The 54186-nt window shown below is 57.1% G+C and carries 60 protein-coding genes, 1 tRNA gene and 1 pseudogene (2 of these 62 only partly in view); 34 read left to right on the top strand and 28 right to left on the bottom strand.

Going from position 1 to position 54186, the window contains the following annotated elements; all coding sequences use genetic code 11:
• The 3 genes from EQV90_RS11355 to EQV90_RS11365 form a co-directional block, all read left to right on the top strand.
• Positions 1-326, top strand: the 3' portion of a protein-coding gene (locus tag EQV90_RS11355) for a hypothetical protein (protein WP_003442037.1). It extends 205 nt beyond the left edge of the window; 326 of the gene's 531 nt are visible here — the last part of the coding sequence; the start codon falls outside the window, past its left edge; its stop codon occupies positions 324-326.
• A gap of 85 nt (positions 327-411) precedes the next feature.
• Positions 412-603 carry a PLD nuclease N-terminal domain-containing protein gene (locus EQV90_RS11360; RefSeq protein WP_003442042.1) on the top strand — a complete coding sequence of 64 codons (192 nt, stop codon included), beginning with the start codon at positions 412-414 and terminating at the stop codon, positions 601-603.
• Positions 604-1168: 565 nt separating this feature from the next.
• Positions 1169-3247: an LTA synthase family protein gene (locus tag EQV90_RS11365; RefSeq protein ID WP_003442044.1), complete on the top strand. Its 2079-nt coding sequence runs from the start codon at positions 1169-1171 to the stop codon at positions 3245-3247.
• 71 nt (positions 3248-3318) lie between these two features.
• On the opposite strand, the gene EQV90_RS11370 is transcribed toward EQV90_RS11365, so the two are convergent.
• Positions 3319-3477, bottom strand: a complete 159-nt coding sequence (locus tag EQV90_RS11370) for a DUF3309 family protein (protein WP_177412975.1) — start codon at positions 3475-3477, stop codon at positions 3319-3321.
• Between the two features lie 201 nt (positions 3478-3678).
• On the opposite strand from EQV90_RS11370, the gene EQV90_RS11375 reads away from it, so the two are divergent.
• The gene (locus EQV90_RS11375; protein ID WP_003442048.1) at positions 3679-4011 is read left to right on the top strand and encodes a YnfA family protein; all 333 of its coding nucleotides are present in this window, start codon (positions 3679-3681) and stop codon (positions 4009-4011) included.
• Between the two features lie 18 nt (positions 4012-4029).
• On the opposite strand, the gene EQV90_RS11380 is transcribed toward EQV90_RS11375, so the two are convergent.
• The 8 genes from EQV90_RS11380 to EQV90_RS11415 all read right to left on the bottom strand — a co-directional run bounded on the left by EQV90_RS11380 (position 4030) and on the right by EQV90_RS11415 (position 8562).
• A complete protein-coding gene (locus EQV90_RS11380; RefSeq protein WP_003442050.1) occupies positions 4030-4257 on the bottom strand; it encodes a YheU family protein in 228 nt (75 codons plus the stop codon).
• 71 nt (positions 4258-4328) lie between these two features.
• Positions 4329-5327, bottom strand: coding sequence for a glutathione S-transferase family protein (locus EQV90_RS11385; RefSeq protein WP_127196249.1), 999 nt, complete (start codon positions 5325-5327; stop codon positions 4329-4331).
• Positions 5328-5415: 88 nt separating this feature from the next.
• Positions 5416-6417, bottom strand: a complete 1002-nt coding sequence (locus tag EQV90_RS11390) for a glycosyl transferase family protein (protein ID WP_003442054.1) — start codon at positions 6415-6417, stop codon at positions 5416-5418.
• The gene (locus EQV90_RS11395) at positions 6414-6749 is read right to left on the bottom strand and encodes a TusE/DsrC/DsvC family sulfur relay protein (protein WP_003442057.1); all 336 of its coding nucleotides are present in this window, start codon (positions 6747-6749) and stop codon (positions 6414-6416) included. Before EQV90_RS11395 ends, EQV90_RS11390 begins: the two co-directional genes overlap by 4 nt.
• Positions 6746-7024 (bottom strand): sulfurtransferase complex subunit TusB, encoded by a 279-nt coding sequence (tusB, locus tag EQV90_RS11400; RefSeq protein WP_003442058.1) that lies wholly within the window; start codon positions 7022-7024, stop codon positions 6746-6748. Before tusB ends, EQV90_RS11395 begins: the two co-directional genes overlap by 4 nt.
• Positions 7024-7386, bottom strand: a complete 363-nt coding sequence (gene tusC, locus EQV90_RS11405; RefSeq protein WP_010656406.1) for a sulfurtransferase complex subunit TusC — start codon at positions 7384-7386, stop codon at positions 7024-7026. The genes tusB and tusC overlap by 1 nt, the downstream gene beginning before the upstream one ends.
• A gap of 1 nt (position 7387) precedes the next feature.
• A complete protein-coding gene (gene tusD / locus EQV90_RS11410; RefSeq protein ID WP_003442060.1) occupies positions 7388-7780 on the bottom strand; it encodes a sulfurtransferase complex subunit TusD in 393 nt (130 codons plus the stop codon).
• Between the two features lie 110 nt (positions 7781-7890).
• Positions 7891-8562: a Bax inhibitor-1/YccA family protein gene (locus tag EQV90_RS11415; protein WP_003442061.1), complete on the bottom strand. Its 672-nt coding sequence runs from the start codon at positions 8560-8562 to the stop codon at positions 7891-7893.
• Positions 8563-8685: 123 nt separating this feature from the next.
• Between EQV90_RS11415 and EQV90_RS11420 the strand changes: the two genes are divergently transcribed.
• A tRNA-Ser gene (locus EQV90_RS11420) sits at positions 8686-8773 on the top strand.
• 393 nt (positions 8774-9166) lie between these two features.
• Here EQV90_RS11420 and EQV90_RS11425 read toward each other — a convergent pair.
• Both EQV90_RS11425 and EQV90_RS11430 read right to left on the bottom strand, forming a co-directional pair.
• Positions 9167-10312 (bottom strand): EstA family serine hydrolase, encoded by a 1146-nt coding sequence (locus tag EQV90_RS11425; protein WP_003442062.1) that lies wholly within the window; start codon positions 10310-10312, stop codon positions 9167-9169.
• Between the two features lie 79 nt (positions 10313-10391).
• Entirely contained in the window at positions 10392-11447 is a 1056-nt protein-coding gene (locus EQV90_RS11430) for a fatty acid desaturase (RefSeq protein ID WP_003442063.1), read from the bottom strand.
• 482 nt (positions 11448-11929) lie between these two features.
• On the opposite strand from EQV90_RS11430, the gene EQV90_RS11435 reads away from it, so the two are divergent.
• The 6 genes from EQV90_RS11435 to EQV90_RS11460 all read left to right on the top strand — a co-directional run bounded on the left by EQV90_RS11435 (position 11930) and on the right by EQV90_RS11460 (position 17877).
• Positions 11930-12841, top strand: coding sequence for a TauD/TfdA family dioxygenase (locus EQV90_RS11435; RefSeq protein WP_003442065.1), 912 nt, complete (start codon positions 11930-11932; stop codon positions 12839-12841).
• Between the two features lie 36 nt (positions 12842-12877).
• Positions 12878-13981 carry an ABC transporter substrate-binding protein gene (locus EQV90_RS11440; RefSeq protein WP_003442067.1) on the top strand — a complete coding sequence of 368 codons (1104 nt, stop codon included), beginning with the start codon at positions 12878-12880 and terminating at the stop codon, positions 13979-13981.
• Positions 13982-13984: 3 nt separating this feature from the next.
• Positions 13985-14890 (top strand): ABC transporter permease, encoded by a 906-nt coding sequence (locus tag EQV90_RS11445; protein ID WP_003442069.1) that lies wholly within the window; start codon positions 13985-13987, stop codon positions 14888-14890.
• Positions 14887-15672 carry an ABC transporter permease gene (locus tag EQV90_RS11450; RefSeq protein WP_003442072.1) on the top strand — a complete coding sequence of 262 codons (786 nt, stop codon included), beginning with the start codon at positions 14887-14889 and terminating at the stop codon, positions 15670-15672. Before EQV90_RS11445 ends, EQV90_RS11450 begins: the two co-directional genes overlap by 4 nt.
• A gap of 25 nt (positions 15673-15697) precedes the next feature.
• Positions 15698-16462, top strand: coding sequence for an ABC transporter ATP-binding protein (locus tag EQV90_RS11455; RefSeq protein WP_003442075.1), 765 nt, complete (start codon positions 15698-15700; stop codon positions 16460-16462).
• A gap of 83 nt (positions 16463-16545) precedes the next feature.
• On the top strand, positions 16546-17877 hold the full coding sequence (locus EQV90_RS11460) for an LLM class flavin-dependent oxidoreductase (RefSeq protein WP_003442076.1): 1332 nt from the start codon (positions 16546-16548) through the stop codon (positions 17875-17877).
• 11 nt (positions 17878-17888) lie between these two features.
• Here EQV90_RS11460 and EQV90_RS11465 read toward each other — a convergent pair whose 3' ends face one another.
• Positions 17889-18785, bottom strand: a complete 897-nt coding sequence (locus EQV90_RS11465) for a DMT family transporter (RefSeq protein ID WP_240878113.1) — start codon at positions 18783-18785, stop codon at positions 17889-17891.
• 98 nt (positions 18786-18883) lie between these two features.
• Here EQV90_RS11465 and EQV90_RS11470 point away from each other — a divergent pair, with 98 nt between their 5' ends.
• From EQV90_RS11470 to EQV90_RS11480, 3 genes are all read left to right on the top strand, one after another.
• Positions 18884-20215 carry a PLP-dependent aminotransferase family protein gene (locus tag EQV90_RS11470; protein ID WP_240878114.1) on the top strand — a complete coding sequence of 444 codons (1332 nt, stop codon included), beginning with the start codon at positions 18884-18886 and terminating at the stop codon, positions 20213-20215.
• A 173-nt stretch (positions 20216-20388) separates the two neighbouring features.
• Entirely contained in the window at positions 20389-21012 is a 624-nt protein-coding gene (locus tag EQV90_RS11475; RefSeq protein WP_240878115.1) for a hypothetical protein, read from the top strand.
• Positions 20928-21173 carry an HNH endonuclease signature motif containing protein gene (locus EQV90_RS11480; protein WP_240878117.1) on the top strand — a complete coding sequence of 82 codons (246 nt, stop codon included), beginning with the start codon at positions 20928-20930 and terminating at the stop codon, positions 21171-21173. The genes EQV90_RS11475 and EQV90_RS11480 overlap by 85 nt, the downstream gene beginning before the upstream one ends.
• On the opposite strand, the gene EQV90_RS11485 is transcribed toward EQV90_RS11480, so the two are convergent.
• Complete coding sequence (locus EQV90_RS11485; protein WP_003442082.1) at positions 21145-21636, bottom strand: hypothetical protein; 492 nt, start codon at positions 21634-21636, stop codon at positions 21145-21147. The two genes, EQV90_RS11480 and EQV90_RS11485, sit on opposite strands and share 29 nt — an antisense overlap.
• 285 nt (positions 21637-21921) lie before the next feature.
• On the opposite strand from EQV90_RS11485, the gene EQV90_RS11490 reads away from it, so the two are divergent.
• From EQV90_RS11490 to EQV90_RS11510, 5 genes are read left to right on the top strand one after another with little or no spacing between them, the layout of a single operon-like run.
• Positions 21922-23502 carry an ABC transporter substrate-binding protein gene (locus EQV90_RS11490; RefSeq protein ID WP_240878118.1) on the top strand — a complete coding sequence of 527 codons (1581 nt, stop codon included), beginning with the start codon at positions 21922-21924 and terminating at the stop codon, positions 23500-23502.
• Positions 23487-24470: an ABC transporter permease gene (locus EQV90_RS11495; RefSeq protein ID WP_003442086.1), complete on the top strand. Its 984-nt coding sequence runs from the start codon at positions 23487-23489 to the stop codon at positions 24468-24470. Before EQV90_RS11490 ends, EQV90_RS11495 begins: the two co-directional genes overlap by 16 nt.
• Entirely contained in the window at positions 24467-25273 is an 807-nt protein-coding gene (locus EQV90_RS11500; protein WP_003442088.1) for an ABC transporter permease, read from the top strand. The genes EQV90_RS11495 and EQV90_RS11500 overlap by 4 nt, the downstream gene beginning before the upstream one ends.
• Complete coding sequence (locus EQV90_RS11505) at positions 25273-26079, top strand: ATP-binding cassette domain-containing protein (protein WP_003442091.1); 807 nt, start codon at positions 25273-25275, stop codon at positions 26077-26079. The genes EQV90_RS11500 and EQV90_RS11505 overlap by 1 nt, the downstream gene beginning before the upstream one ends.
• Positions 26072-26671, top strand: coding sequence for an ATP-binding cassette domain-containing protein (locus EQV90_RS11510; RefSeq protein ID WP_003442093.1), 600 nt, complete (start codon positions 26072-26074; stop codon positions 26669-26671). Before EQV90_RS11505 ends, EQV90_RS11510 begins: the two co-directional genes overlap by 8 nt.
• Before the next feature lie 42 nt (positions 26672-26713).
• On the opposite strand, the gene EQV90_RS11515 is transcribed toward EQV90_RS11510, so the two are convergent.
• Together EQV90_RS11515 and EQV90_RS11520 are read right to left on the bottom strand one after the other, a co-directional pair.
• Positions 26714-27037: a DUF6388 family protein gene (locus EQV90_RS11515; protein ID WP_160628056.1), complete on the bottom strand. Its 324-nt coding sequence runs from the start codon at positions 27035-27037 to the stop codon at positions 26714-26716.
• Between the two features lie 106 nt (positions 27038-27143).
• On the bottom strand, positions 27144-28520 hold the full coding sequence (locus EQV90_RS11520; RefSeq protein WP_160628054.1) for a uracil-xanthine permease family protein: 1377 nt from the start codon (positions 28518-28520) through the stop codon (positions 27144-27146).
• 173 nt (positions 28521-28693) lie between these two features.
• Between EQV90_RS11520 and EQV90_RS11525 the strand changes: the two genes are divergently transcribed.
• On the top strand, positions 28694-30334 hold the full coding sequence (locus EQV90_RS11525) for an AarF/UbiB family protein (protein ID WP_240878120.1): 1641 nt from the start codon (positions 28694-28696) through the stop codon (positions 30332-30334).
• A 248-nt stretch (positions 30335-30582) separates the two neighbouring features.
• On the opposite strand, the gene lpdA is transcribed toward EQV90_RS11525, so the two are convergent.
• The 4 genes from lpdA to EQV90_RS11545 are packed head-to-tail and all read right to left on the bottom strand — an operon-like array spanning position 30583 to position 35547.
• Entirely contained in the window at positions 30583-31971 is a 1389-nt protein-coding gene (gene lpdA, locus EQV90_RS11530) for a dihydrolipoyl dehydrogenase (protein WP_240878121.1), read from the bottom strand.
• Between the two features lie 2 nt (positions 31972-31973).
• Positions 31974-33254 (bottom strand): dihydrolipoamide acetyltransferase family protein, encoded by a 1281-nt coding sequence (locus EQV90_RS11535; protein ID WP_202210877.1) that lies wholly within the window; start codon positions 33252-33254, stop codon positions 31974-31976.
• Positions 33255-34310: an alpha-ketoacid dehydrogenase subunit beta gene (locus EQV90_RS11540; protein WP_240878122.1), complete on the bottom strand. Its 1056-nt coding sequence runs from the start codon at positions 34308-34310 to the stop codon at positions 33255-33257.
• Positions 34311-34314: 4 nt separating this feature from the next.
• On the bottom strand, positions 34315-35547 hold the full coding sequence (locus EQV90_RS11545; protein WP_003442106.1) for a 3-methyl-2-oxobutanoate dehydrogenase (2-methylpropanoyl-transferring) subunit alpha: 1233 nt from the start codon (positions 35545-35547) through the stop codon (positions 34315-34317).
• 206 nt (positions 35548-35753) lie between these two features.
• Between EQV90_RS11545 and bkdR the strand changes: the two genes are divergently transcribed.
• Positions 35754-36242: a Bkd operon transcriptional regulator BkdR gene (gene bkdR / locus EQV90_RS11550; protein WP_003442107.1), complete on the top strand. Its 489-nt coding sequence runs from the start codon at positions 35754-35756 to the stop codon at positions 36240-36242.
• Between the two features lies 1 nt (position 36243).
• On the opposite strand, the gene EQV90_RS11555 is transcribed toward bkdR, so the two are convergent.
• The gene (locus EQV90_RS11555; protein WP_003442110.1) at positions 36244-36789 is read right to left on the bottom strand and encodes a histidine phosphatase family protein; all 546 of its coding nucleotides are present in this window, start codon (positions 36787-36789) and stop codon (positions 36244-36246) included.
• A gap of 135 nt (positions 36790-36924) precedes the next feature.
• On the opposite strand from EQV90_RS11555, the gene copC reads away from it, so the two are divergent.
• A complete protein-coding gene (copC, locus tag EQV90_RS11560) occupies positions 36925-37299 on the top strand; it encodes a copper homeostasis periplasmic binding protein CopC (RefSeq protein ID WP_003442112.1) in 375 nt (124 codons plus the stop codon).
• Positions 37300-37303: 4 nt separating this feature from the next.
• The gene (copD, locus tag EQV90_RS11565) at positions 37304-38155 is read left to right on the top strand and encodes a copper homeostasis membrane protein CopD (protein WP_203009131.1); all 852 of its coding nucleotides are present in this window, start codon (positions 37304-37306) and stop codon (positions 38153-38155) included.
• Between the two features lie 115 nt (positions 38156-38270).
• Here the strand turns inward: copD and lpxO are convergent, their stop codons facing one another.
• The 5 genes from lpxO to EQV90_RS11590 all read right to left on the bottom strand — a co-directional run bounded on the left by lpxO (position 38271) and on the right by EQV90_RS11590 (position 42481).
• On the bottom strand, positions 38271-39170 hold the full coding sequence (gene lpxO, locus EQV90_RS11570) for a lipid A hydroxylase LpxO (RefSeq protein WP_003442116.1): 900 nt from the start codon (positions 39168-39170) through the stop codon (positions 38271-38273).
• Positions 39171-39398: 228 nt separating this feature from the next.
• On the bottom strand, positions 39399-40124 hold the full coding sequence (locus EQV90_RS11575) for a GntR family transcriptional regulator (RefSeq protein ID WP_240878123.1): 726 nt from the start codon (positions 40122-40124) through the stop codon (positions 39399-39401).
• Positions 40125-40254: 130 nt separating this feature from the next.
• The gene (locus tag EQV90_RS11580) at positions 40255-40944 is read right to left on the bottom strand and encodes an endonuclease I family protein (RefSeq protein ID WP_003442120.1); all 690 of its coding nucleotides are present in this window, start codon (positions 40942-40944) and stop codon (positions 40255-40257) included.
• Between the two features lie 4 nt (positions 40945-40948).
• The gene (locus EQV90_RS11585) at positions 40949-41200 is read right to left on the bottom strand and encodes a DUF1654 domain-containing protein (protein WP_003442121.1); all 252 of its coding nucleotides are present in this window, start codon (positions 41198-41200) and stop codon (positions 40949-40951) included.
• Positions 41201-41404: 204 nt separating this feature from the next.
• Complete coding sequence (locus EQV90_RS11590) at positions 41405-42481, bottom strand: asparaginase (protein WP_003442123.1); 1077 nt, start codon at positions 42479-42481, stop codon at positions 41405-41407.
• 416 nt (positions 42482-42897) lie between these two features.
• On the opposite strand from EQV90_RS11590, the gene EQV90_RS11595 reads away from it, so the two are divergent.
• From EQV90_RS11595 to EQV90_RS11625, 7 genes and pseudogenes are all read left to right on the top strand, one after another.
• Positions 42898-43851, top strand: coding sequence for a sugar ABC transporter substrate-binding protein (locus EQV90_RS11595; protein ID WP_003442126.1), 954 nt, complete (start codon positions 42898-42900; stop codon positions 43849-43851).
• Between the two features lie 55 nt (positions 43852-43906).
• Positions 43907-45460 carry a sugar ABC transporter ATP-binding protein gene (locus EQV90_RS11600; protein ID WP_003442127.1) on the top strand — a complete coding sequence of 518 codons (1554 nt, stop codon included), beginning with the start codon at positions 43907-43909 and terminating at the stop codon, positions 45458-45460.
• Positions 45457-46434 carry an ABC transporter permease gene (locus EQV90_RS11605; protein ID WP_003442129.1) on the top strand — a complete coding sequence of 326 codons (978 nt, stop codon included), beginning with the start codon at positions 45457-45459 and terminating at the stop codon, positions 46432-46434. The genes EQV90_RS11600 and EQV90_RS11605 overlap by 4 nt, the downstream gene beginning before the upstream one ends.
• Before the next feature lie 3 nt (positions 46435-46437).
• Complete coding sequence (locus EQV90_RS11610) at positions 46438-47481, top strand: LacI family DNA-binding transcriptional regulator (RefSeq protein WP_240878124.1); 1044 nt, start codon at positions 46438-46440, stop codon at positions 47479-47481.
• Between the two features lie 10 nt (positions 47482-47491).
• Positions 47492-48412: a ribokinase gene (gene rbsK / locus EQV90_RS11615; RefSeq protein WP_240878125.1), complete on the top strand. Its 921-nt coding sequence runs from the start codon at positions 47492-47494 to the stop codon at positions 48410-48412.
• Positions 48409-48813, top strand: coding sequence for a D-ribose pyranase (gene rbsD, locus EQV90_RS11620; protein WP_010656384.1), 405 nt, complete (start codon positions 48409-48411; stop codon positions 48811-48813). Before rbsK ends, rbsD begins: the two co-directional genes overlap by 4 nt.
• A gap of 22 nt (positions 48814-48835) precedes the next feature.
• Positions 48836-49863, top strand: a pseudogene (locus tag EQV90_RS11625) (nucleoside hydrolase).
• Between the two features lie 17 nt (positions 49864-49880).
• Here EQV90_RS11625 and EQV90_RS11630 read toward each other — a convergent pair.
• Positions 49881-50081, bottom strand: coding sequence for a hypothetical protein (locus EQV90_RS11630; protein ID WP_003442163.1), 201 nt, complete (start codon positions 50079-50081; stop codon positions 49881-49883).
• Between the two features lie 162 nt (positions 50082-50243).
• Here EQV90_RS11630 and EQV90_RS11635 point away from each other — a divergent pair, with 162 nt between their 5' ends.
• Both EQV90_RS11635 and EQV90_RS11640 read left to right on the top strand, forming a co-directional pair.
• Entirely contained in the window at positions 50244-50549 is a 306-nt protein-coding gene (locus EQV90_RS11635; RefSeq protein ID WP_003442167.1) for a hypothetical protein, read from the top strand.
• Between the two features lie 160 nt (positions 50550-50709).
• A complete protein-coding gene (locus EQV90_RS11640; RefSeq protein WP_003442169.1) occupies positions 50710-51018 on the top strand; it encodes an I78 family peptidase inhibitor in 309 nt (102 codons plus the stop codon).
• 70 nt (positions 51019-51088) lie between these two features.
• Here the strand turns inward: EQV90_RS11640 and EQV90_RS11645 are convergent, their stop codons facing one another.
• The gene (locus EQV90_RS11645; RefSeq protein ID WP_003179963.1) at positions 51089-51301 is read right to left on the bottom strand and encodes a cold-shock protein; all 213 of its coding nucleotides are present in this window, start codon (positions 51299-51301) and stop codon (positions 51089-51091) included.
• A gap of 292 nt (positions 51302-51593) precedes the next feature.
• Positions 51594-51896: a hypothetical protein gene (locus EQV90_RS11650; protein WP_003442172.1), complete on the bottom strand. Its 303-nt coding sequence runs from the start codon at positions 51894-51896 to the stop codon at positions 51594-51596.
• Positions 51897-52259: 363 nt separating this feature from the next.
• On the opposite strand from EQV90_RS11650, the gene thrS reads away from it, so the two are divergent.
• Both thrS and infC read left to right on the top strand, forming a co-directional pair.
• Positions 52260-54182 carry a threonine--tRNA ligase gene (thrS, locus tag EQV90_RS11655; RefSeq protein ID WP_240878126.1) on the top strand — a complete coding sequence of 641 codons (1923 nt, stop codon included), beginning with the start codon at positions 52260-52262 and terminating at the stop codon, positions 54180-54182.
• Positions 54182-54186, top strand: partial view of a translation initiation factor IF-3 gene (gene infC / locus EQV90_RS11660; RefSeq protein ID WP_171970586.1) — the start only. Its footprint extends 547 nt past the window's final position; 5 of the gene's 552 nt are visible here — the first part of the coding sequence; it begins with the start codon at positions 54182-54184; the stop codon falls past the right edge of the window. Before thrS ends, infC begins: the two co-directional genes overlap by 1 nt.

Below are 54186 nucleotides of genomic sequence, written 5' to 3' on the forward strand. Positions count from 1 at the left end.
TCCTGTTTCAGGCCGATACCTATATGGAGCTGTTTGCACAGATCGTGGCGTCGTTTGGTCCGGGTGTCGCATTCAACATCAAACCCAAGCAACTGGCTAAAACAGAGGCGCTGACGGCCCTCAACCGCATTCAGATCCAGATGGGGAGCATGAATCCGGATAAGGGCGGATACGTGCTGATGAACCTGAGCCAGCCGATGGATGACGAGATTCAGGTGGTGCTGGTTTTCGGCAATGACGTGCCTCGCGTTCTGGAGCTGTGCGCCGAAGCCGGGATTAGTGCTGCACCTTCGCTGGAAGCCTTGAAAGTAGCGGTTCACGTCTGACAGGCCCGGTCCATGCAATAAAAACCGGAACCCTGGCCACAGCTGACTATCCTATGTGAACAGTTACTCACTCAGGAGCGTCATCATGGGGTCCACGTTCAACGGTCTGATTGGCCTGATTATTCTGGCTCTGGATATTTGGGCCATCATCAATGTGATCAAAAGCGGTGCAGGAACCGGGGCGAAAATCATCTGGGTATTGCTGATTATCTTCCTGCCGGTGCTGGGTCTGATCATTTGGGCCATCGCCGGGCCACGGGGCAATGTCCGAGTTTGAGCCATGATCAGCGGGCTGCGACGGGTTTGTCGTGGCGGTCCGCTGAGTTTGTCTGCGTCAGGGTTCGACCTGACACCCTCCCCGAAGTAGAATGCGCGTCTTTGTTGGGCAGTTGAACGGGTGTGCAGCAATAGCGCCGCCGGGTTTGTCTGTCGATCATGGGCGGGTGACCGTCTGTTGCCCAAAACCAAAGAAAAATCCGATGCGATCATTCCGGGCTTCACCGATCTTCTCGGTCCGGGTGACCTGATGTTCTGCGAAAACTTCTTTCAGGCATGCCTGAAGTCCATGTATGAGCTTTCGTTTTGCCGCCTATGTTTTACAGGCAGTGAACATGCCGGGTAATGATCGGGTATCTTCCGGGATCTGTTGATGTTTGGTTGTGGGCTGCATCGCTAGCACACTGCAATGCCAGCAGAACCTTGAGCGAGAGGGGCCGAAAGGCCCTTTCTTATGTTTCAAAATGTGCTCTACACGGAATTTTCACGATCTATTCAAGACAATCCGCCAGCAAAATTTCGGCTTGACTACTTTTTCAACTTGAACAAATGGGTTCTTAAACGACATGGCAAACCCGGACGCCCCAAAACAACAGCACGCTGCTACGCGTGTGTTGCAACCGACGGTCAAATCGCATCTGGCGTTTACGCTGCTGTGTGCCTTGATCATGATGCTGATGTTCACCCTGCTACGGGTTGCTCTGCTGGTTTATAACCGGGAAATGATCCTCGATACCCCGGCTTCGACCTTCCTCGAAGCATTCGCCAACGGTCTGCGATTTGACCTGCGAATTGTGGTGTATCTCAGCATTCCTCTACTGTTGGCGATTCTCAGTGTCAAAGCCATGACCATGCGCGCAGTGATGCGCTTGTGGCTGACAGCTGCTTGCAGCCTGGCGCTGTTTTTGGGCCTGATGGAGATGGACTTCTACCGCGAGTTCCACCAGCGCCTTAACGGTCTGGTTTTCCAGTACGTCAAGGAAGACCCTAAAACCGTCATGAGCATGCTCTGGTACGGTTTCCCGGTGGTGCGCTACTTGTTGGCCTGGGCCGTTGGTACGCTGATTCTGTACTTCGCATTTCGTGGCGCCGATCGCCTGACCCGTTCGCGGACCACCGCAGCCGTTGCCGGCACCGCCCGCGCCGTGGCGCCGTGGTATGGCCGTGTCGCGGTGTTTGTGGTGGTACTGCTGGTGTGTGTGGTTGCTGCTCGCGGCACCTTGCGCCAGGGTCCTCCTCTACGTTGGGGCGATGCCTACACAACAGACTCCAACTTCGCTAACCAGCTGGGTCTTAACGGCTCCCTGTCGCTGATTGCCGCTGCCAAAAGCCGCTTTTCCGACGAGCGCAGCAATATCTGGAAGGCCACCCTGGAAGATCCGGTAGCCCAACAGACAGTGCGCGATATGCTGCTGACCGAGAACGACAAGCTGGTCGATCCGGACACTGCGCCTGTACGCCGCGATACCACGCCACCTGCGGAAAAAACCCTGCCGATCAAGAACGTTGTCGTGATCCTGATGGAAAGCTTCGCCGGTCACTCGGTGGGTGCGCTGGGTCGTCCGGGCAATGTCACGCCGTATTTTGACAACCTGTCGAAAGAAGGCCTGTTGTTTGAGCGCTTCTTCTCCAACGGTACCCATACCCACCAGGGTATGTTCGCAACCATGGCCTGTTTCCCGAACCTGCCGGGTTTTGAATACCTGATGCAAACCCCGGAAGGCAGCCACAAGCTGTCCGGTCTGCCGGAACTGCTCAGTGCACGCAAGTTTGACGACGTCTATGTCTACAACGGTGATTTTGCCTGGGACAACCAGTCGGGTTTCTTCAGCAATCAGGGGATGACCACTTTCGTTGGTCGTAACGATTACGTTGATCCGGTGTTCTCCGATCCTACGTGGGGCGTGTCCGATCAGGACATGTTCAACCGTGGTCTGGAAGAGCTGAAGAAGCGCGAAGGCAAAGAACCGTTCTATGCCTTGCTGCAGACCCTGTCCAACCACACGCCGTATGCACTGCCGACCCCGTTGCCGGTTGAACCGGTCACTGACCGTGGATCGCTCAATGAGCATTTGACGGCCATGCGTTACTCGGACTGGGCATTGGGTCAGTTCTTCGAAAAAGCGCGTAAAGAACCGTATTTCAAGGAAACCCTGTTTGTGGTGGTGGGTGACCACGGCTTCGGTAACGAGCAGCAAATTTCCGAGATGGACCTGGGACGCTTTAACGTTCCATTGCTGTTGATCGGGCCTGGTATCCAGGAAAAATTTGGCGCGCGCAATGACACCGTGGGGACACAGGTTGATATCGTGCCGACCATCATGGGGCGTCTGGGTGGCGAGTTCCGTCAGCAATGCTGGGGCCGTGACCTGCTCACCCTGCCTGAAGGCGACAAGGGTACAGGCGTGATCAAGCCGTCCGGTAGTGACCAGACAGTGGCAGTCATCAGCGGCGACCACTTGCTGGTTCAGCCCAAGGATATGCCGGCCAAGGTTTGGCAGTACAAGCTGGGCGCCAATCCTGAAGCCAAGGTGGTTACCGATTCGCCGGATGAGGCCGAGCTTAAAAAGAAACTCGAATCCTTCCTGCAAACAGCCACCAAAAGCTTGATGGATAACACTGCGGGTGTAGAAGATCCGAAGTAAGTAATCGCGCAATAAAAAAGAGGCCTCAGGGCCTCTTTTTTATTGCGCGCGGGTTGTGCTCAGGGTGTGTTCTAGATCTTGCCGAGTAACAGCAAAATCAACAGTACAACCAGAACCACGCCGATGATGCCTGACGGCCCGTAGCCCCAGCTTTTCGAGTGCGGGAATACAGGCAATCCGCCTACTAACAGCAGAATCAGGATGATGAGTAGAATTGTGGTCATGATCATTTCCTTATTGATGTTTTCTGCCAATTTGCAGGTTCTTCAGGGCACTGTTTGACGAACGAGGATAGGCAGTGCTTATAAAGTCCGACTGGTGATGCCGGCGGAAAATTCAACTTTTATTAATCCCCACCCAAACCCCCCCAGCCTTGATCGGCCACGGGCTGACGCGTAGGGTTGCGCGCTGCGCATTTGGAGAGTTCTCGCATGCTTAACTACGTTTGGTTTTTTTTCGCGGCCTTGTTTGAGATTGCTGGCTGCTATGGGTTCTGGATGTGGTTGCGCCAGGGCAAGAGTGCCTGGTGGGTGGTGCCGGCAGTTCTGAGCCTGGTGGTGTTTGCCCTGCTCTTGACCAAGGTCGAGGCGGTCTATGCCGGGCGGGCCTATGCGGCCTATGGCGGGATATACATCGTGACGTCCATTGCCTGGCTGGCAGTGGTGGAGCGCATTCGGCCGCTGGGTTCAGACTGGCTGGGGCTAGGGCTGTGTGTAATAGGCGCGACCATTATTTTGTTGGGGCCGCGCTTCTCCAGTCCTTGATCAGGGGGGCAGTTGTGCTTAATCAAAGAACTCTTTTGGCACGGCATGCTTGGGCATCAGCTGACACTGCTGGCTCTCAAGGTCAAAGAAGATAACGGCCTGGCCTTTGCTCAGGGCATGGCGGACTCGCAGCACACGTGTTTCCTGCGGCGTGTCATCACCGTTGTCGGTGCCTTCACGGCTGACGAAGTCTTCAATCAGGCGGGTGAGGGTGTCAGGTTCAAGCTGGTCGTATGGAATAAGCATGGGGCAGTCTCGTAAACAGTGCGCGCGATGCTACTGGCCGCAAGCCTGTGCGGCCAGCACATTTGCAGGTATTAGCGTTGCTGGATGCCCTTGCCTGTAAGGCGGTTGCGGTCATGGGAGCGGGTGAAGTCCAGCGCCGGGCCTTTCGGGATAATACCTGTGGGATTGATTGTGCGGTGACTGGCGTAATAGTGTCCCTTGATGTGGGTGAAATCCACGGTTTGCGCAATGCCAGGCCACTGGTATAGCTCACGCAGCCAGTTGGACAAATTCGGATAATCGGCAATACGTCGTTCATTGCACTTGAAGTGGCTGTAATACACCGCATCAAATCGAATCAGTGAGGTAAACAGGCGTACGTCTGCCTCAGTTAAATACTCACCGGCCAGATAGCGATGGTCTGTCAGATGGGTTTCCAGGTGTTCGAGCTCGCGGAAAATCTCATCGAATGCCTGTTCGTAAGCCGATTGGGAAGTGGCGAATCCGGCCCGGTATACGCCGTTGTTTATGGCCGGGTAAATCCTTTCATTCCAGTTATCGACCTGGGTGGCCAGCGACGGCGGATATAAGTCCAGAGGGTTGCCCGTCAGGTCGTCAAATGCAGTGTTAAACATGCGAATGATGTCGGCCGATTCGTTGCTGACGATACATTGTTGCTGTTTGTCCCAGAGCAAGGGGACGGTGACGCGGCCGGTGTAATCGGGTGTGTCCAGAATGTAGCGCTGATACAAAAAATCCAGGTGGTCGAGAGCGTCACCACTGGAGCCAAATGCCTTGTCAAAGGTCCAGCCGTTTTCCAGCATCAACCAGCTGACCACTGACACGTCTATCAGCGACTCCAGGCCTTTGAGTTGGCGGGTGATCAGGGTGCGGTGGGCCCAAGGGCAGGCCAGAGAGACGTACAGGTGGTAGCGGCCCGCCTGGGCCGCAAAGCCACCGTTGCCCGTCGGGCCAGGCGAGCCGTCCCGGGTCACCCAATTGCGGCGCTGGGCCTGCTCGCGCTGAAAAGCCCCGTCCTTGCTGCTTTCGTACCACTGGTCATGCCAGTGCCCTTCGATCAACAGGCCCATGTGAGGCTCCTTGGCTATTTTGCATTGGAGTTCAGTCTAAAGGGCTGAGTTCGAACAAAAAGCGCAAAACATGGGCGCCAAGTATCGATTAAATCGATTTGTTGCGGTTGTCCCAGTAGCGCTGAGCCAGTTCGAAGGCTTGCTCGCGGGGCGTACCCAGCCCGCGCAAGGCCAGGGCCATGGTCGATAGCAACGCCAGCTGCGGATAGCTGTCCTCGACCTCTCCACGCCATAACGCCTTAAGGTGTTGTGGCTCCAGGGTTGCCGGTTTGACGTGGCGCTGCGCAGACAACGCCGGCCATTCTTCGTCCCAGCTCACACCTTGGGTGGTGCCGTACAGATGGCTCAGGCTGTCAGGGTTGACTTCGATTTCGCCGCCATCGCCCTTGACCACGATGCTGGTGTCACCCAGCAAGCCGCTGGCGTCGCGATGCACGCTTTGATAGCCCGGATGGAAAATGCTCTGCAGGCCGCAACGTGCACCCAGGGGGTTGAGAATGCGTGCCAGCGAGTGAATTGGCGAGCGCAAGCCCAGGGTATTGCGCAGATCGATCATGCGTTGCAACTGTGGCGCCCAGTCCTGCAGCGGCATAAATGCCAGATTGCCCTGGTCCAGGGCGACTTCAACGCTTTGCCAGTTGCGACACAGTGGTATGGCCAGTTCATCCAGCAGCTGTTCGCTGTATAGACGGCCTGCCGTATGGGCGCCGCCGCCATGCATAAAGATGCGTATGCCGTTTTGCGACAGGCATTTGGCTGCCAGCAAATACCAGGGTAAATGGCGTTTCTTGCCCGCATACGTTGGCCAGTCAAGATCGACGTGGATCCCGGGGGCTGTCAGGCGCTCGCGCACCGCTTCGGTGAAACCGGCCAGTTCTTCAGGGCTTTCTTCCTTGTGCCGCAGCAACATCAGGAAGGCGCCCAGTTGCGTGTCCTCGGCCTTCTCATCCAGCAGCATGCCCATCGCTTCGCGGGCTTCTTCGCGGGTCAGGTTGCGGGCGCCGCGCTTGCCTTTACCCAGAATCCGGACAAATTGTGCAAAAGGGTGCTCGGCGGGTGTTTCCAGGGTCAGCGGTGCAGGGATGTTCATAGACAATTGGTCGGCTTTGGCAGGCCCGCCAGCTTGGCGGCGAGTTTGGCGGGAGTGCCATTGAACAGGCGATTGAGATGCAGGCTGTTGCCTTTCTCTGTCCCCAGCTTGAGTGCGGTGTATTTGATCAGCGGCCGGGTAGCGGGAGACAGCTGGAACTCCTGATAAAAGTCGCGCAGCAGTTGAAGAATTTCCCAGTGCTCGGGGCTGAGCTCAATACCCGCCTGTGCGGCCAGTGCCTGAGCGACGTCTGCCGACCAATCGTTGAGGTCGAGCAGATAACCGTCTTTATCCAGCGGGATGTTTTTACCATCGAGGGTGAGCACATTCATAGCCAGCTGTTGACCTTGTCATACTGAATAGACAGATCGACGAAGGCCGGGTAGTCAATCGCTACCGCCCACTGCGGGCACTCGATATTGCGTGCCTGCAGATCTTCTTCGAGGGCAAAGACAGTCTTGTCTTCAAGTGTGCTGCTCTGCTGCTGCAGGGCATAGACCGCATCGCCACAGAGTAGCAAGGCATCACCGCGCCCCAGAATGCGTAAGCAGCTATCCAGGCGCGTGTCTGAAAAGGGCGAGTGACTCAGAACGTGTAAGGTCGACATCAGAGAGTTATCACTTGGTCATAACGGTCAATAAGTGTGCGTATGTCTTCTGCCGACAGCGGCTCGACGTCATCGACTGCAAGTCCGGCAGGCGAGATGCCGCGTACGGACAAACTGTGGCCGCAAGCGAACAGGTCCTCAACGCCGAACAGGGACAAAGCTTGCAGATTGGCCGTCAGGTTTTTTTGCTGGACGGCGGCGGCTTTCTGCTCGGGTACAAGCTGAAATACACCGTCATCCATAAACAGCAGACCGATCGGCAAATCGAACGCACCGCCTGCCAGCACGATATCCAGCGCTTCTTTCGCGTTGATGCCGGACCAGGGAGACTGACGGCTAATAATCAAAAGCGACTTAGGCATCTCAAGGCCCTCCGAAGCAGATCAGTCGATCGGCCGATTGAATTGCATCATGCAACTGTCCCAGACCAGACAATTCCCACGGCGCTTGCAAATTGACCGCCGGGCGTTGATATCGCGCAGCTTCGTCGTTATTCAGCACACCGCGGCGCAAGGCTGCTGCAATACACACCACGCCATCGAGTTGATTGTTGCTGACGAAGGTTGACCATTGCTGTGCGAGGTCTTGTTCATCTTGAGGTGTCACGATATTGCTCGAAGCGCTGTGGACGCCGTCCTGATAGAAAAACAACCGGACAATCTCGTGGCCGCCCGCCAATGCCGCCTCGGCAAAGCGCAGGGCTCGGCGAGAGGAGGGCGCATGGGCTGCTGAATAAAGGGCAATGGCAAATTTCATGGTGGGCTCTGTCGGCAAATCTGACGCAATGATAAAGCCAGACGCCTAAAGATGCTTGCTACAGGCAATAAAAAGCCCGCCGAAGCGGGCTTTTGTACAGCGGTCGTCAATCAGTCGTCGCGGCTCATGATGCCGAAGATTTGCAGCAGGCTGATGAACAGGTTGTAGATCGATACATACAGGCTAATGGTCGCCATGATGTAGTTACGCTCGCCGCCCTGAATGATGGCGCTGGTCTGGAACAGAATGCAGACCGAAGAAAACAGCACGAAACCGGCGCTGATAGCCAGTTGCAGGCCGCTGATCTGGAAGAAGAAGCTCGCCAGCGTTGCGCCCAGCAGAACAAAAAAGCCTGCAGTGATGAAACCACCCAGGAAGCTCATGTCCTTGCGAGTAATCAGCACATAGGCCGACAGACCGCCGAAAACCAGAGCTGTCATGGCGAATGCGGAGCTAACGACCTCAGCGCCGCCCTGCATGCCCAGGTAGCGGTTGAGAATCGGGCCCAGCAGGAAGCCCATAAAGCCGGTCAGGGCAAAAGCAGACACTAGGCCCCATGCCGAGTCACGCAGCTTGTTGGTCAAGAAAAACAGGCCGTAAAAGCCGATCAGGACCACGAAAATGTTTGGGTAACCGACACGCATCTGCTGAGATACGTAGGCCATTACACCGCTGAAAGCCAGTGTCAGGGCCAGTAAACCGTAAGTGTTGCGCAGGACACGGCTAACCTCTAGCTGTTCGGCCTGCACGTTGCTATTAACTGGGTAATCCTGTTCGCGCATGGCGATACTCCTGTGTCCGGAAATGTTAAGTTGCAAAGATCATAGCAGAGGCTCTGAAACAAGGGATCAAGAGAGTTTGACAACGTGTTTCATTCAGGTATTATGGCGCCCGCAACAACGTTAGGAGGTGTGGCCGAGTGGTTTAAGGCAACGGTCTTGAAAACCGTCGACTGTAACAGGTCCATGAGTTCGAATCCCATCGCCTCCGCCATATTGCTACACCGCAGAGCCCGCCATTGGCGGGCTTTGTCGTTTCTGGGGTTTGGGAAAACCTCTGCGCAGACTCTCTTCTTTGCCGCATTTTCTTGCTGCCTGGAAGGACCTTTCCTTTTTATGTGCTGTAAGCAACCGAGCAGGGCGTTGATGGCCATAAAGGCTTTACTTTGGCCAGTGGCTTCGGCGAGGTGGGTGAGGGCGTGAATCATTTGGCCATGCATGCGCGCAGACATAGTAGGCATGGGGTCCCGGTGTAGTGATGTGTAATACAACACACTACACCGGGTGCCGCGGGGTGACTTGCTATCGAGTCGGCTTCGCTTGTCGCGGTTTTGTGCAGTTGCCTGCGGGGCTGGCCTCTCTGTGTACCAGGTTGATCCTCGGGTGTTTAGATTGCCGCGTAGGCAAGGGCTGCAAGGTTCTGTGCGCGTGGATCAATCATCATGTGCCCACCTGAAGTCGTTGTCACAAAGCTGAAACTGATCTCGCGATCAGCATCTGCGAAGGCAATTGGACCGCCAAGCCCTATATGGCCAAAGGTGTTGGGCCCCATGCAGTGTGATGCATCCGGATCGGCCGTTTGTTCCATCATGCAACCCAGGCCATAGCGCATTGGCCGCTTCCAGATGCGATCCATGCCGTTGCTTTGCTCTTTGGTGAATTCGTTCAGCATGTCTGTGCCGATGAATTGCCCGGCCAGTAATGCGCTGTAAAAACCGGCCAAACCAGCTGCCGTACTATGTGAGCACGCACCGGGCTGCTTGAAGGCCCACCATTTTGGATCAGATGAACGCTTGGGAGATATTCCCGGATTGGTAAAGGCAAGGGTCGAAATGTCTTCCGAATGAGTGGTAACTACTGTTCGCAAGTTCTTCGAGTAAGGGTCACCTATGCGTCCCTTGGCCGCGTCATAATGGCCAATGCGGTAATAATCTTGTTGCTCCACGCCCAGATGAACCTCCAGGCCATGGGGCTGTGTGATTTCTTCATGGATAAAGGTGCAGGGGTTGCGGCCGTCAGTTCGCCGGATCAGCTCGCCGATGATCCAGCCATAGGTTGTGGTTCCATATCCCAGCTCGGTACCTGGTTGCCACCATATAGGCTCGGCAGCCAGAACATTCACCATATGCTCCCAGTCATACATCGTCGGGTTGCGGTTGGGGAGCCTTAACGCTGGAATCCCGGAGGTATGACTCATCACATGGCGCAAGGTGATTTTATCTTTACCGCCCTGGGCAAATTCAGGCCAGTAATGAGCCACCGGGATATCTAATTCCAGTTTACCTTTTTCGACCAGCATCAATGCCGCCACTGCAGCGAATGGTTTGACCGTGCAAAATGTATTTATCAACGTATCTTTAAGCCAAGGTTTATTACCTTCACGATCTGATGAACCTGCCCATAAATCCACGACCGTTTCATTGCCAATTTTTACGCAGAGTCCTCCCCCTCGTTCCTGCGGATCATTAAAGATATTTTCAAAAGCATGCTTGACGCTTTCAAATTGATTCGCACATATCCCTTCAGCTTCCATGCTTAACACTCCATTTGTTTAAAGTTGTGCCATCGTTTAAATCGTAAATACCCTTGTTCTTAAAGGGCCGTGCACGGGTTCAAGCGTCCGGTTGAGTCAGGTTGTAACGGTTTGAGCGTTTGTAAGTGCCGAAGTCATTGAAGCGAACACCGGCTTGCGCTAATACCTTGTGGGCGAAGGGTGCTGTCATTTGACGGATATAGAAGGGGTCTTTAACCACGAAGTGATGAATGCAGTGAGTGCTGCCGAAGTTGAAGCAGAACAACTGGAATGGCCATAGCCACCAATGATTCATGACTTGAGTTTGCTGCAAGGGATTGCGCGGCATCACATCGCCGTAATAATGGATATTTGAACTGACAAAGAATAGACAGAACTGACGTATTATATTTGGCGCGACGATGATAACCACGGCGCTGTTGATCACGCTCATCAGTATCGATGTGGTGGGTGATGGCTGATAGGCAAAACCCATTAATGAGCTTGTCCATGTATAGAAGTGATACCCCAGGAACACATACCAGCAGCCCCAGTACAACAGTCCCATGGGGGCATTCAAGCGCAGCACCTTGACGGTCAATCTGACCTTCTCCCGCCAGGTCGGCGCAAACAGGGCATTTACAATGCCAAAGACAAATCCATCGATGAGTTTCAGGAGCCGCTTGGCGCCCCACTTGCTGCCGCTGGTGGTAATCCATGCTTCAACATCGGTGTCTGTGCCCGACTCTTTATGGTGGTGAAAGTGCAGCTCTCGCCTTAACCAGGGGCTCGGCATTCCCGGGCGGGTTATCCAGCACAGCAACATCATCAAGTTGTGCGCAATGGGCTGCTTTCTGAAATACAAGCGATGAATCAAGTCGTGTTCAAGTTCATGTATGAAGGAGGTTAATAAAGCATTGATCACAATACACAGCCATGCGGGTATTATGCCTTTGATGTACAGCGTGCCAGAGAGGATCATGCCAGCGATAGACAGTGTCATCACGCTAGCGCCTATAACATTTTGATACCCGAGCAGGGGGTATTTTTTACGCAGCTCGTTACTGTGTTGGGTGATTTTCTGAGTGACCTCATTGATTGAATCTTGCTCTGTTTTTGATAACGGACTGGTCGAGGTTTTATATAAGGCATTCATCACTTCATCCTTTGAAGACGATGGGTCGGGTTAGCGTCTCTAGAGAAGCACATATATTTTACAGAGCAAAGTTTTCGGTTTTTTTGAGTGTCTAATCTGACGAGTGGATATATAGAATGTTGTATTGTCCGACAATCAACTTGTCTCTGTGGCTTGGTGAACGATGTGGGTCAAAGCTGGCACTCGTTATTTCCCTGTGGCCGTCTCCTGTTTCGTTAAAAATCGGCGGTATTCAGGTAAATCCGGGGGCCGCTGTGGTGGCGACGGTGAATTTTCCAGCCCCCGGCTCCACCTGTTTATCCAGGGTCCAGTGAAAAAGTTATGAGCTTACAACCAGACTTATATAACGATTTATCAAGCTTTATAGCGTCCTGGTTCTAGCGGATGATTCGCATATCTTTATATTAAATTGTGATTAGTCAGTGCTGCTTTTATGCCTTTATGATCTGGCCAACAACGGTTCATAAGGCAGGAGTGGTTTGATGACTATTCAAATAAAACCCGTCGCAGGTCGAATTGGTGCACAACTGGACGGCATAAAACTGGGCGGTGATATCAGTGAACAAGCGTTCGAGTTTATTAATGAAGCACTGTTGAAATACAAAGTGTTGTTCTTTCGCGATCAGCATCTCGATGATGCCGGGCACGAAGCATTTTCCCGACGTTTTGGTAATCAAGTACCGCACCCGACCGTGCGTTCGGCCGAGCAAAGCACTGCCATCCTGCACCTGGATGCCAAGGAAACCCGGGCCAACTCCTGGCACACCGATGTGACGTTCGTGGCCAATTACCCGAAGATTTCCATCCTGCGCGGTGTGGTCATCCCGCCTTATGGCGGCGACACCGTATGGGCCAATACGGCAACGGCCTATGCCGATCTGCCGGAACCTTTAAAACTGCTGGCCGATGGTTTGCGCGCCTTGCACACCAATCTTTATGACTACGCCGCACCGCGTAATACCGATGAGTCAGGGCTCAAGCGTTATCGCGAACAGTTCACCGCCGAAGTTTACGAGACTGAACATCCTCTGGTTCGCGTACACCCGGAGTCGGGCGAGAGAAGTTTGTTGTTGGGGCACTTCGTCAAGCAGATTCAAGGGGTCAGCAGCAATGATTCAAAACAGCTGATCCGTCTGTTTCACGACCGTATTACCCATGTCGACAACACCGTCCGCTGGCGCTGGCAGGAAGGTGATGTGGTGATCTGGGACAACCGCGCCACCCAGCATATTGCGATCAACGATTACGGCGATGCGCAGCGCATTGTGCGCCGTACCACCATTGACGGTGATGTGCCGTTTGGCGTCGACGGACGCTTGAGCCAGGCACTCAAACCCACCCCCGAAACCCGCTCGCCGCAAACCGAAGCCGACAAAAAACACCTCGCCGCCTGACAGACCAATCCTCATCGATCCAAGGAAGACCTCCACATGGCTACATTTAAAGTGTTTCGCAAAGGGCGTATTGCGGCCGCGCTGGCGGTGCTGCTGGTTGCGCCATTGGCCGAGGCCGATGTGTTGCGCATTGGCGTCGCCGCCGCCGGAGGTGGTGACCCGGTTACGTTCAGTGGTTCGTCCCTGGGCATTGTGCGCAATCAGCAACTTCTGGAAAAAGCCTTCGCCGGCAGCGGCACCGAGGTGCAGTGGTTCTTCTTTAAAGGGGCAGGGCCGGCAGTCAATGAAGCCTTGTCCAACCAGCAGCTGGATTTCGCCTACCAGGGCGACCTGCCTGCAGTCGTAGGCCGCTCCAACGGGCTGGACACCAGATTGCTGGCGGCACTGGGGGTGCGCTCGAACATTTACCTGGCGGTGCCCAAGGGCTCTGACATCAAAAGCATCGATGACCTCAAAGGCAAAAAAGTAGCGGTGTTTCGCGGTACCAACGGGCACCTGGTGTCGATCAACCTGCTGGCCGAGCGTGGCCTGACCGAGCGCGACATCAAGGTGATCAACCTCGACACTGGCAGCACCCAGGCGGCCCTGGTCTCCAATGGCGTGGACGCAGCCTTTGGTGGACGCGAGTTGTTCAAGCTGCGGGATAAAGGCCTGATCGACATTATCTATGACAACCCTTCGCAGGATGTGCGCTACACCCGCCAGACGGCGCTGGTGGTGCGTAGCGATTATGAAAAGGAACACCCGCAGAACGTGCAGAAAGTCGTCGACACCCTGGTGGATGCGGCGAAATGGAGTTCGGACGAGGGGCATGCCGAGCAGGTCTTCGCCGAGTGGGCCAAGAGCAATGACCCGGTGGAGTCATTGCGCGCCGACTTTGCCGGAAGCAGCCTGCGGGACAAAGTCTCGCCTCTGGTGGACAACTTCCTGATAGGCCGCTATCAGGCCGTGGCTGATCAAGCCAAGGCAGAAAAATTGATCCGTCGTCCGGTGACTGTCGAGGGCTGGTTCGCCCCCGGTTATTTGCAGGCGGCTCTCAAAAGCAGGGGCCTTGAACACTACTGGACCCCCTACGGCCCGGATGGCAAGCAGCCCGCCGCTGATGCGGTAGCGGTCGCGACCAGCAAGCAAGGGAGCTAGCACATGGCCAGGGCACAGACCGCCAGACCGGAGCCGTACTCGGCTCCGGCGTTACCCAGGGACAACGTCAAGCGCTTGCCGCCGGCGCCGATTCGGCCCGTGCGCAAGGTCGAGATACCGCGTACTTCTCAGGGGTTCGCCAGGCTGCGTCGTTACACCGAGCCCTGGCTGTTGCCGCTGGTCTTGCTGGGCCTGTGGTATTTGGGCGTCGAGCGCGGCTGGCTATCGGAGCAGGTGCTGCCGCCCCCGGCCTACGTGTATCAAACCCTGTCGGACCTGATCACTTCCGGTGATCTGTGGATCAATGCCCTGGCCAGCATGCAACGAGTAGTCCTGGGGTTCGCATTGGGCGCCTCGATCGGTGTGGTATTGGGGGCTGCCATGGGTCTCTCGCGCACCGTCGAGGATTACCTGCTGCCTACCTTCAATGCGCTGGTTCAGATCCCGGTGTTGGCCTGGCTGCCGTTTGCCTTGTTGGTGTTCGGTATCGGCGAACCCCTTAAGTACGTGCTGATTGCCAAGGCGGCGACAGTGCCGATCACCCTGTGCACCTTGCAAGCGTTTCATCAGGCGCCCAAGGGGCTGCTGGAAGTTGGCCGGGCCTATGGTTTCAGTCGCTGGCAAAGCGTGGTCGGGATTGTCTTGCCGGCGGCGGTCCCGACGCTGTTCACCGGGTTGCGTCTGGGCTTCACCAAGGCCTGGTTGTCGCTGGTGGTAGTGGAGCTGGTTGCCTCCAGTGAGGGCTTGGGTTACCTGATCGTGTATGGCCGTCAGTTGTTTCAACTGGATCTGGTAATGGCGGCCGTGGTGGTCGTGGGGGCAGTCGGCCTGTTGATCGATCGCGGGTTTGATTATGTGGAGCGCCGCCTCAATCGCGGTCGCCCCGGGACAGCGGGGGCACTGTCATGAGCGCCGTGATTGCAGTGAGTCCGGGCAGTCGTCGCTATCGTGGCTGGGTGTTACCGATTGCCGCCATCGCAATCTGGTGGCTGGCATCCCATCAGGGCTGGAGCCAGTCGGGGCTGTTGGTGTCACCGGAGAAAGTCGCAGTCACGGCCTGGGAGCAAATTACCTCGGACAAATTCTGGCGCGCCATATGCGCCAGCCTGACGCGTAATCTCAGTGGCTTTTTTATCGGCACCAGCCTGGGTCTGGTGCTGGGATGCCTGCTGGGGCTGTCACGGCATTTCGAGCGTTTGGTCGGGCCCAGTTTCAACACCTTCAAACAGATTTCGCTGTTCGCCTGGATCCCGCTGATCTCGGTGTGGTTCGGCCTGGGTGATGTGGCGAAAGTGGCCTTTCTGTCACTGGCAGCGCTGGTGCCGGTGGTGGTCAATACCTGCGATGGCTTGCGCAGTGTGCCGCCTAATTTGCTGGAGGTGGCGCGGGTATACGGCTTTAGCCGCTGGCAAACCATCATCGGGGTCATGTTGCCGGCCGCATTGCCGTCGATCTTTACCGGGCTGTACCTGGCGCTGGTGTACTCCTGGCTGGCCACCATCGGTGCCGAATACCTGCTGGTTTCGGGGGAGGGGATCGGCAATACGCTGATTGATGGCAGCGAGCATTTCATGATGGACCTGGTGTTGTTCGCCATGGTGGTGATTGGCCTGGTGGGCTGGAGCCTCAATGCACTGGCACGGGTATGTGAGCGGCGCATGCAGCGTCTGTATGGCATCGCCCCCCGTTGATTAACACTTTCAGAAGGACTGCAGCATGCTCAACAACGGCCTGACCCTGGAAAACATCAGCAAGCGTTTTGCCTCCCGCCCGGGCAGCACGACCCAGCTGCAAGTACTGGACAACATTCAGCTCGACATCGCCCCCGGCGAATTCATCAGCATTGTCGGCGCCAGCGGCTGCGGCAAGTCCACGTTGTTGCGCCTGATTCTGGGGCTCGATGAGGAATATGACGGGCGGATCCTGATCAATGGCAAGCCCATCGCCGGCACGGGGCTGGAGCGCGGCATCGTGTTTCAGGATCACCGCCTGTTCCCGTGGCTCAACGTGGAGCAGAACGTCGCGGTAGGTCTGAAGAACTCGGTGCTGAGCAGCGCTGAAAAACGCGACACCGTGCGTGAGCACATCGAACTGGTGGGCCTGCAGGATTTTATCGACGCTTACCCGCATCAGATCTCCGGAGGTATGGCGCAACGGGTGGCGATTGCCCGCGGGCTGGTCAATCGCCCCAGCGTGTTGCTGCTTGATGAACCACTGGGAGCCCTGGATGCCTTGACCCGCGCGCGTCTGCAGGGCGAGCTGCAAAATATTTGGGCCAAGGAAAAAATCACCATGATCCTGGTAACCCACGATGTGGATGAGGCGGTTTTCCTGGGGGATCGGGTTGTGGTGATGCAACCGAACCCGGGCCGCATCCGCCGTATTCTCGATGTCGACCTGCCACGCCCGCGCAACCGCAGCGACAGCCGTTTCATTGCCCTGCGCGACGATGTACTGAGTGATTTCGCTGAACTGCACTGATCTTTTTACTGCGCCGCGGGTTGCTGCCTGACGCCGCGCGCGGGCCCATGTTTGTCAGGTTTATTCTCTTCAGGGAGCGGAAAATGTCCGAACGCCAGCTCAGCCTCAATCTGTTTATCTACCCCAATGGCCATCACGAAGCCGCCTGGCGCCACCCGCAATCGGTGCCGGAACACTCGATGGATATCGGCTATTACCAGCAGCTGGCGTTACGCGCTGAACGGGAAAAGCTCGATGCGATTTTCTTTGCCGATTCACCCTCACTTTCCGAAAGCGGGCGGGAGGGCCTGCGTATCCGGTTCGAGCCCATCACCTGGCTGGCGGCCATTGCCGCAGTCACCCGGCGCATCGGCCTGATTGCCACGGCCAGTACCACCTACAGCGAACCCTACAATCTGGCCCGAGCGTTCAGCGCCTTGGACCACATCAGCAACGGCCGCGCCGGCTGGAACATCGTGACCACTTCCATGGCCGACGCTGCCGCCAATTTCGGTCTTGACCAGCATCCATCGGCCCATGATCGCTACGCCCAGGCCGAAGAGTTCGTGCAGGTGACGGCCGACTTGTGGGACAGCTGGGAAGACGACGCGCTGGTGCTGGACAAGACGGCCGGGGTGTTTGCCGATACCAGCAAGGTGCATGCGATCAACCATGTGGGCACCCATTACAAGGTCAAGGGGCCCTTCAACTCGCCGCGCTCGCCACAGGGCCGGCCGGTGCAGGTGCAGGCGGGCTCTTCCGAGGACGGCCGCGACTTTGCTTCTCGCCATGCCGAAGCGATTTTCACCGCGCACCAGACGCTGCACAGTGCGACCGAGTTCGCCAACGACATCCGTGCCCGGGCCAGGGCGGTGGGGCGCGACCCGCGGCAGCTGAAAATCCTGCCGGGCATCAGCCCGTACATAGCCAGCAGCGAAGCTGAAGCCCAGCGCAAATTCGATGAGCTCAATGAGCTGGTACTGCCGCATATCTCTCTGGGTCAGTTGCGCCGCATGCTGGGGGTCGACCTGTCCGGGCATGACCTGGACGCGCCGTTTCCGCGGCACCTGATCAACTTCGACAGCCGTGAAAGTCAGTCCAGTCGCTTCAAGCTGATCATCGACATTGTTGATCGCGAGCACCTTACACTGCGCCAGTTGATCAATCGCCTGGCCGGTGCGCGAGGGCACTGGGTACCGGTAGGCACGCCGGTGCAGATTGCTGACCTGATCGAACAGTGGTTTCGCAGTGGCGCCGCCGATGGCTTCAACGTGATGCCCCCGGCGTTCCCGGACGGGTTTGAGGTGTTCCTTGATGAAGTGCTGCCGATCCTGCGCCAGCGCGGCCTGTTCCGCTCCGAATATGCTGGCAGTACCTTGCGCGATCACTACGGCCTGAACCGCCCGGCTTCGCGCTTTACGCTGAAAACTGCCTGAACAACGGGGCCTTATCTAGCGAATTTTTTCGCCGCAATTACACACAGGATCACCGCGCCGGTCACGGCGAACATGCCGATGCTGACGGTCTCATGCAGTAGGGTAGCGGCCAGGGCCAAGCCAAAAAAAGGCTGCAACAGCTGAAGCTGGCCCACGGCCGCAATGCCTCCCTGGGCCAGTCCGCGGTACCAGAATACGAAGCCGATCAGCATGCTGAACAACGAGACGTAAGCGAGGCCCAGCCAGGCTGGCGGGTTGATGTTGGCGAACGAAGAGGGCGCACAGTAAACCGCCAGGCTTGCCATCACCGGCAGCGACAGCACCAGCGCCCAGCAAATCACCTGCCAGCCGCCCAGGGTTCTGGACAGCTTTGCACCTTCTGCATAGCCCAGGCCGCAAATGATCACGGCCAGGAACATCAGAATGTCGCCTGTGGCAGAGGCGGTCAGACCCTGTGACAGGGCAAACGTCACCACCAGCGCGCTGCCCAGGATTGAAAACAGCCAGAACGCCGGCCGTGGACGTTCGCCGCCGCGCAACACGCCGAAGGCTGCAGTCGCCAGGGGCAACAGGCCGAGAAACACAATCGAGTGAGCAGAAGTGACATGCTGCAGCGCCAGGGCGGTCAGCATTGGAAAGCCCACCACAACCCCGATGGCCACGATCAGCAAGGACAAAAGCTGGCTTCGCTGAGGGCGCTTTGCCTTCAACAACAGCAGCATGCACAGGGCAATGACCCCGGCGATGGTGGCGCGGGCCAGGGTCAGGAAAACCGGATCAAATTCCAGCACCGCCACCTTGGTTGCCGGTAGCGAGCCGCTGAAAATAACCACGCCGATAAACCCGTTGAGCCAGCCGCTCAGGTTTTGCGAGGTTGCCGGATTTTGCAGGTTGGAGGTTCGTTCCATCGAGTTTCACACTCAAGGCTGATCGCGGGATTGCATAAAGTGCATCCTAGGGTCGAATATTGATGACAATCAAAATATTGTCATGGATACAAGTCCCGATGCCGCGCTCTCGCTACAAGTCGCTGGTCGACGCCTTTGCCGCTGATATCCGCAGTGCACGCTTGCCACCCGGTACCCGCTTGCCCACCCACCGGCAATTGGCCGCATCAGAAGGGCTGGCGCTGGTCACGGCCAGTCGGGTTTACGCCGAGCTTGAGGCCATGGGCCTGGTCAGTGGAGAGGCGGGGCGCGGGACTTTCGTCAGAGAGACGTCGTTGCCACCCGGCCACGGCATCGACCAGCCCAACGTGACGGCGGGGATGCTGGACCTCAATTACAACGACCCCTCTGTGCCCGGCCAGGCCGAACTGTTGCGCAGCGCCTTGCGCCAGCTCGCGTTGTCTGGCGACCTGGAGTCGCTGCTGCGCTATCAGCCCCATGGCGGACGCCTGCACGAGCGGGCTTCGTTTGCCCGGCATTTGCAGACTCGCGGCCTGAACATACCTGCCGAGCAGGTCTTGATCGTCAATGGTGCCCAGCACGGCTTGACTGTGGCCTTGATGTCGCTGCTCCAGCCCGGCGATGTCATTGCGGTCGATGGGTTGACCTATCCGGGCTTCAAGGCTTTGGCCCTGGCGCTGCATCTTGAGGTGTTGCCGATTCCGGTTATAGAAAGTGGCCCGGACCTTGATGCCCTGGAACAGCTCTGTCGCAGTCGCTCGGTGCGAGCGATCTACAGCATGCCGACCCTGCACAATCCGCTGGGTTGGGTGATGAGCCTCGAGCAGCGTCAGCAGCTTGTGGCAATCGCGCGCAAGCATGATCTGCATATCATCGAAGACGCGGCCTACGCTTTTCTTGTGGAAAATCCGCCGCCACCCCTGGCTGAACTGGCACCGGAAAGGACGGTGTATGTATCCGGACTGTCGAAAAATGTTGCTGCGGGTTTACGCGTCGGTTTCGTCGCGGCGCCGCCTCAAACCATTGCCGCACTGGAGCGCATGATCCGGGTCACAGCCTGGAATACCCCGGGGATAATGACCTCGATCGCCAGTGCCTGGCTCGACGACGGCACGGTGAGCCGACTTGAAGTGCAAAAGCGCCAGGACGCACAGGCCCGCCAGATCATTGCTGACGAACAATTGGCCGGGCTGCACCGTGTGCGCCATCCCTTTTCCTACTTTGTGTGGCTGCCCCTGGCCGAGGATGCCAGAGCAGAGCAGGTCGTCACGGCATTGCTGCGCGAACAGATATCGGTCTCCACCGCCCAGCCATTTGCTGTTTCGACCCACGTACCCCACGCCATCAGACTGGCCCTGGGATCGGTGGACATGGGGGCATTGCGCGGGGCGTTGGCGAAAGTGAAGTGGGTGGTTGAAGCCTGTACTTAGTGGCTGGGGACGGGCTTGCACTTTCTCAATGGAACGCCGTCGAGCACTTTTTTGAATGGTTCGATGGCGGCTTTAGTTTGGGATTTCTCCTACAGAAATTATTTATTTCCTACATGGTCGGGTAAATTCTCTTACCTTGCGTGCTTCGGTGCGGATCAAAAAGGATGGGAGCAATGTCGGACGGATGGAGCAATGAGGAACTGAAGGCATCAGTTCAAGCTTATGGCGAAATGTTGCGTCACCAGGTAGCGACCACAAAGTTTGTTAAAGCTCATGTGTATCGTGAGTTGGCTAATCGTTTTGGCCGCGAAGAGGGTGCCTTTGAACGCAGAATGCAAAACATCTCTGCGATTTATGAAGAGCGAGAGCTTGAATGGGTGGTTGGTCTAAAGCCTCAGAAAAATATCGGTAAAGCCATTAAGTCCAAACTTATCGAAATGATAGATGAGCTTCCTAGCGAGCCCGGTCGGGTGGCTCATGAACTCGAAAAAGCCGAAGTCGAAGCCGAGCAACAACGTGTGTTTGATCCTCGAAATGTTGATGATGCTAGACAGCGAGTAGTTGCCAGCATTGTTCGCCGTCGAGGACAGTCTGCTTTTCGTAAGAAGTTGTTGGAAGCATACGCAACAAGATGTGCGATCAGTGGTTGCGATCAAGCTGAGGTGTTAGAAGCTGCGCATATTCATCCTTATAGGGTGAACACACTCACGTGGTGTCAAACGGCTTGTTGCTACGTGCTGACCTTCATACTCTGTTCGATTTTTATCTCATTGCAATCGATCCTGCTTCGCTGTTAATCCGACTGGCCCCTCAACTACACAATTCCTACTACATCCAATACGAAGGCATGCCACTCGCTACGCCAACATCGGCTTCAGCGAAGGCCAGTGTTGAAACGTTGCAGTGGCATGCGGATCAATGCGACTGGCTCAAATCCCCGAGCGCGTCATCGGGCTGATCATCCGGCTTCCCAGGCCCAGTGCTTCTGACACCAGGGCCCGTAGTTCGCCATTATTTTCGTCCCTGGTGCAGTGCGACAACTTCTCGCCAATGGTAGGGGCTGTGTCTTTGCCTTCAGGGAACGCGCGCAAAATCAGCAGTCCGCTATTGGTCAGCACTACTTCGAAAAATGAAACCCCTGACAGTCCGTCAAAGTGGATGTAGCCGACGTCGGCCAGCCATTTGACGGTGGCCAGGAACAGGGCCTCTTCTTTTTCCAGCGTGTCGCGGTTGCTGGCGCCCAGGGTTTTGTAATCGATAAAGCGCTCGGCGGTGAGGGTGAGGGGCAGCGGGAAATTGCGATACAGGTGGCCCAGGATCAGCCCGGTGTAGCAGTCGAACAGTTCGATATTGTTCGATGGCAGGGCATTGATCGAGTGGATGTTTTTGTCTTTGAGGTGACCGGCTAATCCTTTGAACATGTGAACCTCTGTATGTGGAATCTGCATGCCATGTCTGAACAATCGTACCCATTTGGTATAGCACAGCCGCGTCCTTGAACCTCTCAGAGGTTGCCTGGAAGTTAAGATCCCGGTCGCTGGGGATTCTTATGTTGTTACAAGATAATGCGCCGGTATGAAGATTTCCCTAAAAAATCATATGACTGCTGGATATTTGATACTGGGGTGCTATTACTGTTGGGCGCGAGAATTGGCGCATGGTTTTTCCGGGATTTTCCGACGAAGCTATTTATTTCAGGAGGATAGATGTCAAAGCCTGCATGGATGCGCAATACCCTGGTGGCCGCTGCCTTGTTGAGTGTGCTCGCTGCGCCGGTTTACTCAGCGCAGGCACGAACTCTGCAACTGGCCATTGGCGATGAACCCACTGAAGGCTTTGACCCCATGCTGGGCTGGAGTCACGGCAGTTATCTGCTGTTGCACAGCCCGTTGCTCAAGCAAAACGAGGACTTGTCCTGGAGCAGTTTCCTGCTCACTGATTATCAGACCAGTGACGATGGCAAAACCTGGACTTTGAAGCTCAAGCCCGACTTGAAATTCTCCGATGGCTCGGCCCTGACTGCCAAGGATGTGGCCTACACCTACAACAATGCGGCGGCCAGTGGCGGCAAGGTCGATATGGGCAACTTCCTCAAGGCCGAAGCGGTAGATCCGCTCACCGTGCGCATTGAGTTGAAGGCGCCGCAAAGTACCTTCGTCAATGTGCTGGGATCACTGGGCATTGTCTCGGCCGACAAGTACGACGCTAAAACCTATGCGCAAAAGCCTGTTGGTGCCGGGCCTTACCGGTTGGTCAGCTATCAGCCGGGGCAGCAGTTGATTGTTGAAGCCAATCCGTATTACGCGGGGCAGAAAAACGATTTCGACAAGCTGGTGTTTGTATTCCTCGATGAGGACAGCTCGTTTGCCGCGGCCCAGAGCAAGCAGCTGGGTATCGTACGAATCGCTCCGTCGCTGGCAGTGACGCCGACACCGGGCATGAAGCTGTGGGTACGCCCCAGTGTCGAGAATCGCGGCATTGTGCTGCCCACCACCAGGGCAGGCAAAAAGGATGCCCATGGCTACCCCGTTGGTAACGATGTGACCGCCGATGTGGCGATCCGCAAGGCCATCAACTACGCAATCAATCGCCAATTGCTGGCGGACCAGATTCTCGAAGGGCATGCGATACCTGCCTACACCGGGGTCCAGGGTTTGCCCTGGGATAACCCGCAGGCGGCCTTCAAGGATGGCGATATCGCCAGGGCCAAACAGATCCTGGATGAAGCCGGCTGGGTTGAAACCGCCAGTGGCATTCGTGCCAAAGAGGGTGTGCCGGCCAAACTCACCCTGTGGTACGCCAGTGGCGATGCGACCCGACGTGACCTGGCCCAGGCCGTGCGCTCCATGCTCAAGCCGGTCGGGATCGAGGTGGACTTGAAGTCAGGCAGTTGGGAAACTGTTGAACGCAACATGCACGCCAACCCGACCCTGTTTGGCTGGGGCAGCCTCGACCCGATGGAGCTTTATCATCACTACAGCAGCAAGGCGGCCGGGGTTGAGTACTACAACCCCGGTTATTACAAGAATCCTGTAGTCGATCAGCATTTGCAGCAGGCGCTGGATGCTCCGACCTGGCAGCAGGCGGTACCGTTCTGGCAGCAAGTGGAGTGGGACGGCAAGACCGGCGCCGGAGTCAAGGGCGATGCAGCCTGGGCGTGGTTGCTGAACGTACAGCACACGTATTTGGCTAATGAGTGTATCGACCTGGGCAAAGGCGCTCCGGAAATCCACGGTTCCTGGTCGCTGCTCAATAGCCTTGATGGCTGGAAGTGGACCTGCAAGTGATTCGTGGATTCTCGCTTTATGTTGTGCGCTTGATGTGCCTGCTGCTGGTGACGGCAGCAGGCACGTTTACCTTGCTCAGCTTTTCTCCGGTTGACCCGATCCGGGCTTATATCGGCAACGACCTGTTGCACGTGCCGCCCGAGCAATACCCGCTGATTGCTGCGCGCTGGGGGCTGGATCTGCCCTTGTGGGAGCGCTTTTTGCACTGGTTCAGCCAGATCCTGCAAGGCGACTTCGGCTACTCGATGCTCTACAACGCGCCGGTGTCGCAAGTGATCGGTGAGCGCTTTGCCACCTCATTCGCGCTGCTATTGTCGGCGTGGCTGTTTTCCGGGATTGTCGGTCTGGCCATGGGTCTTACGGCCGGACGTTACTTGAATCGCTGGCCGGACCGGTTGATCTCGACCCTGTCCTATGTACTGGCGTCCCTGCCGACCTTCTGGATTGGCCTGTTGTTGCTGTCACTGTTTGCCGTCACCCTCAACTGGGCGCCGATCTGCTGTGCCTGGACCCCCGGCAGCAGCGCCGAAACAGCCACCTGGGGCGACAAGCTCAGGCACCTGATTTTGCCCATGCTGGCCCTCGGGGTTCTGGGGGTCGGCAATATTGCGCTGCACACCCGCTCACGGGTGGCAGAGGTGATGAACAGTGAGTTCATTCGCTATGCCCAGGCCCAGGGCGATAAAGGCTGGCCGCTGATCAACTTTCATATTTTGCGTCACGCGGTAACCCCCGCGTTGTGCCTGCAATTTGCTTCGGTGGGGGAGTTGATTGGCGGTTCGCTGCTGGCGGAAAAAGTCTTCGCTTATCCGGGCCTCGGCCAGGCCACTATCGATGCCGGCTTGCGTGGTGATATCCCGTTACTGATGGGGATTGTGATGTTTTGTGCGGTGCTGGTGTTTACCGGCAACAGCATTGCCAACGCGCTGTTACTGCGCCTCAACCGCGGGGCGGCGCGCCAGTCATGACTTACGACCCCAATCGTGCCTTGTTCAGGCTTTGCCTCTCGCTGCTGATGCTGCTGCTTTTGATCGCGTATGGCCTGTCGATAGTCAGCGTTGATGTTCCGATGGATTTGCTGGCGCGGCGCCTGCCACCTTCGTCCGAGTACTGGTTTGGCACCGACAGCCTGGGACGGGACCTGTGGCTGCGGTGCTTCCAGGGGATGACCACCAGCCTGCAAATCGGTTTGACCGCAGCCTTTAGCAGCGGTTTTCTGGCCATGTTTGCCGCCAGCCTGTGTGCACTGAACAAAACCCTGGACTACCTGATTCGCGGGCTGATCGACAGCATGCTGGCGTTGCCGCATCTGCTGTTGCTGGTGTTGATTTGCTTCACCCTGGGCGGCGGCAAACAGGGAGTGATCCTGGCCGTGGCCCTGACCCACTGGCCGCGACTGGCCCTGATCCTGCGAGCCGAAATCCTGCGCATACGCGAGACCGATTTTGTCATGCTCTCCCATCGCCTGGGCAACAGCAGCTTCTATCGCTGGCGCCATCACTTGCTGCCGTTGCTGCTGCCGCAGTGGATCATCGGCACCTTGCTGATGTTCCCCCACGCAGTGTTGCATTCGGCGGCGCTGAGCTTTCTGGGCTTTGGTCTGGCGCCCCATGATCCGTCACTGGGCTTGTTGCTGGCGGATGCGCTACGGTACTTGAGTACGGGTGCCTGGTGGATGGCGTTCTTCCCGGGTTTGATTCTGGTGGGTCTGGTACTGGTATTCGACCAATTTGCACGAGCGCTGCAACAGCTCTGGATAAGGATTACCTGATGCTGAAATTCGACCGGTTTGCGATTGATATCGCCCACTATCACTGGCTGGGCCATAAAACCTGGCATCCGCTGCTGAGCAATATCTCCCTGGAGATTAACCCCGGTGAGCTGGTGGCACTTGTGGGCTCCAGCGGGGAGGGCAAAAGCCTGTTGCTACAGAGCGCCCTGGGTTTGCTGCCGGACAACATGCGCTGTCATGGCGATATCGTGCTCGATGGGCAGGTGCTGAGCGCTGCGGGCAAGGTCGACCAGCGCGGCAAAAGCCTGTGCTATGTGCCCCAGGGCGTGAGTGCCCTGAACCCGCTGATTAAAGTCGGCCCGCAGTTGAACAGGGCGGCGCAGTTGAGCGGGGTCACCCTGGAGCCGGGTGCTGTGGCGCGGCAACTGCAGCAATACAACCTGCAACCCGGGCTGGTGGACGAATATCCGCGCAAGTTGTCCGGGGGCATGGCCAAGCGGGTTCTGGCCAGCTGCGCGGCACTGACCCACGCGCGCTACATTCTGGCGGACGAGATCACCTCGTGGCTGGATGACGAGCATGCTTGTCAGCTGCTGACCCATCTCAAGGGTTTTTGCCAGCAGGGGCGGGGCATTCTGTGGGTCACCCATGATCTGGCGTTGGCGGCGCGTTTTGCCGACAAGATCGCGGTGTTGCATCAAGGTGAACTGCACGAAACCCTGAGCGCGAAAGAGTTGCGTGAAAGCGCAGGCAGTCCGTGGCTACAGTCGCTTTGGGCGGCCTTGCCCGAGCAACAGTTTCTGGCGCGGCGGGTACCGGAAGTCGGGGCTGATTCTTATGCTTGAAGTGCGCGAACTCAGCATTGTGCAAGACGGTCATCGACTCTGGGATTCGGTGTCTTTTCAGGTGGGGCTGGGGGAGTGTCAAGGCATCTCCGCCCCCAGCGGTTTTGGGAAAACCACCCTGGGCCGGGTGCTGGCGCAGTGGCAAACGGCAACTTCGGGCAGTGTCACAGTGGGCGGTAAACCGCTGTCGAAGAAGGGCTACTGCCCGGTCCAGCTAGTGCCACAACACCCCGAACTGACCTTCAATCCCTATCGCACCACGGGTGAGAGCCTGCGTGATGCCTGGTCCCCGGATGCCCCATGGCTTGAACGCATGGCAGTGAATCCTGCCTGGCTGACGCGCCGGCCGGATGAGTTATCGGGCGGCGAACTGGCGCGTATCGCCTTGCTAAGGGCGCTGGACCCGCGCACGCGCTATCTGATTGCCGATGAGGTGACGGCGCAACTTGACCCTCACATTCAGGCCCAGGTATGGCGAGTGTTGCTGGAGGAGGTCAAGCGCCGTGAACTGGGGCTGATTGTGTTCAGCCATAACAAGGCGCTGCTGGAGAAAGTCTGTTCCAGTATCTGGATGCCACAGCGGGACGGCTGATCCGCGCAAGCTGTGTGCTGGCATCGCGAGGCAAGCTCGCTCCTACAGGCCATGCAGCTCGCAATATTCGTCCCAGTCCATACCTGCCATTTGTGCCACCTCGCGGTGTACCTCAAGACGTTGGGCCTCAAACTCCTCGGCGCTGGCACTGGTCAATTGCAGCGTCAGTTCCCAGGCAAAAAAGCCCAGGCGTTCAGCCTCGGCCTCGAAGGCTTCGTTTAAACGTTCCTGGCGATATTCCTGCATCGATTGGCCCACCGCACGGGCGGCCAAGGGGTTTAACTTCTCAAGCTCGGCTGCCAGTTCGGGGTGCTCGCCGAGAAAGCGATCAAGGGCTTGCTGATGGTTGATTCCGGGTTCAGTCACGCCAGACTCCTGGTTGCAAAGGGACGGTCGGTACAGGGTACAGGCCCGGTTCAAGGCCAGGCAGGATGGCTCAAGGCAATCCTGCCGTTGATGGTCGTATTGCGGGTTATTTCTTTTCTGCTTCCGGCAGGAACCAGTTCAGTAACAAGGCGCAAATACCCCCTGTGGCCACACCGGACTCCAGCACATTGCGCAGGGCGGCGGGCATGTGGGCCAGGAACTCAGGGACTTGCGACACACCAAGCCCCAGCGCCAGCGACACCGCAATGATCAACAGGGCACGACGGTCCAGTGTAGTGCTGGCCAGAATATTGATCCCGGAGGCTGCAACAGCCCCGAACATCACCATGGCCGCACCACCGAGTACTGGCTCAGGCACTGCCTGAATGGCACCGGCAACGCTGGGGAACAGCCCCAGCAGCACCAGCATGCCGGCAATCCACACGCCAATATGGCGACTGGCGATGCCGGTCAGCTGAATCACCCCGTTGTTCTGGGCAAAGATCGAGCTCGGGAAGGTGTTGAAAATACCTGCCAGCAGCGAGTTGGCGCCGTTGACCAGTACGCCGCCCTTGATGCGCTGCATCCACACCGGGCCTTCAACGGGCTCGCGCGAGACTTTGCTGGTGGCGGTCACATCACCAATGGCTTCCAGCGAGGTCACCAGATAAATCACCAGCATCGGAATGAACAAGGCCCATGAGAAGCTCAGGCCAAAGTGCAGCGGTACCGGCACCTGGAATACTTCGGCCTGGTGCATGCCGGTGAAGTCCAGACGTCCGAGGTAGCCCGCCAGGGCGTAGCCCACGGCCAGTGCGATGACGATGGCGCAGCTGCGCATCCAGACCAGCGGGATGCGGTTGAGGATCACGATAATCGCCAGCACCACGCCTGACAGCATCAGGTTTTCGCCATTGGCGAAGGTGCCGTTGCCCATTGCGGTGAAGCCGCCACCCATGCTGATCAGGCCGACTTTAATCAGGGTCAGGCCAATCATCAGTACGACGATGCCGGTCACCAGCGGGGTGATCATGCGTTTTACAAACGGCAGTACCCGGGAAATGCCCATTTCGACAAACGAACCGGCAATCACCACGCCAAAAATGGCAGCCATCACCCCTTCAACCGGGGTGCCTTGTTTCACCATCAACGCGCCGCCCGCGATCAGCGGGCCGACAAAGTTGAAGCTGGTGCCTTGCACGATCAACAGCCCGGCGCCGAAAGGCCCGAAGCGCTTGCACTGAACAAAGGTGGCAATCCCGGAGATCACCAGGGACATGGACACAATCATGTTGGTGTCGCGGGTCGAGACGCCCAGCGCCTGGCAAATCAGCAGGCCGGGGGTGACGATAGGAACAATGATCGCCAGCAGATGTTGCAGCGCTGCCAGGAAAGCGATCCATGGCTTGGGACGGGCTTCGAGACCAAAGACCAGATCGCTGGTCTGGGACTCGGCTTCATGCGGTGTTTTGGGAGAGGTCATGGCGAGTGCCCTGGAAAAAAGAGCGCGATTCTACTGGTCTTGGGCCATCACGCACAGCGTTTGCTTGCCTGCAAGCGTAGGCGAACTTTAATTAATCGAATGTTCAGCGACTCTGAAGGTCCGAATCTTGGTCTGACCGGGCCCCGGCACTACTTTAAACAGGACGCGTAACCATGCTTGATTCCTCGTGGACGGCTTTGAAACACCACCGCAGGCTTCATCAGATTGTCGCCACCCTGGTGCGCTTCGGTGCCCAGGACGTACTGCTGCGTCTGGGCCTGGGCCGTTTGCTGGTGGACGTCAATGCCGAGCCCGGTGAATCGCTGCCGGCCAGTACGCCGCAGCGGGTGCGCATGGCCCTGGAAGCGCTGGGGCCAACGTTTATCAAGTGCGGGCAGATCCTGGCCAGCCGCCGCGACATCCTGGGGCCGGAGTGGGTCAATGAACTACAGGCCTTGCACAGTCAGGCCTCAACCCTGCCATGGGCCGAGCTGGAGGCACAGGTGCTGGAGGATTTGGGCTGCGGTCTCGATCAGGTATTTGCCGAGTTCGACACTCAGCCCCTTGCCGCGGCCTCCATGGCCCAGGTGTACCTTGCACGTTTACTGAGTGGCGAGGCGGTGGTGGTCAAGGTGCAACGGCCCGGCTTGCGGCACACCATGACCGCCGACTTGCAGTTGCTCGAAAGCCTGGCCCAGCTGGTTGAGCAGAATGCCGCGCTGGCGGTGTATCAGCCGCGCCAGATGGTCAGGCAGCTGGCCCGGGCGATGCTGGAGGAGCTGGACTTCACTCAGGAGGGGCAGAACGGCGACAGCATCGCGCAGAACTTTGCGCAGACGCCGCATATCGTCATCCCGCGTATCTATTGGGCTTTCAGTAGCCAACGGTTATTGGTGCAGGAATTCTTGCCCAGCTTTACCCCCTTGGCGCGGGATGCACTGATCGAACAAGGGCTTGATCCCGGCTTGCTGGCCAGCCGCGGGGCACGAGCCTTTATTAAAATGCTGCTGGAGGACGGGTTGTTCCATGGCGACCCGCACCCGGGCAATCTGCGGGCAATGAGTGATAACCGCGTAGGCTTTATCGACTTTGGCATGGTGGGTCGACTGGATGAGCGACGGCGCCTTGAGGTCATGAATTTCATGCGCGCGTTGACCGAGGGCAGTACCGAGCTCCTTGTGGGTGTGCTGATTGACTGGAGCGGGGAGCGCGTGCAAGACCTGTCACAGATCGAACAGGCCGCCCGCGAATATATGGCCCGCCACACAGGGGGGCAATTGAAAATCAGCGCGTTGATCACCGATTTTCTCGGTTTGATCCGTGAATATCGTTTGTTGCTGCCGCCGGATTTACTGGTGTTGTTCAAGGCGCTGATCACAGCTGACGGGGTATTGACGCAACTTGATCCTGATCTGGATTTGATCGCCACGGCGAAGCCGGCAGTCGAGAAAATGCTGCGTGAGCAATTCAGCTGGAAAGTGGCCAGGGGGTTGGGCATCGACGGTCTGGAACTGGGGCGCGGGGTGCTGAGCGACCTGCCCAAGCTTACGCGCCTGATGGTGCACCGTCTCAAGCACGGGGTGCTGGATCTCAAGGTGGACATGCCGGGGCTGGAACGGTTGGAGCGCTCATTGCGACTGGCCTCGACCCGATTGTCGCTGGCGTTGCTGATCAGCGCGCTGCTGATCGCATTTGGTCCGCAAATAGCGGCAGCGGGGCCAGTGTGGCAGGGTTTGTCGGCGATTGGCTGGCTGGCGGGGATTGCGACGTTAGGCGGCTTGCTGGCGTTCTTGTGGAGCCTGTTCAGAAGCTGACCCGCACTGCAGCAGCGACTTATCTGTAGGAGCGAGCTTGCTCGCGAGCTCATGGTTGCAGCGTTGGAAAAGCTCGCGAGCAAGCTCGCTCCTACAGGTTTTACTGCGCTTTTGAGATGTTGGCGTTCTTGTGGAGCTTGTTCAGAAGCTGAGCCGCACTGCAGCAGCGACTTGTCTGTAGGAGCGAGCTTGCTCGCGAGCTTATGGTTGTAGCGTTAAAAGCTCGCGAGCAAGCTCGCTCCTACGGGTTAGAGATGTAGTGCATGCCCCAGCGCACGCAGCGCGGCTTCTTGCACGGCTTCGCCCAGGGTCGGGTGAGCGTGGATGGTGCCGGCGATGTCTTCCAGGCAAGCCCCCATTTCCAGCGACTGGCCGAAGGCCGTGGACAGCTCCGAAACACCGGCGCCCACTGCTTGCCAACCGAGAATCAGGTGGTTGTCACGCCGCGCAACAACCCGCACGAATCCGCTTTTTGATTCCAGGGTCATGGCGCGACCATTGGCGCTGAACGGGAAGCTTGCGCTTATGTAGTCCAGGCCCGCCGCTTCGGCTTCGGCGGGGGATTTACCGACCACGACAATTTCCGGATCGGTAAAGCACACCGCGGCAATGGCTGTCGGGCAGAACTCGCGCTGTTTGCCGGCAATGATCTCGGCGACCATCTCGCCCTGGGCCATGGCCCGGTGAGCCAGCATCGGCTCACCGGTCAGGTCGCCGATCGCCCATACATTGCGCATGCTGGTCTGACAGCGATTGTCGACCCGTACCGCCGGGCCGTTCATGGCCAACGCCAGGGTCTCAAGGTTGAAGCCCCGGGTGTGCGGGCGACGTCCCACTGCGACCAGGACCTGGTCGGTTTCCAGAGTCTGGCTTTCGCCCAGGGCATTGCGCATCGACAGGGTTTTGCTGCTGGCCTGGAAGCCTTCGACGCTATGTTCCAGATACAGAGTGATGCCCAATGCCTTGAGGGACTCGGCAACGGGCAGCGTCAGATCTTTATCGTAGGTCGGCAGGATCCGGTCGCGGGCCTCGACCACCGTGACTTCCGCGCCCAGCTTGCGATAGGCGATGCCCAGTTCCAGTCCGATATAACCCGCGCCGACCACGGTCAGACGCCTTGGTATGTTGGTGGGGGTCAGGGCTTCGGTGGAGGAAATAATCGCGCCACCAATGGGCAGAATCGGCAGGTCGACACTTTTCGAGCCGGTGGCCAGCAACAGGTGTTCGCACTCGATCCGCTGGCCGTCGACTTCAACCGCCTTGCCATCGAGGATTTTGGCCCAGCCGTGGATGACCTTGACGCCGTTCTTTTTCAGCAACGCACCGACGCCGCTGGTGAGGCGATCAACGATGCCGTTTTTCCACTGAACGCTCTGGCCAATGTCGAGGGTCGGGGCCTGGGTCTTGATCCCCAGTGGCGAACTGTTATTGCTGTAGCCTTGGGTGGTGTGAAATTGCTCGGCCACATGGATCAGCGCCTTGGACGGGATGCAACCGACGTTCAGGCAGGTACCGCCCAGCGCCTGACCTTCGATCAGGACTGTTGCAATTCCCAGCTGGCCGGCGCGGATGGCAGCCACGTAGCCGCCAGGGCCGCCACCGATAATCAGCAGCGTGGTGTGTTGGGTTGGCTGCATGTTCACTCCAGAAACAGGGTGGCTGGTTGTTCGAGCAAGCCACGCATGGCCTGGATAAATTGAGCTGCGTCCATGCCGTCCACTACCCGATGGTCGAAGGAGCTGGAGAGGTTCATCATTTTGCGGATCACGATCTGGCCTTTGACTACCACTGGCCGTTCGACGATGCGATTGACCCCGACAATCGCGACTTCGGGCAGGTTGACCACCGGGGTACTGACGATTCCGCCCAGTGCGCCAAGGCTGGTCAGGGTAATGGTCGAGCCGCTGAGTTCTTCACGGGTCGCCTTGCCGGCGCGCACGGCGTTGGCCAGGCGCGTGATTTCATTGGCCGCGCCCCACAGGGTCAGGGTTTCGGCGTGTCGGACCACCGGCACCATCAAGCCGCCGTCGCTTTGCGCGGCAACTCCGATGTGGGCGGCGCCAAAGCGGGTGATGATTTGCGCTTCATCGTCATACCGAACGTTGATTTGCGGAAAGTCGCGCAAGGCCACCACCATCGCCCGTACCAGAAACGGCAACAGGGTCAGCTTGCCCCGGCTTTCGCCCCATTTTTGATTGAGCTGCGCGCGCAGTTCTTCAAGGGCAGTGACGTCGACTTCTTCGACATAACTGAAGTGTGCGGCGCGGCGCTTGGCCTCCTGCATGCGCTGGGCGATTTTGCGGCGCAGGCCGATCACCGGGATCTGTTGTTCATCGTTGCGTTTGGCATAACCGCTGGCCGGTGCCGCGACGCAGGTGTTGTCTTGCGCCAGATAAGCCTCAAGGTCGTCGTGCAGCACACGTCCTGCCGGGCCGCTGCCGATGACAAAGCGCAATTCGATGCCGGCATCCCAGGCGCGTTTTCGCACGGCCGGGGAGGCCAGCGGACGTTCATTGGCTTCGCGGGCTACAGGTGCAGGCCGTTGGGCCGCAGCAGGCTTGATTGCCGGGGCCGTGACCAGCGCCACTTCGACCCGGGCCTGTGGCGCAGCTTTCGGGGCGGCGGCCAGCGGTTCTGCAGCAGCGGCCGGCTGAGCGCTTTCGCGCAGGTTACCCGCGCCTTCGACTTCGATACGAATCAGCTCGCTGCCTACGGCCATTACTTCGCCGGGCTGGCCGCCCAGGGCCAGGACTCTGCCCGCTACCGGGGAGGGAATGTCCACGGTGGCCTTGTCGGTCATCACATCGGCGACCACCTGGTCTTCGCTGACCATGTCACCGACTTTGACAAACCATTCCACCAGTTCAACTTGCGCAATGCCTTCGCCAATGTCCGGCATCTTGATAACGTGCGTACCCATTCAGACCTCCATAACCCGTTGCAAAGCCGCACCGACCCGTGCAGGGCCCGGGAAGTAAGCCCATTCCTGAGCATGCGGATAAGGCGTATCCCAGCCTGTGACGCGTTCAATAGGTGCTTCCAGATAGTGGAAGCAGTGCTCTTGAACCAGCGCAATCAGCTCGGCGCCAAAACCGCAGGTGCGGGTGGCTTCGTGCACGACGACGCAACGGCGGGTTTTTTTCACGGAGGTGACAATGGCGTCCAGATCCAGCGGCCACAGGCTGCGCAGATCGATGACTTCAGCGTCGATGCCGGTTTCTTCGGTAGCGACCTGGGCCACATAGACGGTGGTGCCGTAGGTCAGGATGGTGACTTCAGTGCCGGGGCGCACGATCGCGGCGCAATCCAGCGGCACAGTGTAATAGCCATCGGGTACGGCACTGGCCGGGTGCTTGGACCACGGGGTAACCGGGCGTTCGTGGTGGCCGTCAAAGGGGCCGTTGTACAGGCGTTTTGGTTCCAGGAAAATCACCGGGTCATCGTTTTCGATGGCGGCAATCAGCAGGCCTTTGGCGTCGTAGGGGTTGGACGGCATGACGGTGCGCAGGCCGCATACCTGGGTGAACATGGCTTCCGGGCTCTGGCTGTGGGTCTGGCCGCCATAGATGCCGCCGCCGCAGGGCATGCGCAGGGTCATGGGGGCGATAAACTCACCGGCCGAGCGGTAGCGCAAGCGGGCCGCTTCGGAAACGATCTGGTCGGATGCCGGGTAGAAGTAGTCGGCAAACTGGATTTCGGCAACCGGGCGCAGGCCATAGGCGCCCATACCGACGGCGGCGCCGACGATGCCGCTTTCCGAGATCGGGGCGTCGAACACCCGCGAGCTGCCGTATTTGGCCTGCAGGCCTTCGGTGCAACGAAATACGCCGCCGAAGTAGCCCACATCCTGGCCAAATATCACCACATTGTCGTCGCGCTCAAGCATCACATCCATGGCCGAGCGCAGGGCCTGGATCATCGTCATGGTGCTGGTGCTCACGGCGTTCTCCATCAGAATTTTATTGTTGTCGTTCATCTGGTTATAACCCCAATTCCTGACGTTGCCGACGCAAGTGCTCGGGCATGTCCTTGTACACGTCCTCAAAGATCGTCGCCGCGCTTGGCATCTGGCCGCCGGCCAGGGTGCCAAATCGCTCGGCTTCTTTCTGTGCACCGATGATTTCGGCTTCGAGTTCGGCGCTGACGGCTGCGTGCTCTTCCTCGGACCAGTTGCCAGTGGCAATCAGGTGCTGTTTGAGGCGAATGATCGGATCGCCCAGCGGGAAGTGGCTCCAGTCATCGGCAGGACGGTACTTGGAAGGGTCGTCAGAAGTGGAGTGCGGGCCGGCGCGATACGTGACCCACTCAATCAGTGTCGGCCCCAGATTGCGTCGTGCGCGCTCCGCGGCCCAGACCGAGGCGGCGTACACCGCGATGAAGTCGTTACCGTCGACGCGCAGCGAGGCAATGCCGCAGCCCACGCCACGTCCGGCGAAGGTGGTGGCTTCGCCACCGGCAATCGCCTGGAAGGTCGAAATGGCCCACTGGTTATTCACCACGTTAAGAATCACCGGCGCGCGGTAGACGTGGGCAAAGGTCAGGGCGGTGTGAAAGTCCGATTCGGCGGTGGCGCCATCACCGATCCAGGCGGAGGCGATTTTGGTGTCGCCCTTGATCGCCGATGCCATGCCCCAGCCGACCGCTTGCATGAATTGGGTCGCGAGGTTGCCGGAAATACTGAAAAAGCCGTAGTCCCGGACCGAATACATAATCGGCAACTGACGGCCTTTAAGTGGATCGCGTTCGTTGGACAGCAACTGGCAGATCAGATCCACCAGAGGCACGTCGCGGGCCATCAAAATGCTCTGCTGGCGGTAGGTCGGGAAGCACATGTCGTCGATGTTCAAGGCCAGGGCCTGGGCGCTGCCAATGGCTTCTTCGCCAAGGCTTTGCATATAGAACGACATTTTTTTCTGACGCTGGGCAACCACCATCCGGGTGTCGAAAATCCGCGTTTTGAGCATGGCGCGCATGCCCGCCCGCAGGATCTCGGTCGAGACGCCTTCTGCCCAGGGGCCGAGTGCCTGACCCTGATCGTCGAGCACGCGAATCAGGCCTTTGGCCAGATCGGCGGTATCGGCAGGCTCTACATCGACAGGGGGTTTGCGCACCAGACCGGCATCGGTCAGGCGAAGGTAGCTGAAATCGGTCTTGCAGCCTGGACGGCCGGAGGGTTCGGGAACGTGCAGGCGCAGCGGTGCATATTCAGTCATGGCTTTCTCTACGCTCGATCTTGTCGTGTTTATTAGGCGCGGGAGCTAGTTTTTGCGTCGAAAATCCGGCGGGTGATCAAGCCGGATTTTGTCCTACAACAATCATATTCCTGACAGTGAAGAATATTTCTCTGTAGTTCGTTGTGCTTTGCAGCGATTAAGGATAAGAATTCTTTATAAACACAAAAAACAGGTGCTTTTGTCTCATGCGCAAGCTAGATCGAACGGATATCGGGATTCTCAACAGCCTTCAGCAGAATGCGCGCATCACCAATGCGGACCTTGCACGTTCGGTCAACTTGTCCCCCACACCCTGTTTCAATCGGGTAAAGGCCATGGAAGAACGCGGGCTGATTCGTGAGCAAGTCACCTTGCTGGACGCCGACATGCTGGGCCTGCACGTGAATGTGTTCATCCATGTCAGCCTGGAGAAACAGGTTGAAGAAGCCTTGCAAAAATTTGAGGCCGCGATCTCAGATCGTCACGAAGTCATGGAGTGCTATTTGATGGCCGGCGACCCGGATTATCTGATCCGGGTGCTGGTGCCGAGCATTCAGGCGTTGGAACGCTTCATGATGGACTTTTTGACCAAAGTGCCCGGGGTTGCGAACATCCGGTCCAGCTTCGCCCTGAAACAGGTGCGCTACAAAACGGCGCTGCCGTTGCCGCCGGGTGGGCTGACGCTGGAGGAGTGATTCAGACCCGCAGCCGCCAGCGTTCGTTAAAACGCAACTCGACCCTGGACAGTGGTTCTACATCAATCAGGTTGAAGGATGCGCTGCTTGCGGCCAGCGCATGCAGGATGGCGGCGCGGATGACGAAGGGGTGGGTCACGACCGCAAAATGGCCTTCCTCGCGAAACTCATCGAGCCAGGCGCCGACCCGCAGGCACAGGGCTTCTACCGACTCGCCAGCATGGGGCGCCGACCCGGGGTTGTTGGTCCAGTCGGCGAGTACCTGGGGAATACTTTGCTGCAGGTCGACCAGGCGCAAGCCTCGCCACTCGCCGAAGTCGTAATCCTCCAGCGCCGGCACGATCTCGATGTCGTCACCCAGCGCCTGGGCAGTTTGCAAGGTTCGGGTTTCGGGGGCGCAAAGAATTCGCACAGGCTTCTTCAAGGCCGCAGCCATTTCCTGCGCTTGCAGCAATCCCTTGGGGTCAGCCGGTTCATCCAGAGCAAAGCGGCCCAGACGCTGGGCTTCAGTGCGGGCATGACAGATAAAACTCAGGCGGATGGGCATGATGAAGTCCTTGCGGGTAATGCGTTGCAGTAACAGGCGGCACCTGTGTTGCTCGCATTTGCAGGGGGCGGGTGCCCCTCAATTGAGATTAGGCGAGTATTATCACTGCGCATTTCTATCTCAAGGTACTTCGCCATGTCTGCTGTCCTCTTGAAAAAAATCCTTAATACCGCTGCGTTGCTGACACTGCTGGCCGGTGCCGGCTCGGCCTCTGCCCATGCCCATCTGCAACAGTCGACACCTGCGGCCGACAGCACGGTCGCCACTGCCAATGAAGTGCGCCTGACCTTCAGCGAAGGGGTTGAAGAAAAGTTCACCAAGGTGACCCTCAGCCACGACGGCGCGCCGGTTGCTGTAAGCAGCATCAAGACAGAGCCCGGTAACAAGAAGGTGCTGATTGTGACCCCGGCTCAAGCGTTGCCAGCAGGCAAGTACAGCGTGGACTGGAAGGCCGTTTCGGTTGACACCCATAACAGCGCTGGTCAGTACGGCTTCACGGTGGGCAACTGAGTTGATGGTCAGCGACATGGTTGTATGCCGATTTGTGCATTTCTGCGCTGTGCTGCTGATCTTTGGCGTCAGCGCATTCAGGCCCTTGCTGCTGGCGATCAAGCCGTCACCTGCGATTGATGGTCTGTTGCACAGATTTTGCTGCGCTCTGGCCTGGCTGGCGTTGGTCAGCGGCCTGGCCTGGTTACTGCTGACCACCCATTCGATGGCCGGCAGCTGGCCTGAGACCCTGGACCCCGACACTCTCTGGCTGGTGTTGGGCAGCACTTTTTTTGGTCAGGTCTGGGCCGGGCACCTGCTGTTCAATGTGTTGTTGCTCGTTGCGCTTTATGCAAATTCCGGTTTTAAGGCCGCGTGGATCTTCAGCGTGCTGTTGCTGGCCACCCTGGCGCCAGTGGGGCATGGCGCGATGCTGGATGGCTGGCGCGGTCAACTGCTGATGCTCAACCAGTTCATTCACCTGATGTGTGTCGGGGCCTGGGTTGGCGGCTTGTCGGGGTTGTTGCTGTTGCTCACTCGTCCTGCCGGGCAAAGTGTGGATCGGGTGCTGCGGCGCTTCAGCAATCTGGGGTTTGTGCTGGTGGCCGGGATCATTGTGACCGGTCTTATCAATACCCGGGTTCTGACAGGTGCACTTTGGCCTACGCCGCTGTTCGAAGGTTTCGCACTGATCCTGCTGATTAAAGTGACCCTGGTTGGCGTGATGCTGTTGCTGGCGTTGTTCAATCTGCTGATGAGCCGCGCTGGCCACTTTGCTGTCTTGCGCAACAGTGTGGCGCTTGAGTGGTTATTTGGCTTGATGGCCGTGGCTGCTGTTTCACTACTGGGGACCTTGCCACCGCTGATTGTCAGGTGAGTACCTGCTCATAGTGTGCGTGGCGGGGTTGCTGGCCACCTTGTGGCGGTGGCATCTGCTCGGTAGGAGCGAGCCTGCCTCGCGATAGCCTCAAGCGCATCGCGAGGCAGGGGGGCTAGATGACCAGAAACAGCGCCATCAAGCCGCCGAAAATCGCCCATTTTTCCAGGTAGTAGCGCGTGCGATTACGTTTTTTCAGTTCCTTGCCGCGCAGGCGGATTTTGTACAGCCTGGTAAACGCGCGGTTCAGGGCACCGGTTTTATCGCCGGTATCGTTGGGGGCGCTGGCCGACGCCATGACCGTGCGGCTGAACCACTGATTGAAGGCTGCTGCCCAGCGATATTGCATGGGGCGCTCCACATCGCAGAACAGGATGATGCGATTCTCAGCGGTGGTGTTTTCGGCGTAATGGATGAAGGTTTCGTCAAACATCACGGCTTCGCCGTCGCGCCAGGAGTAGTTCTGCCCGTCGACGTTGATATAGCAGCCCGGATCATTCGGGGTGTCCAGGCCCAGGTGAAAGCGCAACGAGCCCGCATAAGGGTCGCGATGACGTACCAGCTTTGAACCGGGTGGCAACTCGGCAAACATGGCCGCCTTGATGATGCCGATACCGTTGAGCAGCTCAATGGTGCGTGGGCACATTTCAACTGCCGACGGATGATTGTCGCCATACCACTTGAGATAAAAGCGCTTCCAGCCACTCTTGAAGAATGAGTTGAAACCGACATCATTCGGTTGCTCAGATCGTTTGATTTCGCCTGCCTGCATCAAGTTGCGCGCTTCGTCGCGGATCTCCATCCAGTGATCCTGCAAGGGTTGTAACTGCGGGAAATCTGCCGGTTTCAAATAAGGCTGGCTGGGAACTTTGGAGAACAAATACAGGAAGCAGTTGATGGGCGCCAGGAAGGTCGAGTGATCGCTCAGCTGGCGCCCCAGTTTATGGCGAACTTTGCCCCGCAGGTGCACATGCGCAATGGACAAAACGTAAACAGCAATAATGATGAGTTTCAAAAGTATCGTCACAAGTCAGGAGAGCGCTCCCCTGCATGCACGCAAGTAGCCCGACCTCTTGCAGGAGGTATCGGGCGCTGGTGTCTCTGGAGGGGAGCCAAAGTGTAAGGTTAAAACAGCACTTTGGGCTTTTTCCAGCGTTTCATGAAGTTTTTGTAGAGATTCACTTGCAGTCTTTGGTCGGATTGCGGATGGGGGTTTTGCAGGCAGTACACCGGCTCACGGGCATCACCAGGTGTGATCAATGCCTTTGGCGCCCAGAGATTGGTACATCCGGAAGTGCTGAGGATCCAGCCAGCTTTCTACCTGCTCCATAAAGCGCCCGTGCCGGTCGAAAGTTGTGCGCAGGGCCTTGAGGAAAACGGTTCCTGCGGTTCGTCCCAGGAGCAACGCGTCTTCTGCACCGAGGGGGGCCGCGCTGATCCATTGATCACCGCTCTCGGCTACAAAGCCGTAGGCGGCCAAAGTGATAGTCAGCGAGTCATCTATCAGTCCGGTTCGTGGCAGGCCTTCGAGGCCGCCGGTGGCGGGCATGAGCGAGCGCTCCAGGGAAATGGCGGTGTCATTGTCACGGCGGCGGCGAACCAGAATGACGAATCGGCTCAAGCCAAATTGAGGTGCCAGCTCCGGACGCTCCTGGGTCTGGAGTTGCAGAAGCTCAGTGCAGATCCTGGCGCCTGTGTTGGCCAGGGCCTGAGTCCAGCCGTTATTCTGGTCGAGGGTAATGCCGTCGTAGGTGACGATGGCGCTGCCTTCGGCCTGCATGGCGATGTATCTGCGCCTTTCCAGCTCGGCCAGCGCTTCGCATAGCGTGCCGGTGCTAACCCGCAGTTCCAGGGCTAGTTGCTCTTCGCCGGGGAGGGGATGGCCGTCTGCCAATAGACCGCTTTCGATACGCTGGACGAGCTCGTTGACTACCTGTTGTCTCTGGTCAAATCGTGGGTGCTTTATCATTCCCTGAGTAATAGTTGAGCAATGCCGGTTCAGCAACAAATGAGCGGGTGAAAGGGGTCGGTTACGGGAGTGCAAGCTGCCTTGAACCCTGCCGGTGTTCAGGGTTCAAGGCGTGGCGCAGGCAATGCTGTCAGCCGCAGGCTTTGAGGTTGACCGGGCCGACGAACTCGTTACCACGGCCCATGACGCAGGCTACGGCCTGATTCCGTTGACGCTCCCAGGCCTGGACCGGGTAGGTCTTGTTCCACGCTTCATACAGTTGCCGATCTTGCTTGGACAGGCGCAGGTCGTAGCGTTTGCTCATGTAGAAGTAGGTGCGTGCAATCATGCCGCGAATCGACGGCCGGGGCATGACCTTCTTGGCTTTGAAGTCGACCTGGGTCAGGCATGAACCGTATTGGCCCGCCTGCGCGGGGAGCCAGCCAAAACTGAAGTTGCTTCGGTCTCCGTTGACCTCGCCGATGCTGGGCACCAGGTTGTGCAGGTCGGCCTCTGCCACTTTGTAGACCGGGTCGTGGCGGGTGCAGTTTTTTCGACCGCCGCTTTGCCAGCATTGGCGCTGGTGGCCAATTTGCCAGGCGGGAACTATGTGTTCCCACTCGATACGGGCTGCACGATTGGCGTTCTTCCTGGGTACATACCCGCAGGCTTTGAGATCCACCCGATTGCCGGTGTATTTACAGCCACAATAGAACTCGGTGGACTGTGGTGCATAGAGTTTCCAGGCGACTTTCTTGGCTTCGCTGAAGGTCTGCGGAGCCGCAGCATGGGCACTTATAGCGGTAAAGAGGCTGGCTAATGCCAGTATACGAACCCTCATTGACTCAATCTTCCTCTGGTACGGTCCAGAAAACATTGACCCCGCCATCATCGCGATGGGCGATTGTGACATTGTCGTTTTCGGAGATCTCTTCTAACAGGCGCTCCCAGAATTCGGGATTGTCGCCCTCCAGTCGTTCAAGCACCGCCATTTTGTCTTTTTGAGCTTTAGGCGAGCTGATGATTTTTTGTATGCGGGTTCCGAAAATTTCGTAGGGGCTTGGAAGGGGTGGCGCTTTGACCGGTTTTTTAGCCATGATGCGATCCTTGGTTGCTGTATGGGCATACAGTATTTAACTGTATGGGATTTGGCAACTGTTTGAATTCATTTGGCTGCGGATCGGACTGCGTTTTTTCGGTTTAGTGCGAGAAGGGGAGAAAAATCAATTAATTGGACCACTCACCGGGGAGGTTGAGTGGTTTCAACGCCGGGCACTGGGCAGTGTCCGGCGTGGATCAGATCAATACTCCCAGAACATCCGCTGCAGTTCTTTGCTGTCTTGGGTTTTGGTCAGGGCGACCATGGCCAGGATGCGGGCTTTTTGCGGGTTCAGGTCGTGGGCGACAACCCAGTCGTATTTGTCGTCAGGTTGTTCTGCGTTACGCAGTACGAATCCGCCGTTATTAACGTGGGAAGAACGGATGATTTGGATGCCGTCTTTGCGCAGGGCCTGCAGGGTAGGCACTACACGCGAGGACACGGAACCGTTGCCTGTGCCAACGTGGATGATGGCTTTGGCGCCGGCCTGTGCAAAGGCTTTGTAGGCAGTGTCGTCGACGTTGCCATAGGAGTAGGCGATGCCTACGTTTGGCAGGGACTTGATGTTTTTGATGTCGAACTCGGAATCCATGGTGTGACGCTTGGCCGGCAAGCGGAACCAGTAAGATTTACCTTCAACCACCATGCCGAGCGGGCCCCAAGGGCTCTTGAATGCTTCGGTCTTGATGTTCATTGATTTGGTGACATCACGGCCCGACTGGATCTCGTCGTTCATGGTGACCAGTACACCTTTGCCCCGTGCTTCTTTGCTGCCGGCTACCGCCACGGCGTTGTACAGGTTGAGCATGCCGTCTGCGGACATGGCAGTGCCCGGGCGCATGGAGCCGACGACGATGATCGGCTTGTCGGTTTTTTCGACCAGGTTGAGGAAGTAGGCAGTTTCTTCGAGGGTATCGGTGCCGTGAGTGATGACGATGCCATCGACATCCTCGCTGTCAGCCAGTTCGGCGACGCGGCGGCCCAATTGCAGCAAATTGTCGTTGGTGATGCTTTCGGACGCGATTTGCATGACTTGCTCGCCGCGTACGTTTGCCAATTGGCTCAGTTCGGGAACACCGGCAATCAGTTGGTCGATACCCACTTTGGCGGCGGTGTAGGTCGCGCTGTTGGCTGCGCTGGCACCTGCGCCAGCAATGGTGCCGCCGGTTGCCAGGATGACAACGTTAGGTTTGGTGGTCTCTTGTGCCTGAACGGCAGGCATGGCCAACAGAAAGGCCAGGGCGGCCGGAACAATGGTTTTTAACACAGCAGGTTTCATTATTTTCTCTCTTATTGGTGGGCTTGCTGATGTACCGACATCGAGCACCGCACGTGCCTTCTCTTGCGCACGCGTTGCCTAACAAAGCACTAACTGTGCCACTGCAAAGTGTATTTTTGATGCGTCTAACTATCTGATTTATATGAATAAATTATTGTTTGTTTTTTACATTGGGCAGTTCTGGACGGTTTTCCGAACAGCGGGCGGTTATTTGTTCGGAGACTCGACCGTTTGTCGGCTCGTTACAGTCTGTTTTTCACGTTGACAAAAAACCAACCGCTTTACATAGTGAGGTTCAAGCAAACGTTTGCGCGGTGCTTTTAGAGCCGTATTCTCTGGGCTCTGACCCTGTATTTTTTCAGGCTTTATCCGGGCCGGACGTTGCTCACAATAATCATAAGATCGGAGTTACTGCCATGAAGCTGCCCTTTGCTGGACGCCTTCTCGCTGTCGCCATGTTGGCCGCAGCCTCCCTGACCCTCTCTGTCGCTCACGCCGATACTGCTCAAAAACCCAAGGTGGGTTTGGTGATGAAGTCGTTGGCCAACGAGTTCTTTGTCACGATGCAGGACGGTGGCAAGGCCTATCAAAAGGCTCATTCTGCGGATTTCGATCTGGTCTCCAACGGAATCAAGAATGAAACCGACACAGCCGGTCAAATTGACATAATCAATCAGATGATCATTGCCAAAGTCGATGCGCTGGTAATTGCTCCTGCAGACTCCAAAGCACTGGTTTCGGCGATCAAGAAAGCCCGGGATCGCGGAATCGTAGTGGTCAATATCGATAACCAGCTCGACCCCGAAGTGCTGAAAAGCAAAGGTATCGAAGTACCGTTCGTGGGCCCGAACAACAGAAAGGGCGCGCGTGAAGTCGGGGACTATCTGGCGAAGCAGCTGAAGCCGGGCGATGAGGTGGGCATCATTGAAGGTGTATCGACCACCACCAATGCGCAAATGCGTACCGCAGGCTTCAAGGATGCAATGGACGCCGCAGGGATGAAAATTGTGTCGACGCAATCGGGCGACTGGGAAATCGACGGCGGCAACAAAAAAGCTGCGGCCATGCTCAGTGAATATCCCAACCTGAAGGCGCTGCTGGCGGGCAATGACAACATGGCCGTAGGGGCAGTGTCGGCAATCCGTGCGGCGGGTAAAGCAGGCAAGGTGCAAGTCGTGGGCTATGACAACATTGATGCGATCAAGCCGATGCTGGAGGACGGCCGTGTGCTTGCCACGGCTGATCAGGCGGCTGCCGAACAGGCCGTGTATGGCATCCAGACCGCGCTCAAGCTGCTCAAGAACGAGCCGGTGGAGAACCTCAAGGATGGCGTGATTGATACTCCGGTCGAGCTGATAACCAAAAAATAGTCCCATTCGCTGTCACAGACACCTGCCCGGTCGGGCAGGTGCCCGGAGAAGTTTTATGTCTGCTCCCAATGCCAGCGTGGTCCTGTCAGTCAGCGGGATCGGCAAAACCTATACGCAACCCGTTTTGACGGGCATCGATCTGGCGTTGTATCGCGGTGAAGTGCTGGCCTTGACGGGCGAAAATGGCGCCGGAAAAAGCACGCTGTCAAAAGTCATCGCCGGTCTGGAGTTACCGACCCAGGGGCAGATGCAATTCAATGGCCATGCCTACACGCCAGGCAGTCGTTCAGAAGCTGAGCGACAGGGGGTGCGTATGGTCATGCAGGAGCTCAATCTGCTCCCCACCCTGACCGTGGCCGAGAACCTGTTTCTGGATAATCTGCCCGGCCACCTGGGCTGGATCAATCGCAGGCAATTGCGCAAGTCCGCCATTGAAGCAATGGCCCAGGTAGGCCTGGAGTCCATAGACCCTGACACATTGGTCGGCGATCTTGGCATTGGTCACCAGCAAATGGTGGAAATCGCCCGTAATTTGATTGGCGATTGCCATGTGCTGATCCTGGATGAGCCGACGGCCATGCTGACGGCCCGTGAAGTCGAGATGCTGTTTGTTCAGATCGAGCGGCTTCAGGCTCGCGGCGTGGCAATTATTTACATCTCCCATCGGCTGGAAGAGCTGGCGCGGGTGGCGCAGCGCATTGCTGTGCTGCGTGATGGCAGCCTGGTGTGTGTTGAGCCGATAGCCAACTACAGCAGCGAACAATTGGTCCATCTGATGGTAGGGCGCGAACTGGGCGATGCATTGGAGCTCGGGACGCGCCAGTTGGGTGAGACGGCGCTCAGGGTCTCGGCGCTGGGTCGGTCAGATAAGGTGCGGGATGTCTCATTTGAAGTCAGAAAGGGCGAAATATTTGGCATTTCAGGTTTGATCGGAGCCGGGCGGACCGAGCTCTTGCGGTTGATCTACGGTGCTGATCTGGCAGATAGCGGCACCGTTGCAGTCGGGTCCCCGCTGCAGGTGGTCAAGATCCGTTCGCCGGCGCAGGCCGTGAAACAAGGGATCGCCCTGATTACCGAAGACCGCAAAGGTGAGGGCCTGCTATTGACCCAGTCGATCAGTGCCAACATAGGCTTGGGCAATATGCACCGGGTTTCCAGTCTGGGGCTGGTGAGCGGTGTGCAGGAGGCTGCGCTGGCGCAACGCCAGATCGACGCGATGGGCATCCGCAGTTCAGGGCCCGGGCAAGTGGTGTCGCAACTTTCCGGCGGTAACCAGCAGAAGGTGGTCATCGGCCGCTGGCTGGAACGCGACTGTACGGTTTTGCTGTTTGATGAGCCCACCCGTGGCATCGATATCGGTGCCAAGTTTGATATCTACCGTCTGCTTGGTGAACTGACCCGTCAGGGCAGGGCGCTGGTGGTGGTATCGAGTGACCTGCGTGAACTGATGTTGATCTGTGATCGTATCGGCGTGCTGTCAGCAGGGCGCCTGATAGAAACGTTCGAGCGTAACAACTGGAGTCAGGAGCAGCTGCTGGCAGCCGCTTTTGCAGGTTATCAAACACGAGATGCGTTGCTCGCAGAAGCAACGCCAAAGGAAGCCTCATGAAGTCCACCGCGGCTGTGCAAAAAAGTGCACGCAACTATTACGGAACCGGCACTTATCTGGGGCTGGCTGGCGCCTTGCTGGCCATGATTGTGCTGTTCTCAAGTCTTAGCGATCACTTCTTTTCCTACGACACGTTGAGCACGCTGGCCAATCAGATTCCGGACTTGATGGTGCTGTCTGTCGGGATGACGTTTGTATTGATCATTGGTGGAATCGACCTGTCGGTAGGGTCGGTACTGGCATTGGCGGCGTCAGCGGTCAGTGTGGCAATTCTGGGGTGGGGCTGGGGCATTTTGCCTGCGGCTTTGCTGGGCATGGCTTGTGCTGCGCTGGCAGGTACGATCACGGGGTCGATCAGTGTCGCCTGGCGAATTCCTTCCTTTATTGTTTCATTGGGCGTTCTGGAAATGGCCCGGGGCGCGGCCTATCAAATGACGGGCTCACGTACGGCCTACATAGGCGATGCTTTCGCCTGGTTGTCGAACCCGATTGCATTTGGCATTTCGCCTTCTTTCATCATTGCGTTGCTGATCATTGTCGTGGCTCAGGCGGTGCTGACGCGTACGGTGTTTGGCCGTTATCTGATCGGGATCGGCACTAACGAGGAAGCCGTTCGCCTGTCCGGTATCAATCCCAAACCGTACAAGATCCTGGTCTTCAGCTTGATGGGATTGCTTGCAGGCGTAGCTGCGTTGTTTCAGATATCGCGCCTGGAAGCCGCAGACCCCAATGCGGGGTCGGGGCTTGAGTTGCAGGTTATTGCTGCGGTGGTGATCGGGGGAACGAGTTTGATGGGCGGGCGCGGCTCCGTCATCAGCACTTTTTTTGGGGTGCTGATCATTTCGGTATTGGCCGCGGGGCTGGCTCAAATCGGCGCAACCGAGCCGACAAAGCGTATTATTACCGGTGCTGTCATAGTGATGGCAGTGGTCCTGGATACTTACCGCAGTCAACGTGCACGGCGACGGAACTGAATAATGGCAACCATTAAAGATGTCGCTGCTATGGCCGGCATTTCTTACACCACGGTTTCACATGTCCTGAACAAAACGCGCCCGGTGAGTGAGCCGGTGCGTTTAAAGGTGGAGGAGGCCATTGCGCGTCTTGATTATGTGCCCAGTGCTGTCGCGCGCTCCTTGAAGGCCAAGACCACTGCGACTATCGGGTTGCTGGTGGCCAACAGCCTGAACCCGTACTTCGCCGAGTTGGCGCGAGGTATCGAAGACTATTGCGAGCGCAACAATTACTGCGTCATTTTGTGCAACTGCGACGATGATCCTGACAAGCAGCGCAATTATCTGCGGGTATTGCTTGAGAAGCGCGTGGATGGGCTGGTTGTGGCCTCGGCCGGTGGAGACCTCGGGCTGGCGAGCGGTCTGGTCGGTGTACGAACGCCCATGGTCATCGTCGATCGCAATCTCGAAGGTATCGATGCCGATCTGGTGCGGATCGATCACGAGCTGGGGGCCTATCTGGCCACCCTGGCCACCCGTCATTTACTCGATCTGGGGCACAGGGCCATTGCCTGTATTGGTGGCCCTGCAATCACCCGTGTGGCGCAGCTACGTACTGCCGGTTATCTGCGGGCGTTGGCAGAAGCCGGAATTTCAGCGCCCGGGGCCTGGATGATCGAGAGTGATTTCAGCAGTGTCGGGGGTTATCAGGCGGCTGTCAGGCTGCTGGAAAACGACCGGCCTTCGGCTATTTTCGCCTGCAACGACATGATGGGTATCGGCGTTTTGCGGGCTGCTGCCGAGCGCAATATTCGAGTACCGGACCAGCTGTCAGTCATAGGCTTTGATGATGTGCAGATGAGTCGCTATGTCTACCCGGCGCTGACGACCGTCGGCCAGTCGATTTTGCAACTGGGTGAAATGGCAGCGCAGTTATTGTTGCGTCGTATTGCATCGCCCGGGCGGGCGGTGGAGCAGCGAATTGTGACGCCAAGTATCGTGTTGCGAGAGTCGACAGCAGCCTATGTCGGGGCGCCGGTGCAACCCTCCTGCAAATCCAATGGATGAGTGTCGATACATGCAAGCAAATGTAGTGGTGGTTGGCAGCCTCAATATGGACCTGGTCACCCGTGCAGAGCGCCTGCCGCGTCCGGGTGAAACAGTTTTCGGGCAGGCCTTTGGCACCGTCCATGGCGGCAAGGGGGCGAACCAGGCGGTGGCGGCAGCGCGTCTGGGTGCTAGCGTGGCTATGGTCGGGTGCGTAGGCACCGATGCGTACGGCGTGCAACTGCGTGAGGGGCTGGAGGCCGAGGGCATCGACTGTCAGGCGGTGCGTACTGTGGCGCAGGGTGCGAGTGGTGTCGCGCTGATCGTGGTGGATACCGACAGTCAGAACACCATAGTGGTGGTGCCGGGTGCCAATGGCTGTCTCGACGCTCAAGACATCATGACGGTTGACGGCATGCTGCAAGGGGCGAAGGTCATTATTTGCCAGCTTGAGGTGCCGATGGATACGGTCGGTCATGTCCTCAAGCGCGGGCGTGAACTGGATAAAATTGTCGTCCTCAATCCAGCTCCCGCCAGCGGGCCGTTACCGGTGCAATGGTATGCACTGGTTGATTACTTGATCCCGAATGAAAGTGAGGCCCAGGCACTCAGCGGGGTGCCAGTCGACTCCCTTGAGTCCGCAGAATTGGCTGCGCGCAGCCTGATGGCACTAGGGGCGAGCAACATCATTGTGACGCTGGGGTCGCAAGGTGCATTGCTGGTCAGTGCGCAGCGGGTCGTGCACTTTGCAGCCCCCAAGGTAGAGGCTGTTGATGCAACTGCCGCCGGTGACACCTTTGTAGGTGCCTTTTCGGCCGCGCTGGCCGCAGGCAAAGGGGAGGACGAAGCGATCCGCTTTGCCCAGACTGCGGCCGCCTTGTCAGTGACCCGTGCAGGTGCGCAGCCCTCTATTCCCGGGTTGCAGGATATAAAGGACTTTGCCTCGTCATGAAGAAAACACCTTTGCTCAACATCGCGCTCTCCCGGGCTATTGCCTCGCTGGGGCATGGTGACATCGTCATTATTGCTGACGCCGGTTTGCCAGTGCCCAAGGGCGTTGATCTGATTGATCTGGCGCTGACGCAGGGGGTGCCGGATTTTTGCAGTACGCTGAGCACGGTGCTCAGTGAGATGCAGGTGCAAAGTCATGTGCTGGCGCACGAGCTGCTGCTAGCGCCTTGCGCGGCATTGTCAGGCATCGACCTGCACAACAGTCGGGGCGATTTGGGGGGCAGGAATTTGCTCGCTCACAGTGAGTTCAAGGAGTTATGCCAGCAAGCAAAAGTGATTGTTCGTACGGGAGAGTGCCGTCCTTACAGCAATATCGCTTTGATCGCAGGGGTTACTTTTTAAAAAATCATACAAGGAGTTAGTCATGTCGCGTTTTAAGCAAATTTTTCATCATCTGATCAGGAGTGTCTTGTTTTTGTCCGTTCTCAGTATTTCTAGTGTTCAAGCTGCCGACAAAATTGATCTGATCATCGACACTGACCCCGGGGCTGATGACGTCGTTGCATTGCTGTTGGCGCTGGCCTCGCCCGAGCAGCTCAATGTGCTGGGGATTACCACTGTGGCGGGTAACGTTCGCCTGGACAAAACTTCGCGCAATGCACGTCTTGCCCGGGAGTGGGCTGGTCGTGAAGAGGTTCCCGTCTATGCCGGGGCTCCAAAACCCCTGGTGCGCACGCCTATCTACGCCGAGAACATTCATGGTCAGGAAGGTGTTACGGGTGTGCCGGTGCACGAGCCTGCGAAAGGGCTTGAGCAGGCCAATGCAGTCACTACCTGATCGATACGTTACGCGCAGCCAGGCCTGGCAGTGTCACTATTGCCATGCTCGGGCCACAAACCAACCTGGCGCTGGCCTTGATTCAGGCGCCTGATATCACCAAGGGCATCAAGGAGGTCGTGGTCATGGGCGGTGCTCATTTCAACGGCGGCAATATCACTCCTGTAGCCGAGTTCAATATCTACGCCGATCCCCATGCGGCAGACGTGGTGCTGAAAAGTGGCGTCAAGCTGGTTTATGTCCCGCTTGATGTGACGCACAAGATCCTGACCAGCGACCAACGCCTGAAACAAATTGCTTCGCTGGGCAATACGGCCGGCAAATTGGTTGGCGATATTTTGAATGAGTACGTGAAGAACGATATGGCGCATTACGGACTGCCAGGAGGTCCGGTGCACGATGCCAGTGTGATTGCCTATCTGCTCAAGCCCGAGCTGTTTTCCGGGCGAGAGGTTAATTTGGTCGTCGATACCCGCGAAGGCCCAACCTTCGGTCAAACAATTGCAGACTGGTATGACACGTTAAAACAGCCAAAAAACGCTTTTTGGGTTGAGAACGGCGACGCCCAGGGCTTTTTTGATTTGCTGACTGCGCGCCTGGGGCGGCTGAACTGACTTGAGCCTGTGTCGGCTTATGTCACTTTCGTAAAGTCGGGGTCTTTGTACTTTTCGAAAATTTGGCTGACAAAGGCTTTGGCCGACTCGGTGCCGAGCTCTTTGACTAACAGGTCGATACCGATGATGGCCAGCTCTTCCGGGCTTCCAGGGCTATAGGAGCACTGTCCTTGAGGCCATTTGGCTTTGATGTCTGCATCGATGGTGACTGTTGTCATGGGTATCTCAAGAGGGGGGTGGGAAACGCGATTTTAGCAAAAAGCCATGCTGATGCTATCTGGGGCTCAAAGTTAAGCATGATCCGCAGCTTTTGGCGCTTCAACTTTCGCATGTGATCGGTGTGCGTGCCACACTCGGGATTTTGAGGGCGGAACCTGAACATGCAAATTGATTTGAACGACCCTGAGGCGCTGACGGTTGATGCGGTCCGCAGGTTGTTGGCCTCGGCCAGTGACGATGTACATACTCAGTTACGCGTGACTAAGGCAGGCATTGCCTATATTTCGTCAAGTGTCGTAGGTGGTACAGACATCGACGAGCTACTTTTCAGGCTTGAAACCTGGGCCGCGGGATCGGGGTATGTCGGGAAGATAGCTGCAAGCGATGAGGTCTGGGTGATGCAGATCCACAACGCCCTGAAGGACAACTGGCCGCGCCCCCCTTTTGATTACATTGATGTTTACTAGCGGGTGTACACATTCCGTCACTATTAGGTCTGTGCACTTGTTTTTCGCTCGGGCAATATCTTGTGCCCTGCGGTTAATGTTTTTTACCGTGAGACTCTGTGCAACCTATCTGCGGAATTACTGTCGCAAAGGTTTCGACTATTTATCTTAAGGAGGCTTCATGTCTTGGAAGCTAGTGACATTGGGTTCGTTGTTGGCGGTTGTAGCGCTGTCTGGCTGTAGCACGCCGGGCACAGCAAAAGAGCCTGTCGCCGAGGCGAACAGTGGTCGTTGCGATGCTAAGGCAGCTGCATTTGTGATCGGCCAGAAAGCGTCGCCAGGGCTGCTGGAGCAGGCTCGTGTCAAGGCCGGCGCGCAGAATGCACGGATCTTGTTGCCACACGACATCATGACGCTTGAGTACCGCTCTGACCGCTTGAATCTTAATGCAGATGACAACGCGATCATCACCCGCGTCAACTGCGGTTAAGCCCGTTTAGCGTTGGAGCAGGCATAAAAAACCCCGTCACATGGACGGGGTTTTTTTGTTCGAAGGAGATTTACTCCGGACGAACCTGCGCAGCTTGCATACCCTTTTGGCCTTTCTCAGCCACGAAGGAAACAGTCTGGCCTTCTTTCAGGCTTTTGAAACCGTCGCTTTCGATAGCTTTGAAGTGTACGAACAGGTCGTCACCGCCACCTTGAGGAGTGATGAAGCCGAAGCCTTTTTCATCGTTGAACCATTTTACGGTGCCGGTTTGGCGATTAGACATGGTGTATCTCCAAGAAACTTATATTTTCAGTAGTACTGTGCTGCTCAGGCCAACTGGGCACACCGAGCTATCATAGTCGAAATGTGCGGTTTGGGAGCCCCCCTGAGTGGCAGTTTGCATCATTGTTAGCATTTGTCTGGCGCTTGAAATGCCTTAAGTCCCCGTTTTATGGGGGTTTCATGGCTAAAGCAGCTTCGAAAAAAAGCAGTAAAGGATGCATTTTTTTTAGCAAAAAGACGTTTTATGGTCGTTTTTGCTCTGCTCAAGGCTTAAATCAGCCCCTGAACAGGCTCTATTTTGTTGCCCGGCAGGCCTGAATAGCATCCAGAGCCTTGGTCCGCAGCTCTACGCTCGGCATTTTTGTCTTGCTCATCAACTCTTTGATCTCGGCAGTCGAAAACTTCTCGGAAATTTTTTCTGCACCGCATGCGCAATGTTGCTGGGCGGTTTTCTGATCGACACTTTGGCTGGCTGCTGCAGTGCAATCCTTCATGTATGCCTCTTTTGCACCGGCAGGCCAGTTATCGGCCTGGGCACTGAGGGGTAAGAGGAATGCCAGTGGTGCAACGAGGGCAAGCAGGTGAGTCAAGCGCATGTGATTCTCCTTATAGGCGTTAAAGCTGTATTTGTTTCACTGAGTATCTGAGGGGATAGTGCAGCTCAAGTTCACCATTTTGCAAAAACCGCCTTATTGCTTTCAGTGAACAGCGGTGGAGAGGGCGGCGTTCATTCTTCTGTGCTAGCATGCCGCCCTTGGCGTTTTTCTGTTGTTGTGTGCTCCTGAGCCGCGAAGCAGAGCCATTAACTTATTTTATTTGAACTCCAGTCACTCTGGTTCGGTTTACGGTTGGCCGCAAGGCTCCTGCCACTGTGAGGCAGGCATACCTCCGAATCGCGTACTGGCTCATCCCAACCCACGTGACCTTTGGTAGGGGTCACCACTAGGAGAGGAGGCGCCATGCCAACTATTACTCTTCCCGACGGCAGTCAACGTACATTTGATCATCCAGTATCTGTAGCCGAAGTAGCTGCTTCAATTGGCGCAGGCCTGGCCAAGGCCACAGTAGCCGGCAAAGTCGACGGCAAGCTGGTTGATGCCTGTGATGTGATCGAAAATGACGTCACCTTGCAAATCATCACTCCCAAGGATGAAGAGGGGCTGGAGATCATTCGTCACTCTTGCGCTCACTTGGTGGGGCATGCAGTCAAGCAGCTGTATCCGACAGCCAAAATGGTAATCGGACCTGTTATCGACGAAGGCTTTTATTACGATATCGCCTATGAGCGTCCGTTTACTCCGGATGACATGGCCGCTATTGAAGCGCGTATGCAGCAATTGATCGAAAAAGACTACGACGTCATCAAGAAAGTGACGCCGCGTGCTGAAGTGATCGAGCTTTTTGCCCAGCGTGGTGAAGACTACAAGCTGCGCCTGATTGAAGACATGCCGAACGAACAGGCCATGGGTCTGTACTTCCATGAAGAATACGTCGACATGTGCCGCGGACCTCACGTTCCGAATACGCGCTTCTTGAAGTCGTTCAAGCTCACCAAGCTGTCCGGTGCCTACTGGCGCGGCGATGCCAAAAACGAGCAATTGCAGCGTATCTATGGCACTGCATGGGCTGACAAGAAGCAGCTCGCAGCCTATGTCCTGCGTATTGAAGAAGCTGAAAAGCGTGATCACCGTAAAATCGGCAAGCGCCTGGGGTTGTTCCACACCCAGGAAGAAGCGCCGGGGATGGTGTTCTGGCACCCGAATGGCTGGACGCTTTACCAGGTACTTGAGCAGTACATGCGCAAGATTCAGCGCGAAAACGGCTATCTGGAGATTAAAACTCCTCAGGTAGTTGATCGCAGCTTGTGGGAAAAGTCCGGTCACTGGGCTAACTACGCTGAAAACATGTTCACCACCGAGTCGGAAAACCGCGATTACGCGATCAAGCCGATGAACTGTCCTTGTCACGTGCAGGTATTCAATCAGGGGCTGAAAAGCTACCGTGAATTGCCGCTGCGTCTGGCCGAATTTGGCGCATGTCACCGTAATGAGCCATCGGGCGCACTGCATGGCATCATGCGTGTTCGTGCGTTTACTCAGGACGACGCACACATTTTCTGTACTGAAGAGCAGATGCAGGCCGAGTCGGCAGCGTTCATCAAGCTGACACTCGATGTGTATGCAGATTTCGGTTTCAAGGACATTGAACTCAAGCTTTCGACCCGTCCTGAAAAGCGCGTTGGTTCTGATGAGTTGTGGGATCGCGCTGAAAGCGCCTTGGCTTCAGCCCTTGACAGTGCTGGCCTGGCGTACGATTTGCAGCCGGGTGAAGGTGCTTTCTACGGTCCCAAGATCGAATTTTCTCTGAAAGATTGTCTGGGTCGTGTCTGGCAATGTGGTACCTTACAGCTCGATTTCAACCTGCCGATCCGTCTTGGCGCAGAATATGTGTCCGAAGACAACAGTCGTAAGCATCCCGTTATGCTGCACCGCGCGATCCTTGGATCGTTCGAGCGCTTTGTCGGTATTTTGATCGAGCATTACGAAGGTGCCTTCCCTGCGTGGCTTGCGCCAACCCAGGCAGTGATCCTGAATATCACTGATAAACAGGCAGATTTTGCCCTCGAAGTTGAAAAAACTCTCAATCAGTGCGGATTTCGTGCCAAGTCTGACTTGAGAAATGAAAAGATCGGCTTTAAAATCCGTGAGCATACTTTGCTCAAGGTTCCTTACCTCTTGGTTATTGGAGATAGGGAAGTCGAGATGCAGACTGTCGCTGTGCGTACACGTGAAGGTGCTGACCTGGGCTCGATGCCCGTCGCGCAATTCGCTGAATTCCTCGCACAAGCGGTTTCCCGGCGTGGTCGCCATGATTCGGAGTAATTAT

Origin of the sequence: Pseudomonas sp. TMW22089 (genome assembly GCF_022496645.1) — a bacterium.
In the GTDB taxonomy this organism is placed as follows: domain Bacteria; phylum Pseudomonadota; class Gammaproteobacteria; order Pseudomonadales; family Pseudomonadaceae; genus Aquipseudomonas; species Aquipseudomonas paraversuta.

Excerpts from the sequence above, each read along its gene's own strand:
- EQV90_RS11360 (WP_003442042.1), top strand. The coding sequence starts at position 412 with ATGGGGTCCACGTTCAACGGTCTGATTGGCCTGATTATTCTGGCTCTG.
- EQV90_RS11365 (WP_003442044.1), top strand. The coding sequence starts at position 1,169 with ATGGCAAACCCGGACGCCCCAAAACAACAGCACGCTGCTACGCGTGTG.
- EQV90_RS11370 (WP_177412975.1), bottom strand. The coding sequence starts at position 3,477 with ATGATCATGACCACAATTCTACTCATCATCCTGATTCTGCTGTTAGTA.
- EQV90_RS11375 (WP_003442048.1), top strand. The coding sequence starts at position 3,679 with ATGCTTAACTACGTTTGGTTTTTTTTCGCGGCCTTGTTTGAGATTGCT.
- EQV90_RS11380 (WP_003442050.1), bottom strand. The coding sequence starts at position 4,257 with ATGCTTATTCCATACGACCAGCTTGAACCTGACACCCTCACCCGCCTG.
- EQV90_RS11385 (WP_127196249.1), bottom strand. The coding sequence starts at position 5,327 with ATGGGCCTGTTGATCGAAGGGCACTGGCATGACCAGTGGTACGAAAGC.
- EQV90_RS11390 (WP_003442054.1), bottom strand. The coding sequence starts at position 6,417 with ATGAACATCCCTGCACCGCTGACCCTGGAAACACCCGCCGAGCACCCT.
- EQV90_RS11395 (WP_003442057.1), bottom strand. The coding sequence starts at position 6,749 with ATGAATGTGCTCACCCTCGATGGTAAAAACATCCCGCTGGATAAAGAC.
- tusB (WP_003442058.1), bottom strand. The coding sequence starts at position 7,024 with ATGTCGACCTTACACGTTCTGAGTCACTCGCCCTTTTCAGACACGCGC.
- tusC (WP_010656406.1), bottom strand. The coding sequence starts at position 7,386 with ATGCCTAAGTCGCTTTTGATTATTAGCCGTCAGTCTCCCTGGTCCGGC.
- tusD (WP_003442060.1), bottom strand. The coding sequence starts at position 7,780 with ATGAAATTTGCCATTGCCCTTTATTCAGCAGCCCATGCGCCCTCCTCT.
- EQV90_RS11415 (WP_003442061.1), bottom strand. The coding sequence starts at position 8,562 with ATGCGCGAACAGGATTACCCAGTTAATAGCAACGTGCAGGCCGAACAG.
- EQV90_RS11425 (WP_003442062.1), bottom strand. The coding sequence starts at position 10,312 with ATGGAAGCTGAAGGGATATGTGCGAATCAATTTGAAAGCGTCAAGCAT.
- EQV90_RS11430 (WP_003442063.1), bottom strand. The coding sequence starts at position 11,447 with ATGAATGCCTTATATAAAACCTCGACCAGTCCGTTATCAAAAACAGAG.
- EQV90_RS11435 (WP_003442065.1), top strand. The coding sequence starts at position 11,930 with ATGACTATTCAAATAAAACCCGTCGCAGGTCGAATTGGTGCACAACTG.
- EQV90_RS11440 (WP_003442067.1), top strand. The coding sequence starts at position 12,878 with ATGGCTACATTTAAAGTGTTTCGCAAAGGGCGTATTGCGGCCGCGCTG.
- EQV90_RS11445 (WP_003442069.1), top strand. The coding sequence starts at position 13,985 with ATGGCCAGGGCACAGACCGCCAGACCGGAGCCGTACTCGGCTCCGGCG.
- EQV90_RS11450 (WP_003442072.1), top strand. The coding sequence starts at position 14,887 with ATGAGCGCCGTGATTGCAGTGAGTCCGGGCAGTCGTCGCTATCGTGGC.
- EQV90_RS11455 (WP_003442075.1), top strand. The coding sequence starts at position 15,698 with ATGCTCAACAACGGCCTGACCCTGGAAAACATCAGCAAGCGTTTTGCC.
- EQV90_RS11460 (WP_003442076.1), top strand. The coding sequence starts at position 16,546 with ATGTCCGAACGCCAGCTCAGCCTCAATCTGTTTATCTACCCCAATGGC.
- EQV90_RS11465 (WP_240878113.1), bottom strand. The coding sequence starts at position 18,785 with ATGGAACGAACCTCCAACCTGCAAAATCCGGCAACCTCGCAAAACCTG.
- EQV90_RS11470 (WP_240878114.1), top strand. The coding sequence starts at position 18,884 with ATGCCGCGCTCTCGCTACAAGTCGCTGGTCGACGCCTTTGCCGCTGAT.
- EQV90_RS11475 (WP_240878115.1), top strand. The coding sequence starts at position 20,389 with ATGTCGGACGGATGGAGCAATGAGGAACTGAAGGCATCAGTTCAAGCT.
- EQV90_RS11485 (WP_003442082.1), bottom strand. The coding sequence starts at position 21,636 with ATGTTCAAAGGATTAGCCGGTCACCTCAAAGACAAAAACATCCACTCG.
- EQV90_RS11490 (WP_240878118.1), top strand. The coding sequence starts at position 21,922 with ATGTCAAAGCCTGCATGGATGCGCAATACCCTGGTGGCCGCTGCCTTG.
- EQV90_RS11500 (WP_003442088.1), top strand. The coding sequence starts at position 24,467 with ATGACTTACGACCCCAATCGTGCCTTGTTCAGGCTTTGCCTCTCGCTG.
- EQV90_RS11505 (WP_003442091.1), top strand. The coding sequence starts at position 25,273 with ATGCTGAAATTCGACCGGTTTGCGATTGATATCGCCCACTATCACTGG.
- EQV90_RS11510 (WP_003442093.1), top strand. The coding sequence starts at position 26,072 with ATGCTTGAAGTGCGCGAACTCAGCATTGTGCAAGACGGTCATCGACTC.
- EQV90_RS11520 (WP_160628054.1), bottom strand. The coding sequence starts at position 28,520 with ATGACCTCTCCCAAAACACCGCATGAAGCCGAGTCCCAGACCAGCGAT.
- EQV90_RS11525 (WP_240878120.1), top strand. The coding sequence starts at position 28,694 with ATGCTTGATTCCTCGTGGACGGCTTTGAAACACCACCGCAGGCTTCAT.
- lpdA (WP_240878121.1), bottom strand. The coding sequence starts at position 31,971 with ATGCAGCCAACCCAACACACCACGCTGCTGATTATCGGTGGCGGCCCT.
- EQV90_RS11535 (WP_202210877.1), bottom strand. The coding sequence starts at position 33,254 with ATGGGTACGCACGTTATCAAGATGCCGGACATTGGCGAAGGCATTGCG.
- EQV90_RS11540 (WP_240878122.1), bottom strand. The coding sequence starts at position 34,310 with ATGAACGACAACAATAAAATTCTGATGGAGAACGCCGTGAGCACCAGC.
- EQV90_RS11545 (WP_003442106.1), bottom strand. The coding sequence starts at position 35,547 with ATGACTGAATATGCACCGCTGCGCCTGCACGTTCCCGAACCCTCCGGC.
- bkdR (WP_003442107.1), top strand. The coding sequence starts at position 35,754 with ATGCGCAAGCTAGATCGAACGGATATCGGGATTCTCAACAGCCTTCAG.
- EQV90_RS11555 (WP_003442110.1), bottom strand. The coding sequence starts at position 36,789 with ATGCCCATCCGCCTGAGTTTTATCTGTCATGCCCGCACTGAAGCCCAG.
- copC (WP_003442112.1), top strand. The coding sequence starts at position 36,925 with ATGTCTGCTGTCCTCTTGAAAAAAATCCTTAATACCGCTGCGTTGCTG.
- copD (WP_203009131.1), top strand. The coding sequence starts at position 37,304 with ATGGTCAGCGACATGGTTGTATGCCGATTTGTGCATTTCTGCGCTGTG.
- EQV90_RS11575 (WP_240878123.1), bottom strand. The coding sequence starts at position 40,124 with ATGATAAAGCACCCACGATTTGACCAGAGACAACAGGTAGTCAACGAG.
- EQV90_RS11580 (WP_003442120.1), bottom strand. The coding sequence starts at position 40,944 with ATGAGGGTTCGTATACTGGCATTAGCCAGCCTCTTTACCGCTATAAGT.
- EQV90_RS11585 (WP_003442121.1), bottom strand. The coding sequence starts at position 41,200 with ATGGCTAAAAAACCGGTCAAAGCGCCACCCCTTCCAAGCCCCTACGAA.
- EQV90_RS11590 (WP_003442123.1), bottom strand. The coding sequence starts at position 42,481 with ATGAAACCTGCTGTGTTAAAAACCATTGTTCCGGCCGCCCTGGCCTTT.
- EQV90_RS11595 (WP_003442126.1), top strand. The coding sequence starts at position 42,898 with ATGAAGCTGCCCTTTGCTGGACGCCTTCTCGCTGTCGCCATGTTGGCC.
- EQV90_RS11600 (WP_003442127.1), top strand. The coding sequence starts at position 43,907 with ATGTCTGCTCCCAATGCCAGCGTGGTCCTGTCAGTCAGCGGGATCGGC.
- EQV90_RS11605 (WP_003442129.1), top strand. The coding sequence starts at position 45,457 with ATGAAGTCCACCGCGGCTGTGCAAAAAAGTGCACGCAACTATTACGGA.
- EQV90_RS11610 (WP_240878124.1), top strand. The coding sequence starts at position 46,438 with ATGGCAACCATTAAAGATGTCGCTGCTATGGCCGGCATTTCTTACACC.
- rbsK (WP_240878125.1), top strand. The coding sequence starts at position 47,492 with ATGCAAGCAAATGTAGTGGTGGTTGGCAGCCTCAATATGGACCTGGTC.
- rbsD (WP_010656384.1), top strand. The coding sequence starts at position 48,409 with ATGAAGAAAACACCTTTGCTCAACATCGCGCTCTCCCGGGCTATTGCC.
- EQV90_RS11630 (WP_003442163.1), bottom strand. The coding sequence starts at position 50,081 with ATGACAACAGTCACCATCGATGCAGACATCAAAGCCAAATGGCCTCAA.
- EQV90_RS11635 (WP_003442167.1), top strand. The coding sequence starts at position 50,244 with ATGCAAATTGATTTGAACGACCCTGAGGCGCTGACGGTTGATGCGGTC.
- EQV90_RS11640 (WP_003442169.1), top strand. The coding sequence starts at position 50,710 with ATGTCTTGGAAGCTAGTGACATTGGGTTCGTTGTTGGCGGTTGTAGCG.
- EQV90_RS11645 (WP_003179963.1), bottom strand. The coding sequence starts at position 51,301 with ATGTCTAATCGCCAAACCGGCACCGTAAAATGGTTCAACGATGAAAAA.
- EQV90_RS11650 (WP_003442172.1), bottom strand. The coding sequence starts at position 51,896 with ATGCGCTTGACTCACCTGCTTGCCCTCGTTGCACCACTGGCATTCCTC.
- thrS (WP_240878126.1), top strand. The coding sequence starts at position 52,260 with ATGCCAACTATTACTCTTCCCGACGGCAGTCAACGTACATTTGATCAT.